At 60.8% G+C, this 44,744-nt stretch carries 38 protein-coding genes and 1 pseudogene; 15 read left to right on the top strand and 24 right to left on the bottom strand.

Annotated features, from left to right (window positions below; translation table 11 throughout):
- The first annotated feature begins 73 nt into the window (after positions 1 to 73).
- Both B0W55_RS15870 and B0W55_RS15865 read left to right on the top strand, forming a co-directional pair.
- Entirely contained in the window at positions 74 to 640 is a 567-nt protein-coding gene (locus tag B0W55_RS15870) for a GNAT family N-acetyltransferase (protein WP_077046884.1), read from the top strand.
- A 253-nt stretch (positions 641 to 893) separates the two neighbouring features.
- Positions 894 to 2,081, top strand: coding sequence for a retropepsin-like aspartic protease (locus B0W55_RS15865; protein WP_083743200.1), 1,188 nt, complete (start codon positions 894 to 896; stop codon positions 2,079 to 2,081).
- A 760-nt stretch (positions 2,082 to 2,841) separates the two neighbouring features.
- Here B0W55_RS15865 and gbcA read toward each other — a convergent pair.
- The gene (gene gbcA, locus B0W55_RS15860; RefSeq protein ID WP_077046882.1) at positions 2,842 to 4,137 is read right to left on the bottom strand and encodes a glycine-betaine demethylase subunit GbcA; all 1,296 of its coding nucleotides are present in this window, start codon (positions 4,135 to 4,137) and stop codon (positions 2,842 to 2,844) included.
- Positions 4,138 to 4,432: 295 nt separating this feature from the next.
- Here gbcA and gbcB point away from each other — a divergent pair, with 295 nt between their 5' ends.
- A complete protein-coding gene (gbcB, locus tag B0W55_RS15850; protein ID WP_077046880.1) occupies positions 4,433 to 5,533 on the top strand; it encodes a glycine-betaine demethylase subunit GbcB in 1,101 nt (366 codons plus the stop codon).
- A 120-nt stretch (positions 5,534 to 5,653) separates the two neighbouring features.
- Here gbcB and B0W55_RS15845 read toward each other — a convergent pair.
- Positions 5,654 to 5,911 (bottom strand): annotated as a pseudogene (locus B0W55_RS15845) (short chain dehydrogenase); the annotation flags it as partial.
- A gap of 226 nt (positions 5,912 to 6,137) precedes the next feature.
- On the bottom strand, positions 6,138 to 7,178 hold the full coding sequence (locus B0W55_RS15840) for a low specificity L-threonine aldolase (RefSeq protein ID WP_077046878.1): 1,041 nt from the start codon (positions 7,176 to 7,178) through the stop codon (positions 6,138 to 6,140).
- A 132-nt stretch (positions 7,179 to 7,310) separates the two neighbouring features.
- Between B0W55_RS15840 and B0W55_RS15835 the strand changes: the two genes are divergently transcribed.
- From B0W55_RS15835 to fdhA, 8 genes are all read left to right on the top strand, one after another.
- Complete coding sequence (locus tag B0W55_RS15835; RefSeq protein WP_077046877.1) at positions 7,311 to 8,036, top strand: TraX family protein; 726 nt, start codon at positions 7,311 to 7,313, stop codon at positions 8,034 to 8,036.
- A gap of 283 nt (positions 8,037 to 8,319) precedes the next feature.
- A complete protein-coding gene (gene glyA / locus B0W55_RS15830) occupies positions 8,320 to 9,573 on the top strand; it encodes a serine hydroxymethyltransferase (RefSeq protein ID WP_077046876.1) in 1,254 nt (417 codons plus the stop codon).
- Positions 9,574 to 9,596: 23 nt separating this feature from the next.
- Entirely contained in the window at positions 9,597 to 10,847 is a 1,251-nt protein-coding gene (locus tag B0W55_RS15825) for a sarcosine oxidase subunit beta (RefSeq protein ID WP_007980419.1), read from the top strand.
- 14 nt (positions 10,848 to 10,861) lie between these two features.
- Positions 10,862 to 11,191 carry a sarcosine oxidase subunit delta gene (locus B0W55_RS15820; protein WP_077046875.1) on the top strand — a complete coding sequence of 110 codons (330 nt, stop codon included), beginning with the start codon at positions 10,862 to 10,864 and terminating at the stop codon, positions 11,189 to 11,191.
- Positions 11,188 to 14,205 carry a sarcosine oxidase subunit alpha gene (locus tag B0W55_RS15815; protein ID WP_077046874.1) on the top strand — a complete coding sequence of 1,006 codons (3,018 nt, stop codon included), beginning with the start codon at positions 11,188 to 11,190 and terminating at the stop codon, positions 14,203 to 14,205. The genes B0W55_RS15820 and B0W55_RS15815 overlap by 4 nt, the downstream gene beginning before the upstream one ends.
- A gap of 141 nt (positions 14,206 to 14,346) precedes the next feature.
- Entirely contained in the window at positions 14,347 to 14,979 is a 633-nt protein-coding gene (locus tag B0W55_RS15810) for a sarcosine oxidase subunit gamma (protein WP_077046873.1), read from the top strand.
- Positions 14,980 to 15,188: 209 nt separating this feature from the next.
- Complete coding sequence (gene purU / locus B0W55_RS15805) at positions 15,189 to 16,046, top strand: formyltetrahydrofolate deformylase (protein ID WP_077046872.1); 858 nt, start codon at positions 15,189 to 15,191, stop codon at positions 16,044 to 16,046.
- Between the two features lie 207 nt (positions 16,047 to 16,253).
- On the top strand, positions 16,254 to 17,453 hold the full coding sequence (gene fdhA, locus B0W55_RS15800) for a formaldehyde dehydrogenase, glutathione-independent (RefSeq protein ID WP_077046871.1): 1,200 nt from the start codon (positions 16,254 to 16,256) through the stop codon (positions 17,451 to 17,453).
- Between the two features lie 46 nt (positions 17,454 to 17,499).
- On the opposite strand, the gene B0W55_RS31600 is transcribed toward fdhA, so the two are convergent.
- From B0W55_RS31600 to B0W55_RS15780, 4 genes are all read right to left on the bottom strand, one after another.
- The gene (locus B0W55_RS31600; protein WP_371807274.1) at positions 17,500 to 18,276 is read right to left on the bottom strand and encodes an RHS repeat-associated core domain-containing protein; all 777 of its coding nucleotides are present in this window, start codon (positions 18,274 to 18,276) and stop codon (positions 17,500 to 17,502) included.
- A gap of 148 nt (positions 18,277 to 18,424) precedes the next feature.
- Positions 18,425 to 19,099: an anti-sigma factor domain-containing protein gene (locus B0W55_RS15790; RefSeq protein WP_077046870.1), complete on the bottom strand. Its 675-nt coding sequence runs from the start codon at positions 19,097 to 19,099 to the stop codon at positions 18,425 to 18,427.
- Positions 19,096 to 19,725 (bottom strand): sigma-70 family RNA polymerase sigma factor, encoded by a 630-nt coding sequence (locus B0W55_RS15785; RefSeq protein ID WP_077046869.1) that lies wholly within the window; start codon positions 19,723 to 19,725, stop codon positions 19,096 to 19,098. Before B0W55_RS15785 ends, B0W55_RS15790 begins: the two co-directional genes overlap by 4 nt.
- Before the next feature lie 56 nt (positions 19,726 to 19,781).
- Complete coding sequence (locus B0W55_RS15780; RefSeq protein WP_077046868.1) at positions 19,782 to 20,375, bottom strand: fasciclin domain-containing protein; 594 nt, start codon at positions 20,373 to 20,375, stop codon at positions 19,782 to 19,784.
- Between the two features lie 301 nt (positions 20,376 to 20,676).
- Between B0W55_RS15780 and B0W55_RS15775 the strand changes: the two genes are divergently transcribed.
- On the top strand, positions 20,677 to 21,231 hold the full coding sequence (locus B0W55_RS15775) for a DUF2780 domain-containing protein (RefSeq protein WP_077046867.1): 555 nt from the start codon (positions 20,677 to 20,679) through the stop codon (positions 21,229 to 21,231).
- On the opposite strand, the gene B0W55_RS15770 is transcribed toward B0W55_RS15775, so the two are convergent.
- On the bottom strand, positions 21,232 to 22,119 hold the full coding sequence (locus B0W55_RS15770) for an acyltransferase (RefSeq protein WP_077046866.1): 888 nt from the start codon (positions 22,117 to 22,119) through the stop codon (positions 21,232 to 21,234).
- Positions 22,120 to 22,416: 297 nt separating this feature from the next.
- Between B0W55_RS15770 and B0W55_RS15765 the strand changes: the two genes are divergently transcribed.
- Positions 22,417 to 22,920 (top strand): ATP-dependent zinc protease, encoded by a 504-nt coding sequence (locus tag B0W55_RS15765; protein WP_077046865.1) that lies wholly within the window; start codon positions 22,417 to 22,419, stop codon positions 22,918 to 22,920.
- A gap of 20 nt (positions 22,921 to 22,940) precedes the next feature.
- Here the strand turns inward: B0W55_RS15765 and B0W55_RS31595 are convergent, their stop codons facing one another.
- The 11 genes from B0W55_RS31595 to B0W55_RS15710 form a co-directional block, all read right to left on the bottom strand.
- Entirely contained in the window at positions 22,941 to 23,768 is an 828-nt protein-coding gene (locus tag B0W55_RS31595) for an RHS repeat-associated core domain-containing protein (RefSeq protein ID WP_083743198.1), read from the bottom strand.
- A 12-nt stretch (positions 23,769 to 23,780) separates the two neighbouring features.
- Positions 23,781 to 24,650 (bottom strand): RHS repeat-associated core domain-containing protein, encoded by an 870-nt coding sequence (locus tag B0W55_RS15755; RefSeq protein WP_077046864.1) that lies wholly within the window; start codon positions 24,648 to 24,650, stop codon positions 23,781 to 23,783.
- A gap of 96 nt (positions 24,651 to 24,746) precedes the next feature.
- A complete protein-coding gene (locus B0W55_RS15750; RefSeq protein WP_077046863.1) occupies positions 24,747 to 25,376 on the bottom strand; it encodes a glutathione S-transferase in 630 nt (209 codons plus the stop codon).
- 108 nt (positions 25,377 to 25,484) lie between these two features.
- On the bottom strand, positions 25,485 to 26,777 hold the full coding sequence (locus tag B0W55_RS15745; protein WP_077046862.1) for an MFS transporter: 1,293 nt from the start codon (positions 26,775 to 26,777) through the stop codon (positions 25,485 to 25,487).
- A 324-nt stretch (positions 26,778 to 27,101) separates the two neighbouring features.
- Positions 27,102 to 27,281: a hypothetical protein gene (locus B0W55_RS15740; RefSeq protein WP_077046861.1), complete on the bottom strand. Its 180-nt coding sequence runs from the start codon at positions 27,279 to 27,281 to the stop codon at positions 27,102 to 27,104.
- Positions 27,278 to 28,408, bottom strand: coding sequence for a PepSY domain-containing protein (locus B0W55_RS15735; protein WP_077046860.1), 1,131 nt, complete (start codon positions 28,406 to 28,408; stop codon positions 27,278 to 27,280). The genes B0W55_RS15740 and B0W55_RS15735 overlap by 4 nt, the downstream gene beginning before the upstream one ends.
- 72 nt (positions 28,409 to 28,480) lie before the next feature.
- Positions 28,481 to 30,883, bottom strand: coding sequence for a TonB-dependent siderophore receptor (locus tag B0W55_RS15730; RefSeq protein WP_077046859.1), 2,403 nt, complete (start codon positions 30,881 to 30,883; stop codon positions 28,481 to 28,483).
- 197 nt (positions 30,884 to 31,080) lie between these two features.
- Complete coding sequence (locus tag B0W55_RS15725) at positions 31,081 to 32,055, bottom strand: FecR domain-containing protein (RefSeq protein WP_077046858.1); 975 nt, start codon at positions 32,053 to 32,055, stop codon at positions 31,081 to 31,083.
- Positions 32,052 to 32,570, bottom strand: a complete 519-nt coding sequence (locus tag B0W55_RS15720) for an RNA polymerase sigma factor (protein WP_077046857.1) — start codon at positions 32,568 to 32,570, stop codon at positions 32,052 to 32,054. The genes B0W55_RS15725 and B0W55_RS15720 overlap by 4 nt, the downstream gene beginning before the upstream one ends.
- A 222-nt stretch (positions 32,571 to 32,792) precedes the next feature.
- Entirely contained in the window at positions 32,793 to 33,500 is a 708-nt protein-coding gene (locus B0W55_RS15715) for a PolC-type DNA polymerase III (protein ID WP_077046856.1), read from the bottom strand.
- A complete protein-coding gene (locus B0W55_RS15710; RefSeq protein ID WP_077046855.1) occupies positions 33,497 to 35,437 on the bottom strand; it encodes a putative nucleotidyltransferase substrate binding domain-containing protein in 1,941 nt (646 codons plus the stop codon). Before B0W55_RS15710 ends, B0W55_RS15715 begins: the two co-directional genes overlap by 4 nt.
- A gap of 254 nt (positions 35,438 to 35,691) precedes the next feature.
- Here B0W55_RS15710 and B0W55_RS15705 point away from each other — a divergent pair, with 254 nt between their 5' ends.
- Positions 35,692 to 36,138 (top strand): response regulator, encoded by a 447-nt coding sequence (locus B0W55_RS15705; RefSeq protein WP_077046854.1) that lies wholly within the window; start codon positions 35,692 to 35,694, stop codon positions 36,136 to 36,138.
- Positions 36,139 to 36,281: 143 nt separating this feature from the next.
- Here the strand turns inward: B0W55_RS15705 and B0W55_RS15700 are convergent, their stop codons facing one another.
- On the bottom strand, positions 36,282 to 38,459 hold the full coding sequence (locus B0W55_RS15700) for a malate synthase G (protein ID WP_077046853.1): 2,178 nt from the start codon (positions 38,457 to 38,459) through the stop codon (positions 36,282 to 36,284).
- A gap of 487 nt (positions 38,460 to 38,946) precedes the next feature.
- Between B0W55_RS15700 and B0W55_RS15695 the strand changes: the two genes are divergently transcribed.
- A complete protein-coding gene (locus B0W55_RS15695) occupies positions 38,947 to 39,465 on the top strand; it encodes a glycine cleavage system protein R (protein ID WP_077046852.1) in 519 nt (172 codons plus the stop codon).
- Positions 39,466 to 39,681: 216 nt separating this feature from the next.
- Here B0W55_RS15695 and rarD read toward each other — a convergent pair whose 3' ends face one another.
- The 4 genes from rarD to B0W55_RS15675 all read right to left on the bottom strand — a co-directional run bounded on the left by rarD (position 39,682) and on the right by B0W55_RS15675 (position 44,629).
- The gene (rarD, locus tag B0W55_RS15690; RefSeq protein ID WP_077046851.1) at positions 39,682 to 40,569 is read right to left on the bottom strand and encodes an EamA family transporter RarD; all 888 of its coding nucleotides are present in this window, start codon (positions 40,567 to 40,569) and stop codon (positions 39,682 to 39,684) included.
- A gap of 183 nt (positions 40,570 to 40,752) precedes the next feature.
- Positions 40,753 to 41,727, bottom strand: a complete 975-nt coding sequence (locus B0W55_RS15685) for a serine/threonine protein kinase (protein ID WP_077046850.1) — start codon at positions 41,725 to 41,727, stop codon at positions 40,753 to 40,755.
- 168 nt (positions 41,728 to 41,895) lie between these two features.
- On the bottom strand, positions 41,896 to 43,797 hold the full coding sequence (locus B0W55_RS15680) for a PhoX family phosphatase (protein WP_077046849.1): 1,902 nt from the start codon (positions 43,795 to 43,797) through the stop codon (positions 41,896 to 41,898).
- A gap of 67 nt (positions 43,798 to 43,864) precedes the next feature.
- Positions 43,865 to 44,629: a TOBE domain-containing protein gene (locus B0W55_RS15675; protein ID WP_077046848.1), complete on the bottom strand. Its 765-nt coding sequence runs from the start codon at positions 44,627 to 44,629 to the stop codon at positions 43,865 to 43,867.
- Positions 44,630 to 44,744: the final 115 nt, after the last annotated feature.

Below are 44,744 nucleotides of genomic sequence, written 5' to 3'. Positions count from 1 at the left end.
GTCTGACACCCTGCTTTCGCGAGCAAGCCCGCTCCCACAAGGCCCTGTTTTAACTCAAGTCCAAGAGAAAACAATGACCGTTGAATTTCGTCCGGCCACGCGCGCGGATGCGCGTGAGATTGCCCGTCTGTTCCAGATTTCATCCGAAGGCGCTTCAGATTACATCTGGAGCCAGTTGGCCGAGCCCGGCCAGGACTTGTTGGACGTCGGCGCCCAGCGTTACGCCCGTGACGATGTGGATTTTTCCTGGCAGAACTGCCTGATCGCCGAAGCGGGCGGACAGGTCATCGGCATGCTTCACAGCTATGTCATGCGTCACGATCCATTGGCAGCGCCGGTGACCGATCCGGTGTTGGCGCCCTACGCGACGATGGAAATCCCCGACACACTTTATATCTCCAGCCTGGCCCTGCATGAAGGCTGGCGCAACCAGGGGCTGGGCCGGCAGTTCCTCGCCTACGCCTACGACCGCGCCAACCAGCTCGGCCTCAATGGCCTGAGCCTGATCGATTACGCCGCCAACGCCGGTGCCCGCCGCTTCTATGAGCGCCATGGCTTCCGTATCGTCGACACCTGCCAGATCACCCCGCACCCGATGATTCGGGTCACCGGCGAAGCCTTCCTCATGTACCGGCCCTAGCGCCACCCCCTGTAGGAGCGAGCTCGCTCGCGATGGACGTCAACGATAACGCGGGCAGCCTGAACAACCGCATTGTCAGGGCGTTTTTTCGCGGGCAAGCCACGCTCCCACAGGGTCTTGCACCAGTCATTCACCCAGACCAACGTTGAGCTACATTTCCACTGTGCGCTGGTCAGGGTGCAGCACGCTGCAAGGGAGCTTTCGCAGGTTCAGCGCTTGTTCATAAAACCTGGTTTTTATGAGTGGGTCGGCCATGAAGCCTCTAACGCTTTGCCTGCTGCTGGTGATATCGACGGGATCAACCGCCGGCAATCAACTGCATTCGGCCGATCAGGACTTCCATCAATGGCTGGCCTCGGAGCCGGGGCAAAGGGCGTCTGTGGCGCACATGCGCGAGCGCTGCGACCGCGAGCTCCAGGACGACAAAAACCTCGACTGTTCCGTATCGGTCATCGCCCGGATGTTCGAGCTCAAGGTCGCCAACCAACTGCCGGATTACTACCAGGCGATCAAGCGCCGGCATGCCCGGGCCATCGAAGCCGATCCCGAGCTGACAGGGCTGTTCTCGATGTTCGGTGATCAGTCCCTGGCCACCCTGCGGGCGACGGGTGATTTCACCGTGAAAAGAACCCGGCAGCGCGAAGTGCTGAAGCTTTATCCGTACGCCAGCGACGGGTTCATTGCCGACGAAGTGCTGCCTTTTATCGATGTCCGTGCGGCCAACGGGCATTCGGCGCGTTTTGTCCTCGACACCGGCGCCCCGCAAACCCGGGTCAACTACGACACCGCCCGACTGATGGGCATCAAGCTGTTGAGCGACTCCCATTACGCCTACAGCACGTTTTACGGCGAAACTGAGCTGTCAGCCAGGCTTGGAGTGATCGACGCCTTGAACGTCGGCACAAGCCAATTGCGCAACGTGCTGGTATTCGTCAGCGACCGTGACAACCTGCTCGGACTCGACCTGATCAGCAAGTTGGGTCCACTGAAAATCACCCGCAAGGCCCTGGAGCTCAACCCGGCGCGCTCCGCTCGCTGCGATTCGCCGATTGTCTATACCCGCACCGACCTGAACCAGCGCCTGACCATCGACGCCAGCCTGGATAACCGCACCACCCAGGCGATCATCGACACCGGCAACGTCGATTACCTGACCTCGGCGCTGCCGGGTGAGCAGGTCAATGTCGTGCAGGCGCAGCCCCCTGGCAATTCACCGCCGGGCAACGCTGACAGGCTCCGCTACCAGAGCTTCAAGGGCGTACTGAGCCTGCCGGGCCATCGTCTGCCGATCACCTACCGCTACTACCCAGGCTTCACCATCCCGCCGTCGAAGGTGCTGGGGCGTTACGTGCCCTCTGTTCTGCTGGGGTGGCGTGCCTTCCATGACTTTGAGCTCGACCTGGATATCGAAGCGGGTCGGTCGTGTTTCAACAAGGTTTGAACGCAATCGGTACCTTTACCCACAATCCCTGTTAGCGCTTCTGTGGATAACGTGTTCGCCCCTTGCCGGGGCCGTTGAAAACCGTGGCCTGTAGCCCTTCGCTCAAAAAACAATCAGCCTAAGCGACGGTTTTTCATGGGTTTTTCCAGCGTATAAGCCTGGGACTTGCCCCCAATCTCTGTTGGCGCTTCTGTGGATAAGATGTTTGCTTACCGCTACAGGCGACGTAGATAAAGGGTTTCGTGAGTTTGGTTAAAAAACGAGCAATTCGGGTTTTTGCAGCGTTATTCCCCGGGTAAAGCCTTGGATTTGGCGGCTTTCAGCGGTTTTCCACAGATGCTTGAAAGTTGCCCCCAATTGCTGTTGGCGCTTCTGTGGATAAGGTGTTTGCCATCCTCTACAGGCCCCGTTTAACGGGGCTTTCATAGGTTTGATCATTAAATGATCAGACGCTGATGAAAACCTGCTTCAGGAATAAGTCACGGATTTTCTTCAGTTTCTGTGGAGAAAGTTTAGCGATTTTCCACAGTTGTCCCCATTTGCTGTGGGTGGAGGTGTGGATAACTTGTTCGCGGAAGGCTGGGAGCGGCGCAGGGTATAGCGCTGAACGCAATAGATCATATTTCGTACAGTTCTGAGGGGGGCATGACGGTAATGGTTGTGACGCAGGACGCTTTCGCGAGCAAGCCCGCTCCCACGGCAGATGCGTGAACGACACGGATCCAATGTGGGAGCGGGCTTGCTCGCGAAGCCTTTGACCTTAACCTTGGACAGGAACGCCCTTGAGGTACGGCGCAGGCTCGGCCCCGAGGTTGTTCAGCAGACGCTCGCTGTACCAATCCACGAAGTTCACCACGCCGAACTCGTAGGTCTTGGAGTACGGGCCTGGCTGGTAGGCGGTGGAGTTGATCCCACGCTGGTTCTCTTCGGCCAGGCGACGGTCCTGGTCGTTGGTGGCATCCCAGACCTGGCGCATGCGCTCCACGTCGTAGTCCACGCCTTCGACGGCGTCCTTGTGCACGATCCACTTGGTGGTGACCATGGTTTCCTGAGCGCTGATCGGCCACACGGTGAACACGATGATGTGGTCGCCCATGCAGTGGTTCCACGAATGCGGCAGGTGCAGGATGCGCATCGAGCCCAGGTCCGGGTTCTTGATGCGGCCCATGAGTTTGGCGCAGCCCTGTTTACCGTCCATGGTCATCGACACGGTGCCCTTGAGCAGCGGCATGCGCACGATGCGGTTGCGCAGGCCGAAGCTGGCGTGGGCGTACGGGATCTTCTCGGCTTCCCAGGCAGCGGCGGAGGCGGCGACGTGGTCCTTGAACGCCTGGTCGGCGCGGGGGTCGGTGACGTCGTCCCATTCCAGCAGGGTCTTGAGCAGTTCCGGGTGCGACGCGTTGCAGTGGTAGCACTCGCGGTTGTTTTCCAGCACCAGTTTCCAGTTGGCTTTTTCCATCAAGGTGGTTTGCACCGCCACCTTGGTGTTCTCCATGTCGTACGGTTCCATGTAGTGGTTGAGCGTCGACAGGAAGTCATCGATGGCCGGCGGGTTTTCCGCCAGGCTGATGAAGATGTAGCCGCCGGCGGTCTTTACGTTCACAGGCTTGAGGCCGTACTGCTTCATGTCGAAGTCGGCGCCCATTTCGGTGCCGGCGAACAGCAGGCGACCATCGAGTTCGTAGGTCCACTGGTGGTAGTGGCAAACCAGCTTGGCGACCTTGCCCTTGTCGCTGGTGCACAGGCGCGAGCCGCGGTGGCGGCAGACGTTGTGGAACGCGTGGACCACACCTTCGGCGCCACGGATCACGATGATCGGGTTCTTGCCCACTTGCAGCGTCAGGTAGTTGCCCTTGGCCGGGATCTCGCAGGTCATGCCGGCAATCAGCCACTCCTTCTGGAAAATCTCCTGCATGTCGATATCAAACAGGCGCTCATCAGAGTAGAACGGCTGCGGCAGCGAGAACGTGCGCTCGCGCTCCTGCAGCATCTGGGCGGTGGCCTTGCGTGCGGGTTCCAGCGGATCGCCCAGGCTCAGGGTAGTGGTGACGTCCATCGTTTAATCCTCAAGGCCATCTGCGTGGCCGGCGAAAGTGGCTGATCAGGTGTGCTGCTAACGGTTGCTACGCAAGGTGTAAAGATCGTGTCTTGGTATGGGGCGAGTGTGGGGCCGGCGCTGGCCAGAACCTTATCCATGGGCGACATGGTGCAATCTGTTCCCGACGCGCAAGGGCCGGTCGTTGGGGGCTGGTCGCGATAAGCATGTCAATGTCGCAGATAGGTAAATGGGTGATCTGCGCTATACGCAGAATCGCCAACATGAAGGCCGACAGTCGGCCGTGGAGATCAGCATGTCCAACAACTTCCTGAACCCGGTAACCACCCAGACCTGGGCCAATGGTCGGCATATCGTCCGTTGCGTCAAAGTCATCCAGGAAACCTGGGATGTGCGCACTTTCTGCTTCATGGCGGACCAGCCGATCATGTTCTTCTTCAAGCCGGGGCAGTTCGTCACCCTGGAGTTGGAGATCGAAGGGCAGCCGATCATGCGCTCGTACACCATTTCCAGCTCGCCGTCGGTACCCTACAGCTTCTCCGTGACCATCAAGCGTGTGCCGGGCGGCAAGGTGTCCAACTGGCTGCACGACACCCTGCACGAAGGCCAGGAGCTGGCGGTGCACGGGCCGGTCGGGCTGTTCAACGCCATGGATTTCCCGAGCCCTAAAGTGCTGTACCTGAGCGGCGGCGTGGGGATCACACCGTGCATGTCCATGGCCCGCTGGTTCTACGACACCAACGGCAATGTCGACATGACGTTTGTCCACAGTGCCCGTTCGCCCAAAGACATCATCTATCACCGCGAGCTGGAGCACATGGCGTCGCGGATCGACAACTTCAGCCTGCACCTGATCTGCGAGAAGCATGGTTTGGGCGAGCCTTGGGCCGGTTATCGTGGCTACCTCAATCACAAGATGCTCGAATTGATGGTGCCGGACTTCCTCGAACGCGAAGTGTTCTGCTGCGGGCCGACGCCCTACATGACGGCGGTCAAGCGTTTGCTGGAAAACGCCGGCTACGACATGAAGCGCTATCACGAGGAGTCTTTCGGTGCGACGCCACCGGAAGCGCGCGCCGATGCCGTGGAACATGCCGAGCAGGCGGCTGAAGCGGCGGATCTGGATGTGGCGGACCTGCATCAGGTGGAATTCACCGCGTCCGGCAAGAGCATTCGCGTGGCGCCTGGCGAAACCGTGCATGCTGCGGCGGCCAAGGCGGGTCTGCTGATCCCCAAGGCCTGCGGCATGGGCATCTGCGGCACCTGCAAGGTGTTGAAGCTGGGCGGCGAAGTGGAGATGGAGCACAACGGCGGGATCACCGAAGAAGACGAGGCCGAAGGGTACATCCTGTCGTGCTGCAGCGTGCCGAAGGGCGATGTTCGTATCGAGTTCTGATACACACCTTGATCCCTGTGGGAGTGGGCTTGCTCGCGAAGGCGGTCATTGATTCAACATTGAGGTCGACTGACACAGCGCATTCGCGAGCAAGCTCGCTCCCACAGGTTTTGCGTTTGTTCAGTCGATGAACAGGTCGGGCATTAGCGTGTCGTCGCTATCGGTGTTGAACCGATAGTGATTGAATTCGGTGATGCCGCTTTCCCATAGTACTTGCTCGTCGATCAGCAACCACCCGGTCACGCTGCGGTTGGCACTGCTCAGAATCACGTGCGCTGCAGTGGCAATCATCGTCTGCGGCCACAGCGATTTGACGCTGATCCCATAATTCTTGAATTCCTCGCTCATCCCCAGCGTCAGCATGCTCATGCCGGGTTTTGCCTTGCAATGACATGCGTGCGCTCCTGATTGTCGTTATCCGAGCAGTCAATGTAGACGATGTCTTTGCGCGCCTTGAGTCATTGTGGCGAGGGAGCTTGCTCCCGCCGGGCTACGAAGCAGGCCCAGAAAAGAAAACGCGGTCTGTCAGGCAGACCGCGTTGGCAGGTGTTGCGACGGCTGCGCCGCCGAGCGGGAGCAAGCTCCCTCGCCACGGGGAGGCGTCTCAGGCGGCCATGACTTCACGGATATCGCGGGCCAGTTCGCGCACGCGTTCTTCTTCGGTGTCCCACGAGCACATGAAGCGGGCGCCGCCGTTGCCGATGAAGGTGTAGAAGCGCCAGCCCCTGGCGGTCAAGGCGGCGATGGCCGGTTCCGACAGTTGCAGGAACACGCCGTTGGCCTGCACCGGGAACATCAGTTCCACGCCCGGAATGTCGCTGACCAGTTCAGCGAGCAGTTGCGCGCAGCGGTTGGCGTGGTGGGCATATTTGAGCCAGGCGTCGTTTTCCAGGATGCCGACCCATGGCGCGGACAGGAAACGCATCTTTGAAGCAAGTTGGCCGGCCTGTTTGCAGCGGTAATCGAAGTCTTCCGCCAGTTTGTGGTTGAAGAACAGGATTGCCTCGCCCACGGCCATGCCGTTTTTCGTGCCGCCGAAGCACAGCACATCGACGCCTGCCTTCCAGGTCAGGTCGGCTGGCGAGCAGCCGAGAAAGGCGCAGGCGTTGGAGAAACGTGCGCCGTCCATGTGCAGGTTCAGGCCGAGCTCTTTGCAGGTGGCGCTGATGGCGCGGATTTCGTCGGGGGTGTAGACGCTGCCGACTTCGGTGGCCTGGGTCAGGGTGACTACGCGGGGTTTGGGGTAGTGGATGTCCTGGCGCTTGAGGGCGACTTCGCGGATCGAGTCGGGCGTCAGTTTGCCGTTTTCAGTGCGGGCGATCAGCAGTTTGGAGCCGTTGGAGAAAAATTCCGGGGCGCCGCATTCATCGGTTTCGACGTGGGCGGTTTCCGAGCAGATCACGCTGTGGTAACTCTGGCACAGCGACGACAGGGCCAGGGAATTGGCGGCGGTGCCGTTGAAGGCGAAGAACACTTCGCAGTCGGTTTCGAACAGTTTGCGGAAATCATCGGACGCGCGGGCGGTCCACTCGTCGTCGCCGTAAGCGCGCTGGTGGCCATGGTTGGCCTGTTCCATGGCAGCCCAGGCTTCAGGGCAGATGCCGGAATAGTTGTCGCTGGCGAATTGTTGGCTCTTGTCGGTCATGGCCTGCTTCCGTGGTCGAGTCGCTTATGGTGAAGCGCCTCGTGGTCAAATGAGGGCGCGCACTCTACCGAAGATCGTCCGGGGAGCGCACGGGATGTCGCTGTCAGAAATTTACATGGATGCCGCTCAATTATGCACGTGACTCTCCCGTTGACCCAGCGTGACCGTGCACTGGATCTGCTCAAGTGGCTGGCGCTGTTGTGCATGGTCCTCGATCACCTGCGCTATGTCGGTTTCTCCGCCGATGGGTTGTACGTACCGGGGCGTCTGGCGTTTCCGTGGTTTTGCCTGGCGATGGCGGCCAATCTGGCACGGAGTCCGCTGGCCAGCGGCGGGCAGTGGCGCTATCTGGGCTGGTTGCTGCTGTTCAGTGCCGTGAGTGAAATTCCCTATCGGTTGTACATTCCTGATCCCGATACGCTGAATGTGATGCCTACCCTGGCGTTGGGGCTGCTGGTGGCGCGTGGGTGGCGGGACCGACATCTGCCGGCGCGTCTGTTGGCGGTCGGCGCCCTTGCGCTGGCGGCGGTGTTTGCGCCGCGGTTGATGTTCGGTTTCTTCGGCGTGCTGTTGCCCCTGGCGATGCTGCTGGTGATCCGGCACCCCTGGTATTACGCCCTGCTGCCGGGGCTGGTGTGCCTGGCGGCCAATCAATGGCAGGTGCTGTATTACGCCATTCGACTGGGCAACGTCGTGGCGATGGCAGCCGTCGCCACTTGTCTGATTGCGCCATGGCTGGGACTGTTCCTGTTGCGACATGCCCGCGGCGTAAAAGCACCGCCGATGCGGCGGTGGGCGTATGCGCTGTATCCCCTGCATTTCCTGCTGTTGTCAGCTGTCCGCCAGATCGCCGCCTAACCCTGTGGGAGCGGGCTTGCTCGCGAAGGCGGCGTATCTGTGGACATCCCTGTATCTGACACACCGCCTTCGCGAGCGAGCCCGCTCCCACAGGGGTTTGCCGCTGATTGAAGGATTGGGCCCGACCCGCCATTTCCCGCCATGTCGTAAACGCACCTTTGCGTGGCGCCCATAGGCATTTGACCTGTCTGCGCCGGTCATACCATCGCTATCAAAGGGCACTGCCGTCATGCCAGTGCCTTACCGAGACGAATGGCGCACAGATGCCGCTGGGAGAGACGCGATGTTCAGCAAGCAAGACCAGATCCAGGGTTACGACGATGCACTGCTGGCGGCGATGAATGCCGAGGAGCAACGTCAGGAAGATCACATCGAGCTGATCGCGTCGGAGAACTACACCAGCAAGCGCGTGATGCAAGCGCAAGGCAGCGGCCTGACCAACAAGTACGCCGAAGGCTATCCGGGCAAGCGCTACTACGGTGGCTGCGAGCACGTGGACAAGGTTGAAGCCCTGGCCATCGAACGCGCCAAGCAGCTGTTCGGCGCCGATTACGCCAACGTCCAGCCACACTCCGGTTCCTCGGCCAACAGCGCCGTGTACCTGGCCCTGTTGAACGCCGGCGACACCATCTTGGGCATGAGCCTGGCCCACGGCGGTCACCTGACCCACGGCGCCAAGGTGTCGTCCTCGGGCAAGCTGTACAACGCCGTGCAGTACGGCATCGATACCAAGACCGGCCTGATCGATTACGACGAGGTCGAGCGCCTGGCGGTCGAGTGCAAGCCGAAGATGATCGTCGCCGGCTTCTCTGCCTACTCCAAGACCCTGGACTTCCCACGCTTCCGCCAGATCGCCGACAAGGTCGGTGCCCTGCTGTTCGTCGACATGGCCCACGTGGCCGGTCTGGTCGCTGCCGGCCTGTACCCGAACCCGCTGCCGTACGCCGACGTGGTCACCACCACCACCCACAAGACCTTGCGCGGTCCGCGTGGCGGCCTGATCCTGGCCAAGTCCAACGAAGAAATCGAGAAGAAGCTCAACGCCGCGGTATTCCCCGGTGCCCAGGGCGGCCCACTGATGCACGTGATCGCCGGTAAGGCGGTGTGCTTCAAAGAGGCACTGGAGCCTGGCTTCAAGGCTTACCAGCAGCAAGTGATCGAAAACGCCCAGGCCATGGCCGGCGTGTTCATCAAACGCGGCTACGATGTAGTGTCCGGCGGCACCGACAACCACCTGTTCCTGGTCAGCCTGATCCGTCAGGGCCTGACCGGCAAAGAGGCGGACGCCGCCCTGGGCCGCGCCCACATCACCGTGAACAAGAACGCCGTGCCGAACGATCCACAGTCGCCGTTCGTGACTTCGGGCCTGCGCATCGGCACCCCGGCGGTGACCACCCGCGGCTTCAAGGTTGCCCAGTGCGTCACGCTGGCCGGCTGGATCTGCGACATCCTCGACAACCTCGGCGATGCCGATGTCGAGGCCAATGTCGCCCAGCAAGTCTCGGCCCTGTGCGCAGACTTCCCGGTTTATCGCTGAGTGCGGTTTTGGAGTAAATGACTATGCAACGCTACTCGGGCTTCGGCCTCTTCAAACACTCCCTCAGTCACCATGAAAACTGGCAGCGGATGTGGCGCACACCGACGCCGAAAAAGGTGTACGACGTGGTCATCGTCGGCGGTGGCGGGCACGGTCTCGCCACGGCCTACTACCTGGCCAAGGAGCACGGCATCACCAACGTGGCCGTGGTCGAGAAGGGTTGGCTGGGCGGCGGTAACACCGCGCGCAACACCACCATCGTTCGCTCCAACTACCTGTGGGACGAATCGGCGCACCTGTACGAACACGCGATGAAACTGTGGGAAGGCCTGTCCCAGGACCTCAACTACAACGTGATGTTCTCCCAGCGCGGTGTCTACAACCTGTGCCACACCCTGCAGGACATTCGTGATTCCGAGCGTCGGGTCAGCGCCAACCGCCTCAACGGCGTGGACGGCGAGCTGCTCGATGCCAAGCAAGTGGCAGACGAGATTCCGTACCTGGACTGCTCGAAAAACACCCGTTACCCGGTGATGGGCGCCACCGTCCAGCGTCGCGGCGGCGTGGCCCGTCACGATGCCGTGGCCTGGGGCTTTGCCCGTGCCGCCGATGCCCTGGGCGTGGACCTGATCCAGCAGACCGAAGTCATCGGTTTCCGCAAGGAAAACGGCGTGTGCATCGGTGTCGAAACCAACAAGGGCTTCATCGGCGCCAAGCGCGTCGGTGTGGTCACCGCCGGTAACTCCGGGCACATGGCCAAACTCGCCGGTTTCCGTCTGCCGATCGAATCCCACCCGCTGCAAGCGCTGGTGTCCGAGCCGATCAAACCGATCATCGACAGCGTGATCATGTCCAACGCCGTGCACGGTTACATCAGCCAGTCCGACAAGGGCGACCTGGTGATCGGCGCCGGTATCGACGGCTACAACGGCTACGGCCAGCGGGGTTCGTACCCGGTGATCGAGCACACCATCCAGGCCATCGTCGAGATGTTCCCGGTGTTGTCCCGCGTACGCATGAACCGCCAGTGGGGCGGCATCGTCGACACCACGCCGGACGCCTGCCCGATCATTTCGAAAACCCCGGTCCCGAACATGTTCTTCAACTGCGGTTGGGGCACCGGCGGCTTCAAGGCCACACCTGGCTCGGGCAACGTCTTTGCCGCGAGCCTGGCCAAGGGTGAAATGCACCCGTTGGCCGCACCTTTCTCCATCGACCGTTTCCACAACGGTGCGTTGATCGATGAACACGGCGCTGCTGCGGTTGCCCACTAACAGGAGAAATCCCCATGTTGCATATCTTCTGTCCTCACTGTGGCGAACTGCGCTCCGAAGAGGAATTCCATGCATCCGGCCAGGCGCACATCCCGCGCCCACTGGATCCCAATGCCTGCACCGACGAGGAGTGGGGCGACTACATGTTCTTCCGCGATAACCCTCGTGGTCTGCACCATGAACTGTGGATTCACGCCGCCGGCTGCCGTCAGTACTTCAACGCCACCCGCGACACCGTGACCTACGAGATTCTCGAGACCTACAAGATCGGCACCAAGCCACAATTCACCGACAAGACCGATAGCCCGAAAGCGGCCGCCACGGCTCTGGGAGAGAAGGTATGAGCCAGATCAATCGCCTGTCCAACGGCGGACGGATCGACCGCAACAAAGTGCTGAGCTTCACCTTCAACGGCCAGAGCTACAAAGGCTTTGAAGGCGACTCCCTGGCCGCTGCACTGCTGGCCAACGGCGTCGACATCATTGGCCGCAGCTTCAAGTACTCCCGCCCGCGCGGCATCTTCGCCGCCGGTGCCGAAGAGCCGAACGCGGTGCTGCAGATCGGTGCCACCGAAGCCACGCAGATCCCCAACGTGCGCGCCACGCAACAGGCGCTGTACCAGGGCCTGGTCGCCACCAGCACCAACGGCTGGCCGAGCGTGAACAACGACATGATGGGGATTCTCGGCAAGGTCGGCGGCAAGCTGATGCCGCCGGGCTTCTACTACAAAACCTTCATGTACCCGCAATCGTTCTGGATGACCTACGAGAAGTACATCCGCAAGGCTGCCGGCCTTGGCCGCTCGCCGACCGAGAACGATCCGGACACCTACGACTACATGAACCAGCACTGCGACGTGCTGATCGTCGGCGCAGGCCCCGCTGGCCTGGCCGCTGCCCTCGCCGCTGCGCGCAGCGGTGCCCGGGTGATCCTCGCCGATGAGCAGGAAGAGTTCGGCGGCAGCCTGCTCGATTCCCGCGAAAGCCTCGACGGCAAGCCTGCCATTGAATGGGTCGCCAGCGTCATCGCCGAACTGAAGAACACCCCCGACGTGCTGCTGTTGCCGCGCGCCACGGTCAACGGTTACCACGACCACAACTTCCTGACCATTCACGAGCGCCTGACCGATCACCTCGGTGATCGCGCACCCATTGGCCAGGTGCGTCAACGCATCCACCGGGTTCGCGCCAAGCGCGTGGTCCTGGCGACCGGCGCTCACGAGCGTCCGCTGGTGTACGGCAACAACGACGTGCCGGGCAACATGCTCGCCGGCGCTGTGTCGACTTACGTTCGTCGTTATGGCGTGGCACCGGGCAAAAAGCTTGTGCTGAGCACCAACAACGACCATGCCTACCGCGTGGCGCTGGATTGGCTCGACGCCAGCCTGCAAGTGGTGGCCATCGCCGACGCCCGCAGCAACCCTCGCGGTGCGCTGGTGGAAGAAGCCCGCGCCAAAGGCATTCGCATCCTCACCGGCAGCGCCGTGATCGAGGCCCGTGGCAGCAAGCACGTGACCGCTGCCCGCGTGGCGGCGATCGATGTCAAAGGTCATAAAGTCACCAGCCCGGGCGAATGGCTGGAGTGCGATCTGGTTGCCAGCTCCGGCGGCTACAGCCCGGTGGTTCACCTGGCGTCGCACTTGGGTGGCAAGCCGATCTGGCGTGAAGACATCCTCGGTTTCGTACCGGGCGAAGCACCGCAGAAACGCGTGTGCGTCGGTGGCATCAATGGTGTCTATGGCTTGGGCGATTCCTTGGCCGATGGTTTTGAAGGCGGCGTGCGCGCGGCCAGCGAAGCCGGTTTCGGTCCGGTCGAAGCGACCTTGCCCAAAGCGCTGACGCGTCTGGAAGAGCCGACCCTGGCACTGTTCCAGGTGCCCCATGAAAAGAACACCGCACGTGCGCCCAAGCAATTCGTCGACCTGCAGAACGACGTCACCGCGGCGGCCATCGAACTGGCGACCCGCGAGGGCTTCGAGTCGGTCGAGCACGTCAAGCGCTACACCGCACTGGGCTTCGGTACTGACCAGGGCAAGCTCGGCAACGTCAACGGCCTGGCCATCGCCGCCCGTTCGCTGAACGTGACCATCCCGCAGATGGGCACCACCATGTTCCGCCCGAACTACACGCCGGTGACTTTCGGCGCCGTGGCCGGTCGTCACTGCGGGCATATCTTCGAGCCGGTGCGTTTCACCGCACTGCATCACTGGCACCTGAAAAACGGCGCCGAGTTCGAAGACGTCGGCCAGTGGAAACGTCCGTGGTACTTCCCCAAATCCGGTGAAGACATGCATGCGGCCGTCAAGCGCGAATGCAAGGCTGTGCGCGACAGCGTCGGCCTGCTGGACGCCTCGACCCTGGGCAAGATCGACATCCAGGGCCCGGATGCCCGCGAGTTCCTCAACCGCATCTACACCAACGCCTGGACCAAGCTCGACGTGGGCAAGGCCCGTTACGGCCTGATGTGCAAAGAAGACGGCATGGTGTTCGACGACGGTGTGACAGCCTGTCTGGCCGACAACCATTTCGTGATGACCACCACCACCGGCGGCGCTGCGCGCGTGCTGCAATGGCTGGAAATCTACCAGCAGACCGAATGGCCGGACCTGAAGGTGTACTTCACTTCCGTGACCGATCACTGGGCAACCATGACCCTGTCCGGGCCGAACAGCCGCAAGCTGCTCAGCGAAGTTACCGACATCGACCTGAGCAACGAAGCCTTCCCGTTCATGACCTGGAAAGAAGGCCTGGTGGGCGGTGTGCCGGCGCGGGTGTTCCGGATTTCGTTTACCGGTGAGCTGTCGTACGAAGTCAACGTGCAGGCCGACTATGCGATGGGCGTGCTGGAAAAAATCGTCGACGCCGGCAAGAAGTACAACCTGACCCCGTACGGCACCGAAACCATGCACGTGCTGCGGGCCGAGAAGGGCTTCATCATCGTCGGCCAGGACACCGACGGCTCGATGACCCCGGACGACCTGAACATGGGCTGGTGTGTCGGTCGCACCAAGCCGTTCTCGTGGATCGGCCAGCGCGGCATGAACCGTGAAGATTGCGTGCGGGATCAGCGCAAGCAACTGGTGGGGCTCAAGCCGATCGATCCGACCAAATGGCTGCCCGAAGGCGCGCAACTGGTGTTCAACACCAAGCAGGCGATCCCGATGACCATGGTCGGTCACGTGACCTCCAGCTACGCGCACAACTCCCTGGGCTATTCGTTTGCCATGGGTGTGGTCAAGGGCGGTCTCAAGCGCATGGGCGAACGCGTGTTCGCGCCATTGGCGGACGGCAGCGTGATCGAGGCGGAAATCGTTTCTTCGGTGTTCTTCGATCCGAAGGGTGATCGCCAGAACGTTTGATGGCCTCGAGATCTGTGGAGCTGGCAATCGCTGGCAGGCTAGCTCCCACAGGGAAACGCGGTCGAATGTGGGAGCTGGCCTGCTAGCGATGGCGGCAGTGCCGCCACCACAGGAACCAACAGAATTCAGGAAAGGTGCTTTATGACCGCAGCCAATGTGTACCAACAACGCCCAACCACCGGGGCCAAGGCCGAGTCGTCGCTGCATCATGCCGACCTCGCCAGCCTGGTGGGCAAGGGTCGCAAGAACGCCGGTGTGACCGTGCGCGAGAAAAAACTTCTGGGCCACCTGACCATCCGTGGCGATGGCCACGATGCTGCGTTCGCCGCGGGCGTGCACAAGGCCCTGGGCATCGAATTGCCCAGTGCCCTGACCGTCATCATCAAAGGTGAAACCAGCCTGCAATGGATGGGCCCGGACGAGTGGCTGCTGATCGTGCCGAGCGGCGAAGAATTCACCGCCGAGCAAAAGCTCCGTGAAGCGTTGGGCGACTTGCACATCCAGATCGTCAACGTCAGCGGCGGCCAGCAGATCCTCGAACTGAGCGGCCCGAACGTGCGCCAGGTGCTGATGAAATCCACCAGCTACGACGTGCACCCCAACAACTTCCCGGTGGGCAAGGCCGTCGGCACGGTGTTCGCCAAGTCGCAACTGGTGATCCGCCACACCGCCGAAGACACCTGGGAACTGCTGATCCGCCGCAGCTTCTCGGATTACTGGTGGTTGTGGTTGCAGGATGCGTCGGCCGAGTACGGGTTGAGTGTGCAGGCCTGACACGGTGTTGTGGTCATCACTGCTTTTGTGGCGAGGGAGCTTGCTCCCGCCGGGTTGCGCAGCAACCCCAAAATCAGCATCCGCATTCCTGCAGTAGATAGGCGGATTGAGGTTTTACGACTGCTGCGCAGCCGAGCGGGAGCAAGCTCCCTCGCCACAGGTAACACCTCAGTCTTTGCAGTCGCTTGAATTCAAGGAGTCACCGCACTATGAGCCGCGCCCCAGATACATGGATTTTGACCGCCGACTGCCCCAGCGTATTGGGCACGGTGGACGCGGTGACCCGCTTTCTGTTCGAGCAGGGCTGCTACGTCACCGAGCACCATTCGTTCGATGACCGGCTCTCGGGCCGTTTCTTCATTCGCGTGGAGTTCCGCCAGCCGGACGGCTTCGATGAACAGTCGTTCCGTGCCGGTTTGCAGGAGCGCGGTGAGTCCTTCGGCATGGTCTTCGAACTGACCCCGCCGCACTACCGGCCCAAAGTGGTGATCATGGTCTCCAAGGCCGATCACTGCCTCAACGACTTGCTCTACCGCCAGCGCATCGGCCAGTTGTCGATGGACGTGGCCGCCGTGGTCTCCAATCATCCGGACCTCAAGCCGCTGGCCGACTGGCACCAGATTCCGTACTACCATTTCCCCCTGGACCCGAACGACAAGCCGTCTCAGGAGCGCCAGGTGCTGCAGGTGATCGAGGAGGCCGGTGCGGAACTGGTGATCCTTGCGCGCTACATGCAGGTGCTGTCGCCGGAGCTGTGCCGCAAGCTCGATGGCAAGGCGATCAACATTCATCACTCCCTGCTGCCGGGTTTCAAGGGTGCCAAGCCCTATCACCAGGCCTACAACAAGGGCGTGAAACTGGTCGGCGCCACGGCGCATTACATCAACAACGACCTGGACGAGGGTCCGATCATTGCCCAGGGCGTCGAAGTGGTGGACCACAGTCACTACCCCGAGGACCTGATAGCCAAGGGGCGGGATATTGAAGGGCTGACGTTGGCCAGGGCGGTTGGGTATCACATTGAGAGAAGGGTGTTTCTCAACGCTAATCGTACGGTCGTTCTTTAGATCGCTTTCGCGAGCAAGCCCGCTCCCACAGGGTTTTGTGGTGTTCACAGACCCCGTGGTCAACCCCATCCATTGTGGGAGCGGGCTTGCTCGCGAAGAGGCCCTTACAGACAACACAGAACACACAGGCAACACCCAGAGCAATCAACGCGCCGCCGCTCCATGGGCGACGCGACCGCTACATAAAAACAACAGCGAGGTGAAAGCATGTCTGGCAATCGTGGTGTGGTGTATCTCGGCGCTGGCAAGGTCGAAGTACAGAAAATCGACTATCCGAAAATGCAGGACCCGCGTGGCAGGAAGATTGAGCACGGCGTCATCCTGAAAGTGGTTTCCACCAACATCTGTGGTTCCGACCAGCACATGGTGCGCGGTCGCACCACCGCGCAGACCGGTCTGGTGCTGGGCCATGAAATCACCGGTGAAGTGATCGAGAAGGGCAGCGACGTCGAGAACCTGAAAATCGGCGACCTGGTGTCCGTACCGTTCAACGTGGCTTGCGGGCGCTGCCGTTCCTGCAAGGAGCAACACACCGGCGTGTGCCTGACCGTCAACCCGGCCCGTGCCGGCGGTGCCTACGGTTACGTCGACATGGGCGATTGGACCGGTGGCCAGGCTGAATATGTGCTGGTGCCGTACGCCGACTTCAACCTGCTGAAACTGCCGGACCGCGACAAGGCCATGGAGAAAATCCGTGACCTGACCTGCCTCTCCGACATCCTGCCCACCGGTTACCACGGTGCCGTCACCGCGGGTGTCGGCCCAGGCAGCACGGTGTACATCGCCGGTGCCGGCCCGGTCGGCCTGGCCGCTGCCGCGTCCGCTCGCCTGTTGGGTGCTGCGGTGGTGATCATCGGCGACGTCAACACCATCCGCCTGGCCCACGCCAAGGCCCAGGGTTTTGAAGTGGTCGACCTGTCCAAGGACGCGCCGCTGCACGAACAGATCGCCGCACTGCTGGGCGAGCCGGAAGTGGACTGCGCAGTGGACTGCGTGGGCTTCGAAGCCCGCGGCCATGGCCATGACGGCGTGAAACACGAGGCCCCGGCCACCGTGCTCAACTCGCTGATGGGCGTGGTGCGTGTGGCTGGCAAGATCGGCATCCCTGGCCTCTATGTGACCGAGGATCCGGGTGCCGTGGATGCCGCCGCAAAAATGGGCAGCCTGAGCATCCGCTTCGGCCTGGGCTGGGCCAAATCCCACAGCTTCCACACTGGCCAGACCCCGGTGATGAAGTACAACCGCCAGTTGATGCAGGCGATCATGTGGGACCGCATCAACATCGCCGAAGTGGTGGGCGTGCAGGTCATCAGCCTGGATCAGGCGCCGGAAGGTTATGGCGAATTCGATGCGGGCGTGCCGAAGAAGTTTGTGATTGATCCGCATAAGTTGTTCAGTGCGGCGTAAGGGCATTTAGCGGTGAAGAAGGGCGACTTTATGTCGCCCTTTTTTTTCATTTTGGTTTGGCACTGCCAGAACCACGGATCGTTTGCATGACGAATGTCGGGTTTTGGAAGATTGACGGGTTGTTACTCACTTGTTCTTCTAAAAATACTTTATCAATCGTCGCGATGGCTTTCCGGAGAGGATCATCAGAACTCGTGTTTTTCAAGGGATCGTAACGGTTCAGTAACGTATTCAATGGAACGCTGAGTCCATTCGCAGGGCTGTCCGAAGATTCGGCTGCCTGATAAACCATCGGCTCTCTATATGGACGGGTTGTTGGAGTGGGCGAGTCTCGGTTGATGGTGGGTCTATCGGTTTTTTTGTACTGACCTGCCAACAGATTTTTTGAGGCGGGCGGCTTGTTTGTTTTCACGACTGTCGGCGAAGCTTTTTTAAACTTGATACGTTCAACAAATGAAGAAAGTGAATGGGTCAGGGAAGAAAGGAAAGCATGGCCAGTAGAATCGCTTCGGTTCCTGGGGTCGCCTTCGCAATAGGAATAAGCGTTCATCCCGCCTTCCCCAAACGGACTCCAACTGTCAGGGCTGGTAAATCGCATCAACACAGGATTGAAAGCCCGATACCCATTGCCCAGTAAATACCATCCCGTCAGCAGCTCGGACCGTGCGCCGTTGAAGCCGAGCAGGCTGAACAATCCGTTGCCCAGTGGTCGGTAACCATAAGGGGTGTAGGCGCAAAGGCGAGGCGTTGATGTGTCCATCACGCTCAGCACTGAACGCTGTTGGTCAGTGGCTAGCAGACGGACTGCTCGATTGGGCAGCATGGCGGTGCCTCCTGAATGAGTTCTTCGACCCAGGGATTCACTGTGGCGCAATCGGGCGGGGCTGCCTACTGGCAGATCTGATAGTGCGAAGGTTTCACGCAAACGAAAACGGCGACCTGTGGGTCGCCGTTTTCGGATGTTCATGCGTTCAACGCGCGGCCAACGCCCCTTGATACAACACCGGGCCCGTAGGTTGACCGGTCGGTGAGCCGCCCTTCGGTTCAAGGCTGACTGCCAGTGCGATCGGTTTGCCGATCAACTGCTTTTGCGCGTCGCTCAATTCAACGCGACCCTTCCCACCTGGCGGAATCACACCAAGGGATATCGGTTTGCCGTCCGCCGGGATGGCCCAAAGTTCCAGGCTACGATCCTGCTCTACGACGGCGAGGGACAGCGATTCGACGCGCAAGTAGTCCCCATGGGCCTCGACCTTCAGCGCAGGCCGCGCGTCAGCCGTCAGCAAGGTGGCGCTGTACAGGGCGCTGTCACGGTTGTAGATCACGCCCAGGGTCACGGCGATCACCAGGGTGCAAACGGCTGCCGTTATCCGCAGCCAGCTCCAGAATGGGCGTTTCTCTGGCACATGCAGGGTTTGCGGTTCGATCCGTGCGGTGATGTGGTGCCACACCCGTTCCGGAACCGGTTGTTCCGGCAGGGCTTGCGTGAGGCTGGTGAGGTGTTCTTGCCATTGCGCCAGTTCTGCACGCAACGCTGCGTCGTCCAGCAGCAAGCGTTCAAAGCGTCGGCGTGCAACGGAGGGCATCAGGCCGATGGCGTAGTCGGCGGCGAGGGCGCGGCGCAGGGTCGGGGTCTGGTAGTTCATGATTCGAGGCACCTGCGCAGGCGTTCCATGCCTCGGCGAATCCATGATTTTACCGAGCCCAGCGGTGCGGCCATGTGTTGCGCCAGTTCGGAGCACGATAGACCCTGGAAGTAGGCGACGGTAATCGATTGGCGCTGCATGCCCTCCAGGCTGTCCAGGCAGCGGTTGAGCGCGCTGGCCTCGCGGGCACTGTTCAGTTGTTCGTGGGCCGAGGGGCTTTCGTCCACCAGCGCCTGTTCTTCAATATCGGCCAGCGGTCGATCACGGTGCTTGCGCAACTGGTCGATGGCCTGATTGCGGGTGATGTTGATCATCCAGGTCAGCGGTGCGGACAGATGCGCCTCATAGCGCGAAGCGTTGTTCCAGATGCGCACGAAGCTTTCCTGCAGCACTTCTTCGGCGAGATCCGAACGCCCCATCAAGCGCAGTGCAACACCGTGCAGACGCGGCCCGACACTGCGGTACAACGTCTCGAACGCGCGGCGGTCGCCCAGTGAGCACTGGGCCAGCAGTTGTTTGAGCTGATCGGTGTCGGCGATGGAAATGGGGCTTCTCCTGACGTTGGGCTGCGTGCGTTGCCGGTTGCCGGCAGAGGTTAGTTCACGTCCCGCCGTTGTTCCATTCACAGCCCGATACCTCGATAAAATCCGCCGACCCCGATGCGCAGGGCCGGCGGTCGCCCTCAACCTTTGGGCATCAGTACTTTGTCGATGACCTGGATCACGCCGTTGGACTGGTAGACGTCGTAGGTGGTGATGTCGGCGACGTCACCTTTTTCATCCTTGATGGTGATGTTGTGCGGGCCGTTCATCATCGCCCACAGCTTGCCGCCGGCGACGGTGGTGAGTTCGGTCTTGCCGCCGCCGGCCTTGATCTTCTCGGCCAGGGTTGCCATGTCGAGTTTGCCGGCGACGACGTGGTAGGTGAGGATTTTGGTCAGGGCGGCCTTGTTTTCCGGTTTGAGCAGCGTGTCGACAGTACCGGAGGGCAGGGCGGTGAAGGCCGAGTTGACCGGTGCGAACACGGTGAACGGTCCTTTGCCCTTGAGGGTATCGACCAGCCCGGCGGCTTTGACGGCGGCGACCAGCGTGGTGTGATCGGAGGAGTTCACCGCGTTATCGACGATGTCTTTGCTCGGCAGCATGCTCTGGCCGCCGACCATGACGCTGTCGTGGCTCATGGTGGCCGCTTGCACGGTGCCCAGGGTGAATCCGCCGACCAGGCCCAGGGTCAGCAGACTGGCAATCAACGGCGTTTTGATCGAAGTGCATTTCATGGTGATGATCCTTGTGGGGAGAATCGGCCAGGAGTGTCTGTCCGTGATGGATATACGCGTGTGGAACGAAACTGGATGCGGTGACGGAAAATTCTTTTTTGCTTTGCCGCTGTTCTGCAGCGAGTGCGCTCGCGATGAACCTGAGAACGCCGCGGGGTATCAGGTTCACCGCGTTATCGTTGACGTCCATCGCGAGCAAGCTCGCTCCTACAGTGTGGGGTGGAACAATGTGGGGGGTTGCCAGTCCAACGTGCAGTTTTTCGCCGTCCATTACCGGGCGGTTTTCCTGGAGAGTGTCTGGATGAAGATTTCACGCGGTTTTGCACTGGCTTCGCTGATGACCCTGGCGGCCAGTCCGGTGTTCGCACAGTTCAGCCTGGGCGATGCGGCCAACGCCATTGCCGGGATGAAGGGTGGTGATCAAGCCGCGGCGGCGGCGCCGACGTCGGAAACGGCGGGTTTGCTCGGTGCCTTGAGCCAATTGAACGTCACGCCACAACAGGCCGTGGGCGGCACCGGGGCGATGCTGGGCCTGGCCAAGAACCAGTTGAGCACCGCCGACTATGCGCAGTTGGCCAAGAGTGTACCGGGCATCGATAAGTTGTCCGGCGGTGGTGAACTGGGGGCGCTGGCCGGTTTGCTCGGTTCCAGCGGCAAGGCTGCGGGTCTGGACAACGCCCTGGGCGCCGTCAAGGACACCAACGACCTGAACAACGCCTTTGGCGCCCTGGGCATGGACAGCGGCATGATCGGCCAGTTTGCCCCGGTCCTCCTGCAGTATCTCGGTCAGCAGGGTGTCGGCGGTCCGCTGCTGCAGAGCCTGGGCAGCATCTGGGGCGCTGGCACCGGTAGCTGATCAGCGGCGTTCGGCGCGCAATGCGTCGATGCGCTTGTCCTTCTCGGTCCAGAGTTGATTGACCCAGTTCTGGACCGTTTCACGAAACAGCGGGTCGTTTTCGTAATCGCCCTGCCACAACGCCGGGTCGAGTTCGTGGGTCTGGATGTCGATGATGACCTTCGGCACGTCGCCGCTGATCAATTCCCAGAACCCTGGAATTGTCCGCTGCGGGTACACCACCGTCACGTCCAGCACCGCATCCAATTGTTCGCCCATCGCCGCCAGCACGAACGCCACGCCGCCGGCCTTGGGCTTGAGCAGGTGGGTATAGGGTGACTGCTGCTGCGTGCTTTTGGCCGGGGTGTAGCGGGTGCCCTCCAGATAATTGACCACCGTCACCGGCTGGCGCTTGAACAGCTCACAGGCCTGTTTGGTGATCTCCAGGTCCTTGCCCGCCAGCTCCGGGTGCTTGGCCAGGAAGGCCTTGGAGTAGCGCTTCATGAACGGGTAATCCAGCGCCCACCACGCCAGGCCCAGGAACGGCACCCAGATCAGTTCTTTCTTGAGGAAGAATTTGAAGAAGGGTGTACGCCGGTTCAGCGTCTGGATCAGTGCCGGGATATCGACCCAGGATTGATGGTTGCTGATGACCAGATACGAAGTGTCGCGCCGCAGATCGTCACCACCGCGGATGTCCCACTGGGTAGGGATGCAGAAGCGGAAAATCAGCTTGTCGATTTCCGACCAGGTCTCGGCGATCCACATCACCGCCCACGACGCGTAGTCGCGAAAACGGCCGGGCAAGACCAGTTTGAGCAGGGCGAACACCATCAGCGGCCCGATCAGGACCAGGGTGTTGAGCAACAGCAGCAGGATGACGAAACAGCCGGTGAGCAGGCGGCGCATAAATGACTCTTGAAAGCGTTTGGGCGCGCCATGATAAGCAGCTTCGGGCGGCAGGCCAAATCGGCGGTGACGAATGTTTCACTTGGGCATGGGTATGCTCAGGTGACTGCGATGATCAGTTCGAAGGGTTGTGTTGATTGCACGGGCCTCTTCGCGAGCAAGCCCGCTCCCACAGTGGACCGGGGTGTTCACAAGGGGTGGGGGCGAGTCTTGCCCGCGAAGCGATCTCAGCAACGAACGAATCCTCAACTGACGGTCTAAAATTTCGCTGCCCATCCATCCAAGGACATTGCCTACGTGAAATCCCTCCTCGCCCTGCTGTCCCTCGTCGCGCTGCCGATCATGGCCGCCGAGCCCACCCTCTACGGCCGCTACGAATACATCGCCCTGCCGGAAATCGGCGGTGAAGTGCTCAAGGCCAAGATGGACACCGGCGCCCTGACTGCCTCGCTGTCGGCCAAAGACATCGAAACCTTCACCCGCGACGGCGAGGACTGGGTGCGTTTCCGCCTGGCCACCAAGGACGCGAGCAACAAGGTCTACGAGCACAAGGTCGCGCGCATCAGCAAGATCAAGACCCGTTCCGAAGAAGATGAAGACGAAGACGTGGCCGCGCCGACCAAGCGTCCGGTGGTCGATCTGGAGCTGTGTCTGGGCAACGTCAAGCGCACGGTCGAGGTCAACCTGACTGACCGCAGCAGCTTCAATTATCCGTTGTTGATTGGCGCAAAAGCATTGCGCGAGTTTGGCGCGGCGGTGAACCCGGCGAGAAGGTTTACGGCGGATAAGCCGGATTGTTAGTTGCCGTGACCCGGCGCTGTTTATGTAAGTTGTCGTAAGTTTGAATTTGCGGTTGCCGGGTCAGGGACGATATTTTTCAGGTAATTAATGATGTTCTTTTTGTTCTCGAAGGTCATGACCTGGTTGTGCAGATTGTAAACGGCCTTGTCTCGTGGTGTAGATACGTTGTCCACGGTGGGATAGACAAAGGTTGTGGAGGATCGGCTTATGGCGTTTTGCCTTGCGATCGGGTCAGGGATGGCGTTTAGAAGCGCGCCGATTTTATCAGTCAGAAGCTCATTCTTTTCATTGATGATGCGCGTGTAGGTTTCTATTTTTTCAATGGCTTTTTTGTCCAGTTTTAAGTTCGAGGACTTTTCTCCAAGTTGATAGCCTAAAACTTTGCCTTTGTAGGTCATGCCTCGTTTCATATTAGCCAGATCGCTGGCGGTATCCATTGCTTTTTTGCTTGCCATCGTTGTTCTTGCCAATGTGCCCGATGGTCTGAAAAGGCCTAGCAGTGCCAGGAATGAGCGGCCGTTAGGGTCACGTCGATTGACTGGGTCGCCTGCGCAATACGCATAAGCATTCAACCCCCCTTCCTCGAACGGACTCAAAATGTCGGGGCGGGTGAACCGCGCCAGCACGGGGTTGTATTGCCGATAACCTTTTCCAGGATGGTAGTGGCCAGTAAGCGCGTCAGGCAATTCGCCGTTAAACCCGAGCAAACTGATCAGGCCATTCTCCGGTGGTCGATAACCGTAGGGTGCACAGGCAATGGGGTACGGCTGGCTCGTATCTACAGCAGTCAATACGGAGCGCTGTTGATCGGTTGCCAACAGAGTTGATTTGCTTGATTGGGTGATCATCGCGTCATCCGCTTAAGAAGATCTAATTTCGAGTTCTGCCAGCTGTTGTTCGTATTTTGATTTTTTATAGTAATAAGTGTCCATTAGCCAATGTTTGTTGTTTTGTTTTTCATTTTCCAAGAGCTTGCTTTGAATTCTTGCCGCGGCCTTGGGGTCGCTGTATTTGACGGTGCCGGAAGTTGACTTGGCAATGGGCTGAGCAATAGATTGTCGGCGGACACTCGTAATTGGATTAACTCTCGAATTGATCGTTGGGGCTTTTTTCAATTGAACCTTATAAACCTCCTCAGACGCGAATCCCATCCTCTGCCAATCAGGAATGTCTTTACGGGCACGGACAGGAACAGGGCTAGAGCCAGGGCTAGGGGGCGGGGTTTGTGGTACGTAGGTTACATAACCACGACTTGCCAAAATATCAGAAGCATCGTCTGAAAGATCACTGGCAGCTGCGCTTGAAGCCTTGCCAACTCGTGGCTTGTTTTTAGCTTTCGTACTCTTTCCGAATACAGATCTGAATGCTGATCCCAAGTATCTGGAGAGCCAAGAGCTCCCTGTCGGATCCACCCGATTAACCGGGTCTCGCCCGCAATACGCATAGGCGTTGATCCCGCCCTTTCCAAACGGACTCAAACTGTCCGGACTGTTAAAGCACATCAATATGGGGTTGAACGCCCGATATCCATTCCCCAGGTGATAATGCCCGGTCAACGGGTCTGGCATTGCACCGGCAAATCCGAACCGGGTGATCAACGCGTCCGCTATTGGTCGATAACCATAGGGTGTATAGGCACTGGGTTGAGACTGACTTTCGTCCAAGCCTGCCAATATCGATTTTTGCTGATCACTTGCCAGCAGGATTGTTTTACTTGCGTGAGTGGGCATCGGTTCAGCTCCGAGCAGGATCCATACAGCCGGACCTTCAGCATCGGAGCTTTTTCGGTTTTTGCCTACTAGCAGAACTGCTAGGTGCGGCGGGGTTTAAAGCTTGGGCATGGTCGCCAGCATGGATGGCCGCTGACTGACTTCGAAGTACCACGCCGCCAGTTTCGGATTGGCCGTGCGCCAGTCCAGGTCTGGATGACGCAGGTCCAGATAGCCCAGTGCGCATGCCGCGCTGATGGCGGCCACGTCGAAGTGGCTGGTCAGTTCGGCGATCGCGTCCTGTTCCAGCAGGGCCAGGGTGCGGCGGATTTTGTCGCGCTGGCCCTCGAGCCAGGCGTCCCAGTGTTTTTCCGGGGCGCGCAGGGCGACTTCGTAGCGCACCAGTACCGCCGCGTCCATGATCCCGTCGGCCATCGAGGCCAGGGTCAGGCGCCGCCAGCGAGCCGAGCCTTCGCGGGGGATCAGCGGGTTGCCGACGTGCTGGTGGTCGAGGTAGTCGAGGATGACCCGGCTGTCGTGGATGACGTTGCCGTCGGCCAGGCGCAGTGCGGGGATTTTGCTCAGGGGGTTGTCGTCGATCAGCGCCGCGTCCGGGTCGACCGGGGTGAGCACGCAGTTCTGCAGGGCCACGCGGTCCTGTTGACCGGTCTCGTGCAGCAGCACCATGACTTTGCGAACGAAGGGCGAGAGGGAATTGTGGTAAAGGGTCATGCTCGGGGCGGACATGGCAGGGTCTCGGTCTGGGGCAGAGTCGGGCAGCATAGCGCGTTGACCCAGGATCTAAAACGGGACCCTGTGGGAGCGTCGCACCGCCGCTCCCACCTCGTCCGTGTTTTAGCTGACGGGTACTGCACCCGGGAGATTCGAGGCAGCCTGCTGTGGCTTCAACTCACGCGCCACAGTCCAGACGATGAACGCCGCGACGATGTCGAAAATCGCCAGCACCACGAACAGCGGGCTGTAGCCGATCTTGGTCACCATTACGCCAAACACCAGGGTGAAGGCCGCCGCGCCGAGGTAGCCGAACATGCCGCCCATGCCGGTGGCGGTGGCCACTTCGTTTTTGCCGAAGGAGTCCGAGGTGATCGCATACAGCGCACCGGACAGGGTCTGGTGGGCAAAGCCGCCGATGCACAGCAGGGCAATGGCGGTGTACGGGCTGGCGACCAGGCCGATGCACGCCGGACCGATCATGCACGAGGCGCCGAACAGCAGGACCATTTTGCGCGAGGTGAACAACGACACGTTGCAGTACTTGTGGAAGAACGGGCTCAAGTAGCCGCCCAGCACGCAGCCCAGGTCGGCGGCGAGGAAGGGCAGCCAGGCGAACATCGCGATCTCCTTGATGTTCATGTGCCGCTCGGTCATCAGGTACAGCGGGATCCAGGCGTTGAAGGTCTGCCAGGCTGGCTCGGAGAGCATGCGCGCGCTGGCGATGGCGTAGAAGTTGCGGCTGCCGATGATCTTCTTCCAGCTGCCTTTTTGGGTAGCGGTGTTTTTGAAGTGATCTTCCTGACCGTTGAGGATGTAGTCGCGTTCTTCATCGCTCAGGCGTTTTTGATCGCGCGGATGTTTGTAGAAAATCATCCACAGGAACGTCCAGGCCACGCCCAGGCCGCCAACGATCAGGAACGCCAGTTCCCAGCCGCTGTGCAGGATCGCCCAGACCACCAGGGGGGGCGCCAGCACGGCACCGATCGACGAGCCGATGTTGAACCAGCCGATCGCCACCGAGCGCTCTTTGGCCGGGAACCATTCGGTAGAAGTCTTGACCGCCGCCGGCAGGCCTGCGGCTTCTGTCAGGCCGAGCAGGCCACGCACGAACGCCAGCCCCTGCCAGCCGGTCGCCAGTGCGGCCAGCGCGCAGGCAACCGACCAGGCGAAGGCGAAGATGGCGAAGCCCATTTTGGTGCCGATGGCATCGATGATGTAGCCGGCCACCGGTTGCATCAGCGCATAGCAGACCTGCCACGCGACCACGATGTGCGAGTACTGCTCGGTGGTGATGTTCATTTCACTCATCAGGGTCGGTGCGGCCACTGAGAGGGTATTGCGAGCCAGGTAGTTGACCATCAGGCCGGCCGTCACCAGGCCGACCATCCACCAGCGGATGCCTTTGACTTTCATCACATCACCATTCTTTTATTTTTGGATTTATGGGTGCAGCGGTCGTTGTAGGTTGTCGTACAACATGCGCCTTTATAGAAGTGCAAGGGCGAAACTGTCAACAGATATGTCTGAGATTTTGCTGGATCAGACGACAGGCGGGGCGAGGGCGTTGTCGTACGACCCTGTAGGAGCGAGCATGCTCGCGATGGTCGTGAACGATGACGCGGGAAGCCAGATGCCCCGCGGAGGAGGCAGTGATTACGTGGGTGGTCTGGTTTCCCGCGGTGTTCTGGCGTCCATCGCGAGTGAACTCGCTCCTACAGGAGATGGGCGATGTATGGGTCAGCGGCGTTTGAGCAGGCCGCGCAGGGCGAGGGCGGCGGGGATGCCCAGGCCGAGCCAGCTCAGGGCGTCCCACACGCCGTCGCCCAGCAGCGCGGCGAATAACCCTGCCGCGGTGAACAGGGCGATGACGGTGGGGGTGGCGAAGACCTTCCAGAAACTCGACTGCCGAGGCTTCATGCCACGCTCTCCGCTTTTTCCAGCACCGGTTTCGCGGCCTTGCGCCGCACCACCCACAGGTACACCCCACTGCCCAGCACGATGATCGTCAGCACATCCAGGGTCGCCCAGAGGATTTGCATCGGCAGGCCGCCGTAGTCACCAAAATGCAGCGGTTGCGACATGCCCATGGCGTCCATGTACCAGGGGCGTTGCGCCACGGCGGTAACTTGCAGGGTGCTGGCGTCGATCAACACCGGCGTGAGCAAGTGCGACGTCAGGTGCGTGCTGCCTTTCATGAACACCGCGTAATGGTGCTCGCTGGAGAAGCGCGTGCCGGGGAAGGCGATGAAGTCCGGTTGCATGCCGGGTGCAGCCTCCCTGGCGATGTCGAGCAAGCGGGTGGCCGGCGCCCGTTGCGTCAGCGGCGGCGCATCTCGGTACGGCGCGACCATCGCGCTCAGGCTGTCGTTGCGCCACGCGGCGATCAACAGGTCGGCACAGGCGCTGATCACCCCGGTCACACCGACCACCAGCGCCCAGGTCAAGGTCACCACACCGATCAGGTTATGCAGGTCCAGCCAGCGCAGGCGAGTGGATTTGTCCTGGCGCACGGTGGCGAACTTCAAACGACGCATGAACGGCAGGTACAGCACCGTGCCGGACACGATCGCGATGACGAACAACAGGCCCATGAACGCCAGCAACAGCTTGCCCGGCAGCCCGGCGAACATGTCCACGTGCAGGCGCAGCATGAACATCATGAAGCCGCCGTTGGCCGACGGCATCTCCAGCGCCTCGCCGGTGCGGGCGTCGAGCATGAAGGTGTGGGACGAGTTCGGCTCGGTATCGGCCGTGGCCGCCATGATCGCGATTGCGCCGTTGGGCTCGTCATCGTCGAAACCGAAGTACTGCATGACGTCGCCGGGACGATGCCTTTCAGCCGCCTGCACCAGTTGCTGCAGATTCAGCTGCGGGGTGTCCGCCGGCATCTGCTTCAACTCGGCGGCGTCGCCCAGCAAATGGTCGATCTCGTGATGGAAGATCAACGGCAGGCCGGTCAGCGCCAGCATCAGCAAAAACACCGTGCAGATCAGGCTGGTCCAGGTATGGACAAAGGACCAGCGGCGAATTGTTTTACTTTTCATTTCATGACCTTCGGAAATACCAAAGCCGTCCTGGGTGGACGGCCTGGGTACTGGGCGTGTCAGATCACGCGGTTACCACTTGTAGTTCACGGCGGCGATGACGTTGCGTTCGTCACCGTAGTAGCACCAGAAACCGTCACAAGTGGAGATGTAGTCCTTGTCGAAGATGTTTTTCGCGGTGACGTCGACCGAAATCCCGGCGAGTGCGGGGTTAAGGCGACTCAAGTCGTAATGCACGGCGGCGTCGTACACGGTGTATGAGCCCACGTGAGAGTCATCAACGTTGCTGGTGCTGCCATAGGTGTCGCCCACGTAGCGCACCCCGGCACCTACGCCGAAACCATCGAGAAAACCGGCATGCCAGGTGTAGTCAGACCACAGCGAAGCCTGATTGCGTGGAATCAACTTGAACCGATTGCCTTTGTCCGCGCCCTTGAGAATTTCGGTGTCGGTGTAGGTGTAGGAACCTACCAGCTTCAGGTTTTCGGTAACGTCCGATGTGGCTTCGAGTTCGATGCCGCGCACTTTCAATTCACCAATCTGACTGGTGACGTTGTTCTGAGTGACCGACACGTTTTCCTGACGCAGATCGTAAGCTGCCGCAGTCAGCAGGGTGCGGCTGCCCGGTGGCATGTACTTGACACCGACCTCGGTCTGCTTGCCTTCGGTCGGTTTGAACGAGTGGGTGGAACTGGCGTCCGCGCCCATCGATGGCTGGAACGACTCGGTGTAGGAGATGTAGGGCGTGATACCTGAATCGAACACGTAGCTCAGGCCCGCGTTACCAGTGAAGGCCTTGTCACGCTGGGTATTGGTGGCATCGTTCTGGTTGTTGAACTGGGTTGCGGTGTGAATCCAGTCTTCACGTCCACCCAGCGTCAGGCGCCATTTATCCAGAGAGATTTGATCCTGAGCGTAGAGGCCGGTCTGGTTGGTCTTCTGGTTGTAGTCATAAAAAGTCGCGTAGGAGACGTTGGAGAAGTCTGCCCCACGGATCGGGTTGATCACGTTGCTTGGCGGTGCACTGCCTTCGAGCCACTTGTAATTGGTGTTGGTGCGCTGATGGTCCAGGCCCAACAGCACGACGTGGCTCAGTGGCCCTGTTTGGAAATCAGCCTGGAAATTGTTATCCACGGCGAACTGACTGATGTCTTCGTCGACCTTGTCAACCAAGCGCGCCAAGGTGCCATCTGGCGAGACTGAATTTCCGAACGACGCATAGGCTTGCTGGAATTCCAGATCGCTCTTGGTGTAACGCAGGTTTTGTTTGAACTGCCAGACATCGTTCAGGCGATGGTCGAAGGCATAACCCAACGCGTAATAGGTGCGGTCGTAGTGGTCGGAGTCTGGATCACCCAGGTTTTTGTGGTGGGAGATTTGACCGGCATCCGAATACAGCTTGGTGCCTTGTAGCGGCAGAAACTGACCGGCGACCCCGGTATCGTCGCGGGTGTACTGCGAGAGAAAAGTCAGGTGAGTGTCGTCATCCATGTTCCAGGTCAGGCTTGGCGCTATGTTGTAGCGCTTGTCGTCGATATGGTCGACCGGCATGCCACTGTCACGTACTACTCCGTCGACGCGGTACAGGAACTGGCCCTCATCATCGATCTTGCCGGTGCTGTCGAAGTTGATCTGCTTACGGTTATTGCTGCCGACTTCGGCATGTACTTCGTGGCTGGCGATGGCTTCGGGACGGCGACTGACCATGTCAAGCATGCCGCCTGGCGGGGTCTGGCCGTAGACTGAAGAGGCTGGGCCGCGTAGCAATGTGATGCGCTCCAGGTCCCATGTTTCAACTTTCGGGTTGGCATAAGACCCTTTTGGCAACGGCAGGCCGTCGAGAAACTGAGTGGGTTCGAAGCCGCGTACGCGCAACCAGTCGGCGCGCGAGTCACTCCCGTAGCTGCTGGCGATCACACCCGGCATGTAACGCACAGCATCATCAAGATTCTGTACTCCACGATCTTCCATCTGTGCGCGCGTGATCACAGACATTGAACGTGGCGCCTCGACGATTGGCGTGTCGGTTTTTGTGCCGGCAGCTGTGCGAGTAGCGACGTAGCCTTCTACCGGCCCCCAGGCATTTTCAACATTTTCCGAGCCGATCACGCTGGTCGCCGGCAGGTCCAATGTGCCTTCGGGAACCGCCACCAGGGTGTAGGTGCCGCCGCTCTGTTCCAGCTGCAAACCCGTGCCACGCAACGCTTCACGCAGGGCGCCAGCGCCATCGAACTGGCCATTCACCGGGGCGGACGTCTTGCCGGCGGCCAGCGATGGGTTCAACGACAGCGCCAGGCCGGCCTGGCTGGCGATCTGGTTCAGGGTGCTGGCCAATGGCGCGGCGGGCAGGTTGTAGGCGCGAACGCTGGACGCCTGTTCGGCGGCGACCAGTTGGCTGCTTGCCAGAGGGGTGCAAAGGGCAATGGCGGCCGCCAGCAAACTGGGGCGCAACAAGGTGTCTAGCGAACGGAACATGCGGTGGCTCCTGAAAGGGAATACTTCTCAATTGCCTGTGTGCCGCACGAGAATCAAAAAGTGATAGGGCTGGATGAAAATAATTTTGATTTAGTTATCGAACTGTTTCCCAACGGAGCGTGGGAACCATCAAAACACCGGGGGCCGCTTCGCAGCCCAGCGGGAGCAAGCTCCCTCGCCACGGGTTTTTTGTTCTTTCAGGGTTTGGCGTCGGTCTTCGCTGCGACCGTCACCCACCATTGCGTGTGGTGTTCGATCTGCACCGGCAGGGTCGGCAGCAAGGTGTTCAGGGCCAGGTCGGAGTTGTGCAGCGGGAAGCTGCCGGTGATGCGCAAGTCGGCCACTTCGGGCGCGACGCTCAGGTGGCCACGGCGATAGCGACCGATTTCACGCACCAGGTCTTCCAGCCGCGCGTTGTCCACCACCAGCATGCCGCGGGTCCAGGCATCCGCGCCGAGGTTGGCGGCCAGAATGGGACCCATGCCGTCGTTGCGGATCAGCACTTGCTGGCCTTCACGCAGAATCTGCTCTTGGGGGTTGGAATCCGGGTGAGCCGCCACAGCGGATTTGAGCACGCTCAGCCGCGTCCCCTCGGCTTCGCGCTTGACCAGGAACCGTGTGCCCAACGCACGCATGCTGCCTTCGCGGGTTTCGACGATGAATGGCCGGGCGTCGCCATGACCGGTCTCGATCAGGATTTCCCCTTCCTGGAGCACCACCCGCCGCTGCTTCTCATCAAAGCGCACATCCAGGGCACTGTGGGTATTGAGGTTGATCAGCGTACCGTCGCTCAGGCGGATGGTGCGTTGTTCCCCCGTGGCGGTGCGCTGATCAGCCAGCCAATAATCGATCGGCAGATACCGTTCGCCGGCAAACAGCGCCAGGCCGATCACCGCGACGACGCTGGCCACACCGCTGCTCAGCTTGCGCACCCGTCGGCGAATGCCTTCGCGCGATTGCAGCAGGGCAGTGCGAGCCGGACCGCTGGCGACGCTGAAGCGTTGATCGAGCATGCCCAGTTGGCGCCAGGCACGGGCGTGCTCTTCGTGGGCGGCGTGCCATTTGGCGAACTCTTCGCGCTCCACCGGGCTGCCGGAGTCCAGGGACAGTTGCCAGGCAATTGCTGCATCGAGCACTTGCGCCGACACCGGTTTGCAACTGATCGGGGTCATGTCGGCTCCCCGTACAGCGCGATGTAGCACTGACGGATGCCCTGCGCCAGGTATTGGCGCACGCGAGGGACGGAAACCCCCAGGCGTTCGGCGATTTCTGCGTGGCCCAGGCCATCCAGACGATTGTAGAGAAACGCCGACCGGGCCTTGCTCGAAAGTTTGCCGAGCAGGCGGTCGATGTTTTTCAGGTCTTCGAGGATCATTTGCTGTTCTTCCACCGACGGTTGCTCGGCTTCGGGAATCAGCATCAGTTCGGTCAAGTAGGCTTGTTCCAGCGCAGCCCGGCGGAAATAGTCGAACAGCAGGCCCTTGGCGATCGCCACCAGAAAGGCCCGGGGTTCACGGGGTTCCTTCAACTCTTCACGGCCCAGCAAGCGCATGAAGGTGTCCTGGCTCAGGTCTTCAGCCCGTTGCGGGCAGGCGACGTTGCGCCGCAGCCAGGCCAACAGCCAACCGCGATGGTCGCGATATAACGCACCGACGAGCTCACTGTGAGGGCTTGGGACTGACGACACGCAGCATCACCGATTGGGAAATGTTAACTAACGAGAATTGTTCGCGATTGTGTCAGAGGCGAACCCGGTAAGCAATTGACGCTGGTCGGTTGGGATTCAAGAGGGATGCATGTAGGACGGCGTTATCGTTTTTCGCGGGCAAGCCTCGCTCCTACAGGTTTTATATTGAAAGCCTGTAGGAGCGAGGCTTGCCCGCGAAAGCGCCAGACCAGGCGCTGCCAATCAGAAGGACGGCGTCTGCTGCCGCCGTTTCCACTGGCTTAGCCGCTGTTGCAGGTTCAACGGACTGTGCACCTGTTGCTGGCGCGCCCGGCTGAACAGAATCAAGGCCAGTTCGGCGGTGGCCAGGGCGTCGGCGCTGGCGTTGTGGCGCTCGAAGACTTCCAGCTTGAACCAGTCGATCCACTCGTCCAGCCCGGCTTCGCGGATGTTGGCCTGGGGGCAGAGCAGCGGGGCGATGTCCGCCACATCCAGAAACGCGTGCTGCAACTTGTAGCCCAGGTGATCCTTCAGGGCGCGGCCGAGCATGTGCTGGTCGAACGGTGCATGAAAGGCCAGCAACGGACTGTCGCCGACGAACTCCATGAACTCGATCAACGCTTGCGCCGGGTCGCTGCCGGCGGCGATCGCACTGGGTCCCAGGCCATGGATCAACACGCTGGGGCTGAGTTTGAGCTCGGCGCATTGCAGGGTGCGTTCGAATTGTTGGCTGAAATCGATTGCGCCATCCTCGATCACCACCGCGCCGATGGACAGTACCCGATCCTTGTTCAGGTTCAGCCCGGTGGTTTCCAGGTCGAGCACCACCCAGCGTTGCTCACGCAGACTGCATTCGCTCAGGGCGGCGGGCGCCGACAAGCGTTGCAGGCGCTGTTGCAGCGCTTGCGACAGCAGCGGACCGGCCGGGCGCAGCCATGAAAACAGGCTCATAGCTGGTACCGCAGGGCCAGGCTGCTTTGCAGGCGCTGGGCCTGGCGCAGGGATTCGCGCAGGATGCGCCGGTCCAAATGATTGAGGCTGTCCGGGTCGACTCGGTTGGAGTAGGGCAGGTTCTCCCGGGTCTGGCGTTGATGCTGCTGCATGCGGGTTTGCTGGATGAAGTGGTAGGCCTCTTCATACGCGGCGCCATCGAGCGGTTCGATGACCTCTTTATCCACCAGCCTGCGAAAACGCTCCAGGGTGTTGTTGGTTTCGATGCCATGGGCCAGGGCCAGCAATCGCGCTCCGTCGACGAAGGGCGTCAGGCCCTGGACCTTAAGGTCGAGGGTGGCTTTCTCACCATTTTTCCGGGCCAGCACAAACTCGCGGAAACGCCCGACCGGCGGGCGGTTACGCAACGCGTTCTCGGCCATCATGCGCTGGAACAAACGGTTGTCGCCGACCTGATCGAGAATCGCGCGACGCAGTTGTTCACAGCCTTGCTCGCTGCCCCAGACCACGCGCAAATCGAAATAGATGCTCGAGCCCAGCAGGTTCTCCGGCGTGGCCTCGCGGATAAAAGCGGCAAAGCGTCGGGCCCACTCGACCCGGGACAGGCACAGCTCGGGGTTGCTGGCCATGATGTTGCCTTTGCACAGGGTGAAGCCGCATTGCGCCAGGCTCTGGTTGATCTGATGGGCAATGGGCAGCAGTTTGCCGCGAATCTCCGCCGCGTGGGCCGCGTCCCGGGCCTCGAACAGGATGCCGTTGTCCTGGTCGGTGTGCAGGGTCTGTTCGCGGCGACCTTCGCTGCCGAAGCACAGCCAACTGAACGTCACACCGGGGTCGCCTTTGTCGGCCAGGGTCAGTTCGATGACCCGGCACACGGTGTGGTCGTTGAGCAGGGTGATGATGTGGGTGATCTGCGTGGACGACGCGCCGTGGGCCAGCATGCGCTCCACCAGTTGACCGATCTCGCCACGCAGTGCCACCAGGTTTTCCACGCGCTGGGCGTTGCGGATGGTACGCGCCAGGTGCACCAGATCGACCCGTTGCAGGGAAAACAGATCGCGCTCCGACACCACGCCGCACAGGCGCTGATCCTTGACCAGGCAGACGTGGGCGATGTGTCGCTCGGTCATGGCGATCGCCGCATCGAACGCGCTGTGTTCCGGCGTCAGGTAGAATGGTGCCTGGGTCATGTGCCGCTCAATGGCTTGGGCGAAGTCACCCGTGCCGTCGGCCACCACCTGACGCAAATCGCGCAGGGTGAAAATCCCCAGCGGCGCCTTCTGTTCGTTGACCACCACGATGCTGCCGACCTGCTGCTCATGCATCAGGGTCACGGCTTCACGCAGCGGTGTGGCGGGGCTGCAGGTGACCGGGTGGCGCATGGCCAAGTCGCCCAGGCGGGTGTTGAGTGAATATTGGGTGCCAAGGGTTTCCACGGCTTTTTGCTGGACCTGCTGGTTGACCTGATCCAGCAGGCTGCTCACGCCCCGTAGGGCGAAGTCGCGGAAGGTGTGGGAAATGGCGAAGAGCTTGATGAACGCCAGCTTGTTGAGCTGCAGGCAAAAGGTGTCTTCGGCCGCCAGGTGCTCGGTGCGGGTCGCACGTTCGCCCAACAGCGCGGCGAGGGGGAAACACTCGCCGGTGGTGATTTCAAAAGTGGTTTCCGTGCCGCCCTTGGCCGAGTGCGGACGCTCGCCGACCACTCGGCCCTGCTTGACGATGTAGAAGTGCTCCACCGGGCCATCGGCAGGCTTGATGATGCTCTCGCCGGGGCCATAAAAACGCAGCTGACATTGTTCAACCAGATACGCCAGGTGGGCGTGCTCCATCTGATTGAAAGGTGGGAAACGCTGAAGGAATTGCAACGTGCCCTGGATGTTTTGCAACACCGCGGTCTTCCCTGCCTGGGTGAAGGCGTCCGCTTTACTCATAACCATTACCGCAGTCTTTTTTGGATTTGTTGTTGTCGGATGACTCGGCCATGGTCGACCCCTGCGGCCGGGGTGCCCATTGGACGTAAGTCTAGGTAGGCAATGCCTATCCTGGATTGTCGGAAAAAACTTACGCAATTGAAGGAAAAACCTCTCTAATTCGCACTTGGAAAAATATCCGACGAAGTGCACATTGAAGGTCTGCTTAGCGATGTCTCACCACTGTGCTAGGGAATTGTACTGAACATGTAGAGAACGCCATGTCCGACCACGATATTTTGAGTGACGCCGAGCGAGCCGCGCTCAGTGCCGTCATGCTGGAGCCCGACCTGCCGGCGCAGCGGGTGCTGATCGTTGACGACGACAAGGACGCCCGAGAGTTACTGTCTGAGATTCTGGCCCTGGATGGCATTCGTTGCATGACCGCAGCCAGTGGCGAAAGCGCCCTCAAGATGCTGGAAGAAAAACCTTCGATTGGCCTGGTGATCACTGACTTGCGCATGGGCAATGTCGACGGCCTGGATTTGATTCGCCAGGTGCGCGAATCGGTGCGGGCGGCCATGCCGTTCATCATTGTGTCCGGTGACGCTGATGTGAAGGACGCCATCGCGGCGATGCATTTGAGCGTGGTGGATTTTCTGCTCAAGCCGATCGATACCGGCAAGCTGCTGGGGCTGGTCAAGCATGAGTTGGGGATGGAGCCTTGATGGTCTATCACGCGTAAGAAAGCTTTTGTGGTGAGGGGATAAATCCCCTCACCACAGGCATCACTTCATCACCGGATTGCGCGCAAACAAAAAAGCCCTGATCGAAAGATCAGGGCTTTTTCGTGTCCGGCATCAGCGCTCGGTTACAGGCCGTTGGCAGCCTTGAACTCGCGACGACGACGGTGCAGGACCGGCTCGGTGTAGCCGTTCGGCTGTTTCGTGCCTTCGATCACCAATTCGACCGCGGCCTGGAAGGCGATGTTGCTGTCGAAGTTCGGTGCCAGCGGGCGGTACAGCGGGTCGTTGGCGTTCTGACGGTCAACCACCGGCGCCATGCGCTTGAGGCTTTCCATCACTTGCTCTTGGGTGACGATGCCGTGACGCAGCCAGTTGGCGATGTGCTGGCTGGAGATACGCAGCGTGGCACGGTCTTCCATCAGGCCGACATCGTTGATGTCTGGCACTTTCGAGCAGCCGACGCCCTGATCGATCCAGCGCACCACATAACCCAGAATGCCCTGGCTGTTGTTGTCCAGTTCGTTCTTGATCTGCTCGGCAGTCCACTGCGGGTTCACCGCCAGCGGAATGGTCAGGATGTCGTCCACCGAGGCATGGGCACGTTTGGCCAGCTCGGCCTGACGGGCGAACACGTCAACCTTGTGGTAGTGCAACGCGTGCAGTGCAGCGGCGGTGGGCGACGGGACCCAGGCGGTGTTGGCGCCGGCCAGTGGGTGGGCGATTTTCTGCTCGAGCATCGCCGCCATCAGGTCGGGCATTGCCCACATGCCTTTACCGATCTGCGCGCGACCTTGCAGGCCGGTGCTCAAGCCGATATCGACGTTGGAGTTCTCGTAGGCGCCGATCCATTTTTCCGCCTTCATGTCCGCCTTGCGCACCATCGGGCCGGCTTCCATGGAGGTGTGGATTTCGTCACCCGTGCGGTCGAGGAAACCGGTGTTGATGAACACCACACGCTCGCTCGCGGCCTTGATGCAGGCCTTGAGGTTGACCGTGGTGCGGCGCTCCTCGTCCATGATCCCGACTTTGAGGGTGTTGCGGGGCAGGTTCAGCACGTCTTCGATGCGACCGAACAGTTCGTTGGTGAACGCGGCTTCTTCAGGGCCGTGCATCTTCGGCTTGACGATGTACACCGAGCCGGTGCGGGTGTTCTTGCGCGAGGTATTGCCATTGAGGTTGTGCACGGCCGCCAGGCAGGTGACCAGGCCATCGAGGATGCCTTCCGGCACTTCATTGCCATCTTTATCCAGGATCGCGTCGATGGTCATCAGGTGACCGACGTTACGCACGAACAACAGCGAGCGACCGTGCAGGTTCACCTGGCTGCCGTCGACAGCGGTGTAGGTGCGGTCGGCGTTCATGGTGCGGGTGAAGGTCTTGCCGCCCTTGGCGACTTCTTCCGCCAGGTCGCCCTTCATCAGGCCGAGCCAGTTGCGGTAGATCACCACTTTGTCGTCGGCGTCGACGGCGGCGACCGAGTCTTCGCAGTCCATGATGGTGGTCAGCGCCGCTTCCATCAGGATGTCTTTGACGCCGGCTGCATCCGTCTGGCCGACCGGGGTGCTGGCATCGACCTGGATTTCGAAATGCAGGCCGTTGTTTTTCAGCAGGATCGCAGTGGGTGCCGAAGCATCGCCCTGGAAGCCGATCAACTGGGCATCGTTGCGCAGACCCGTGTTGCTGCCGCCCCTGAGCGCCACAACCAGTTTGCCGTCGACGATTTTGTAGCTGGTGGAATCGACGTGGGAGCCGGCCGCCAGGGGCGCCGCTTCGTCGAGGAAGGCACGAGCAAAGGCAATCACCTTGTCGCCGCGAACCTTGTTGTAGCCTTTGCCTTTTTCTGCACCATCGGCTTCGCTGATGGCGTCGGTGCCGTAGAGCGCGTCGTACAGCGAACCCCAGCGGGCGTTCGAGGCATTGAGGGCAAAGCGGGCATTCATGACCGGAACCACCAATTGTGGGCCGGCGGTGCGGGCGATTTCGTCATCGACGTTTTGCGTCGTTGCCTGGAAATCGGCCGCTTCTGGCAGCAGATAACCGATGTCTTGCAGGAAGGCTTTATAAGCCACGCCGTCGTGTGGTTGACCGGCACGGGATTGGTGCCAGCCGTCGATACGAGCCTGGAAATCATCGCGTTTGGCGAGTAGGGCTTTGTTCTTCGGCGCCAGGTCGTGAATGACCTTGTCGGCACCGGCCCAGAACTTATCGGCGGTGAGGCCGGTTCCGGGAATGGCTTCGTTGTTCACGAAGTCGAACAGGACTTTGGCGACCTGCAGGCCACCGACTTGAACGTGTTCAGTCATTGCTTGCCTCACTCTGCTCAGCTATTTCGCTTTTCAGCTCTTCAATTTAACAATGAAGCCTTGGGCCATTTAAACCACAAACCCGTCTACCAGTACATGCCGTTCACGGGCGGCTGGGTTGGGACCAATCAAAGGCTTGAGGCCTTGCTGACAGGGCTTTTGGGGTTGCGAACGTGCCTGCGGCAGACATCGATCCAACGTTATGTAGTGCTTGCCGAGGCATACTACATGATGAATTGCGGTTGTGAAAATTAGACTAATTACGTCGTTCTGCGACCCTGTGACGCATTGCGGTCACAGCGCGGAACGGGATGTTCTCAAAAAATTGGTGGATTGTTCCAGTTAAATATCAAAAGTTGTACACATATTCTTCGCTGTCCCGATGGTTGACGTAACTCTCTTGCCACAAAAGCCAGGCCGCGCCGAATCGAGCCCCTTGCCTATACTTGATTTTCCATAACAAGAATCATGACCAGAGGGCTGCGCCATGGACCACCTCGTACTCACTGTTTTCGCGCCGGACAAGCCCGGGCAGGTCGAGCGCATTGCCCAATGCATCGCCGAGCAGGGCGGCAACTGGCTGGAAAGCCGCATGTCGCGCATGGCCGGGCAATTCGCCGGGATCTTGCGGGTGGGGGTTCCGGCCGAAGGCTACGACGCGCTGGTGGATGCGCTTCAGGGATTGGCTGCTCAGGGCATCCGCGTACTGATCGCCGAAAGCAGCATCGAACAATCCTGTACCTGGAAGCCGATCGCCATGGAATTGGTGGGCAACGATCGGCCTGGGATCGTACGTGATATCACCCGCTTGCTGAGTGAGCAGGGGGTCAACCTGGAACGCTTGGTGACGGAAGTGCGGCCGGCGCCGATGAGCAGCGAGCCGCTGTTTCACGCCGAAGCGATTCTCGCGGTGCCGCTGACGCTGTCATTGGATGTCCTGCAATCGCGCCTGGAAACACTGGCCGACGACCTGATGGTGGAATTGGTCCTGCGTAGCGAAGCCTGATGCGGTTATCCAAGTTAAACGTGCACCTGCCTGTGGATAACCTGTAGAGACAGCCTGCCAGGCCACGTGCGCTGCGGCTTGGCCAGGGTTGATCAAAAAAGCGCCAACATTCAGTGACTTGCGCACAAACGCCGGGGATCACGCTGTGGATAACCTTGGGAAGGAACGATGCAGGCCACGATATTCGAGGCCTGCAGAGGTTTGTGCATTTTTTGATCAGCTGCGGCGACGCAGACTTATCCACGCATCGATGCTGTAGACCGCCAGGCCCGCCCAAATGAAGATGAACGCCAGCAGGGTGCTGGAGGACAAGTGTTCGTCGAACAGCAGCACGGCTTGCAGCAGAACCAGGGTCGGCGCCAGGTACTGCAGGAAACCCAGGGTGGTGTAGGGCAGATGCCGCGCGGCGGCGTTGAAACACACGAGCGGTACCAGGGTGACCGGCCCGGCTGCCACCAGCCACCAGGCTTCGGAGGTGGTCCAGAATTCGGCTTGAGCGCTGTGGGCGGTTGGGTTGAACAGCAGCCACGCCAGGGCGATCGGCACCAGCATCCAGGTTTCCACCACCAGCCCCGGCAGGGCCTTGACCGGTGCCTGCTTGCGGATCAGCCCGTAGAAACCGAAGGTCAGCGCCAGCACCAACGACACCCACGGCAGGCTGCCGACCTGCCACACCTGTTGCGCCACGCCGATGGCCGCCAGCGCCACGGCAACCCACTGCATGCGTCGCAGTCGTTCGCCAAGAATCAGCATGCCCAGCAGCACGTTCACCAGCGGATTGATGTAGTACCCCAGGCTGGCCTCGAGCATGCGTCCGTTGTTCACCGACCACACATAGGTCAGCCAGTTGGCGGCGATCAGCGTGCCGCTCAAGGCCAGGATCGCCAGCCGTCGCGGGTTCTCCCGCAATTCACGCCACCAGCCCGGGTGCTTCCACACCAGCAGCAGCAAACCACCGAACAGCGCCGACCACAGGACGCGGTGGATGATGATCTCCACGGCGGGCACGTTGGCGATGGCTTTGAAGTAGAGCGGGAACAGGCCCCAGATGATGTAGGCGCTCAGGCCCAGGATGTACCCGCGACGCGGGTTGGCGGCTTGCATGCAGAATCCTTGCTTAGGCAGCTAACAAAGAGGGGATTGTAAGGGCATTTCCCTTGATGTGCTGGTCCCTGTAGGAGCGAGCTTGCTCGCGATGGTCGTCAACGATAACGCGGGACATTTGATACCCCGCGGTGTTCTCGGGTTTTTCGCGAGCGAGCTCGCTCCTACAAGGGGCGGTGGTGTTCAGAAAAGTTTGAGCGGTTCTTCGTTGAGCGCCGACAGTTGCTCACGCAACGCCAGCACCTGGTCGCCCCAATAGCGCTCGGTGCCGAACCACGGGAAGCTGCGGGGGAAGGCCGGGTCGTCCCAGCGACGGGCGAGCCAGGCGCTGTAGTGCATCAGGCGCAGGGCGCGCAGCGGTTCGATCAGCGCCAGCTCCCGCGGGTCGAAGTCGTGGAATTCGTTGTAGCCGTCCATCAATTCGGACAATTGCCCCAGGCAATCCTGGCGGTCACCGGCCAGCATCATCCAGATGTCCTGCACGGCCGGGCCCATGCGGCAGTCGTCGAGGTCGACGATGTGGAACATCTCGTCGCGGCACATCATGTTGCCGGGGTGGCAATCGCCGTGCATGCGGATGTTCTGGTGGGGCGTGTTGCTGTAGGCATCTTCCACACGCTTGAGCAGATCACGGGCCACGGACTCGTAGGCCGGCAGCAGGCTGCGCGGGATGAAATTGCCTTCGAGCAAGGTGGCCAGGGAATCGTGGCCGAAGTTTTTCACCGCCAGGGCCTCGCGGTGTTCGAACGGTTTGGTCGCGCCGACGGCATGCAGGCGGCCCAGCAGTTGGCCGAGGCGATACAGCTGATCGAGGTTGCCCGGCTCCGGCGCACGCCCGCCGCGACGAGGGAACAGGGTGAAGCGGAAACCGTGGTGTTCGTGCAGGGTTTCGCCGTTGTGGATCAGCGGCGCCACCACCGGCACCTCGACGTCGGCCAGTTCGAAGGTGAACTGGTGTTCCTCCAGGATCGCTTCGTTGGTCCAGCGCTGCGGGCGGTAGAACTTGGCGATCAGCGGCTCGGCGTCTTCGATGCCGACTTGATAGACACGGTTTTCATAGCTGTTGAGCGCCAGGATGCGGGCGTCGCTCAAAAAACCGATGCTTTCGACGGCATCGAGCACGAGGTCTGGGGTGAGGGTTTCAAACGGGTGGGCCATGCTGACTCCTGCGCGCAGCAGGCTGCTGCGTCCGGCCAGGCATGGTAGCGCAGACGGCCGAAGATAGGTGGTGGCTGTGCTGACGCCTTCGCGAGCAAGCCCGCTCCCACAGTGGTTTGCGCTGTTCACAAAACCTGTGGGAGCGGGCTTGCTCGCGAAGAGGGCCTGTCAGGCGCCGATGATGCCGCCGTCTGCGCGGCTGATGGCAATCACCGATGACCGCGGCTTGCCGTTGGGCAAGTGCTCGGGGAAGGTAGAACCACCTGATTCGCCTGGGTGTTGAATGCCGATGAACATCGTCTTGTGGTCCGGCGCGAAGCTGATGCCGGTCACTTCGCAGCCGATCGGCCCGACCATGAAGCGGCGAATTTCACCGCTGACCGGGTCGGCGCAGAGCATCTGGTTGTTGCCCATGCCAGCGAAATCCCCGGCATTGCTGACATCGCCGTCGGTTTGAATCCACAACCGCCCGGCATCGTCGAAGGCCAGGCCATCGGGGCAGTTGAACATGTTCTGCGGCGTGATGTTCGACGAGCCGCCCTTGGGCGTGCCGCCATGCACCTGCGGGTTGCCGGCGACCACGAACAGGTCCCAGGCGAAGGTGTGGGCGGCGTGATCGTCGCGGTCGGTGCGCCAGCGCAGGATCTGTCCGTAGACGTTTTTCTCCCGCGGGTTGGGCCCGCCTACCGGTTGCCCCTCTTCGCCGCGCTTGGCGTTGTTGGTCAGGGTGCAGTAGACCTGGCCGTCCTTGGGGCTGACCACGATCCATTCCGGGCGATCCATGCGCGTGGCCTTGACCACGCTGGCCGCCAGGCGCGCGTTGATCAGCACTTGGGCCTGATCGGCAAAGCCGCTACTGGCATCGATGCCGTTCTTGCCGTGGGTCAGCTCGATCCACTCGCCTTGGCCCTTGGGGTGATCGGGGTTGCTGTCGCCGGCGTCGAAACGCGCCACGTACAGGGTGCCGTGGTCCAGCAGGTCGCGGTTGGCCTTGGGGTTTTTGTGATCGATTTTGTCGCGGCTGACGAACTTGTAGATGAACTCGCCGCGCTCATCGTCGCCCATGTACACCACGGCATGACCGTCAGCGGTTTCGGCCAGGGCGGCGTTTTCATGCTTGAAGCGACCCAGTGCGGTGCGCTTGACCGGGGTCGAATGCGGATCGAACGGATCGATTTCCACCACCCAGCCGTGACGGTTGAGCTCGTTGGGATTCTTCGACAGGTCGAAGCGCGCATCGTGTTGATGCCAGTTGATCTCTTTGCTGGCCGCTGCCACGCCGTAGCGTTTCTGCGCGGCGTCGAACTTCTGCTCGGCGTCGGTGCTGCCGAAGCAGTCGGTGAAGTTCTCTTCGCACGTCAGATAAGTGCCCCACGGGGTCTTGCCGTTGGCGCAGTTCTGGAAGGTGCCCAGCACGGTTTTGCCGTGTGGGTCGGCGCTGGTCTTGAGCAGGTCGTGACCGGCGGCCGGTCCGCTGAAGGCGATCGGCGAGTTGCCGTGGATGCGTCGGTTGTAGCGCGAGCCCTGGACGAATTGCCATTGCCCGTTGTGGCGCTGCACTTCGATCACCGTCACGCCTTCGGCGGCCAGTGCCTTGCGCACGTCTTCGGCCGATTGCGGCATGCCGCCGTGGGGGTAGAGGTAGCGGTAGTTGGTGTATTCGTTGTTGACCGCCATCAGCGCGCGGTTGTGGTCGCCGGGGAAGGCGAACAGGCTCATGCCGTCGTTGTGGTCGCCGAACTGGACTTCCTGATGGGCCGCACTGCCGTTGCCGCTGGGGTCGAAGGCCGGTCCATCCCTGTGCAGGGGCTGGCCCCAACTGATCAGCACCGTGGATTGATAGCCGGGCGGCAGGCTGATGCTGTCGGCGGTAGCGGTGGCGATGCTGTCGAAGCCCAGCAACTGGCTGGTGCCAGCACTGACGCTGGCGGCAAGCACGCTGCGGCTCAACAGGCTGCCGCCCAGGAACATCGCGGCGCCGCACAGGGCGCCCGCGCTGATGAATCCACGGCGGCTGAGGCCGACCATCTGTTCGAGATCGGTGGGTTGGTGTTCTTCCAATAGGCTCACATCAGGCTTCCTGCAGGTTTTTGCAGTCACCTTAATCATGGCCGATGAAGGTTTTGTTGCAGTGTATTTACAGCGGTGTGCCCAGCAGGACCCGGGAGGGTGGAAACTCGACGCGCACCGGTTTGCCATGGGTCAGCCCAAGATCCTGCAGGTGCCCTGGCTCGGCCAGGGCGCAGAGAGTCAGGCCGTTGGGCAGGGTGATGCGCACTTCGCTGGGACCGTCATCGGCGTTGAGAATCGTGTCGATGGTGCCCGTCAGGCAATTATTTTCGGGCGTTTGAGCAGCGTCGACTGCCATCACATCGAGCCAGCCAGCCTTGATCAAGGCGACGACGTCGGTGCCGATTTGCAGCTCCAGACGTTCGGTGCTGTCGTGGGTGATTTGTGCATCGACCTTCAGGCCTTCGGCGAGCTGGAGGCGAACCAGGTCATTGCGCCCCTGGGCCTCGATCGCCACGACCTGGCCATGCAGCTGATTACGGGCGCTGGTGCGCAGCATCAGGCGCCCGAGCAGGTCGAGGTCGCTGGCGTCTTCAGCCGCTTCCAGCACTTGGGCTTGCAGCGCCTGCAGTTTTTGATACAGACGCAACACCCGCTCGCCTTCGCTGGACAACCTCGCGCCGCCACCACCCTTGCCGCCGACGCTGCGCTCCACCAGCGGTTTCTGCGCCAGGTTGTTCAGCTCATCGATGGCATCCCATGCCGCCTTGTAGCTCAGCCCCGCGCTTTTCGCCGCGCGGGTGATCGAGCCTTGTTCGGCGATGTGCTGCAACAGCGCGATGCGCTGGGGACGGCGGACGATGTGCTGTGACAACAGAGTGGGCAGGGACATGGCGAGGCGCTTTGGGTGGTGGCGGTGGTGATGACGTTGGCGGGTGCAAGGCGGGTAGTCAAGCCGCAATCCCCTGTGGAAGCGGGCTTGCTCGCGAAGGCGGTGTATCAGTCGC

It is taken from the genome of Pseudomonas sp. KK4 (assembly GCF_001984065.1).
Lineage (GTDB): Bacteria > Pseudomonadota > Gammaproteobacteria > Pseudomonadales > Pseudomonadaceae > Aquipseudomonas.
This window is presented reverse-complemented; position numbering and strand designations above follow the sequence as displayed.

Bases quoted from the DNA above. Each gene is read 5' to 3' on its own strand.
- B0W55_RS15790 (WP_077046870.1), bottom strand. From the start codon at position 19,099: ATGAACTACCAGACCCCGACCCTGCGCCGCGCCCTCGCCGCCGACTAC.
- B0W55_RS15730 (WP_077046859.1), bottom strand. From the start codon at position 30,883: ATGTTCCGTTCGCTAGACACCTTGTTGCGCCCCAGTTTGCTGGCGGCC.
- B0W55_RS15695 (WP_077046852.1), top strand. From the start codon at position 38,947: ATGGACCACCTCGTACTCACTGTTTTCGCGCCGGACAAGCCCGGGCAG.
- B0W55_RS15835 (WP_077046877.1), top strand. From the start codon at position 7,311: ATGCACGTGACTCTCCCGTTGACCCAGCGTGACCGTGCACTGGATCTG.
- B0W55_RS15770 (WP_077046866.1), bottom strand. From the start codon at position 22,119: ATGCGCCGCCTGCTCACCGGCTGTTTCGTCATCCTGCTGCTGTTGCTC.
- rarD (WP_077046851.1), bottom strand. From the start codon at position 40,569: ATGCAAGCCGCCAACCCGCGTCGCGGGTACATCCTGGGCCTGAGCGCC.
- B0W55_RS15815 (WP_077046874.1), top strand. From the start codon at position 11,188: ATGAGCCAGATCAATCGCCTGTCCAACGGCGGACGGATCGACCGCAAC.
- B0W55_RS15715 (WP_077046856.1), bottom strand. From the start codon at position 33,500: ATGAGCCTGTTTTCATGGCTGCGCCCGGCCGGTCCGCTGCTGTCGCAA.
- fdhA (WP_077046871.1), top strand. From the start codon at position 16,254: ATGTCTGGCAATCGTGGTGTGGTGTATCTCGGCGCTGGCAAGGTCGAA.
- B0W55_RS31595 (WP_083743198.1), bottom strand. From the start codon at position 23,768: ATGATCACCCAATCAAGCAAATCAACTCTGTTGGCAACCGATCAACAG.
- B0W55_RS15750 (WP_077046863.1), bottom strand. From the start codon at position 25,376: ATGTCCGCCCCGAGCATGACCCTTTACCACAATTCCCTCTCGCCCTTC.
- purU (WP_077046872.1), top strand. From the start codon at position 15,189: ATGAGCCGCGCCCCAGATACATGGATTTTGACCGCCGACTGCCCCAGC.
- B0W55_RS15705 (WP_077046854.1), top strand. From the start codon at position 35,692: ATGTCCGACCACGATATTTTGAGTGACGCCGAGCGAGCCGCGCTCAGT.
- B0W55_RS15725 (WP_077046858.1), bottom strand. From the start codon at position 32,055: ATGACCCCGATCAGTTGCAAACCGGTGTCGGCGCAAGTGCTCGATGCA.
- B0W55_RS15840 (WP_077046878.1), bottom strand. From the start codon at position 7,178: ATGACCGACAAGAGCCAACAATTCGCCAGCGACAACTATTCCGGCATC.
- B0W55_RS15865 (WP_083743200.1), top strand. From the start codon at position 894: ATGAAGCCTCTAACGCTTTGCCTGCTGCTGGTGATATCGACGGGATCA.
- B0W55_RS15710 (WP_077046855.1), bottom strand. From the start codon at position 35,437: ATGGTTATGAGTAAAGCGGACGCCTTCACCCAGGCAGGGAAGACCGCG.
- B0W55_RS15825 (WP_007980419.1), top strand. From the start codon at position 9,597: ATGCAACGCTACTCGGGCTTCGGCCTCTTCAAACACTCCCTCAGTCAC.
- B0W55_RS15700 (WP_077046853.1), bottom strand. From the start codon at position 38,459: ATGACTGAACACGTTCAAGTCGGTGGCCTGCAGGTCGCCAAAGTCCTG.
- B0W55_RS15810 (WP_077046873.1), top strand. From the start codon at position 14,347: ATGACCGCAGCCAATGTGTACCAACAACGCCCAACCACCGGGGCCAAG.
- gbcA (WP_077046882.1), bottom strand. From the start codon at position 4,137: ATGGACGTCACCACTACCCTGAGCCTGGGCGATCCGCTGGAACCCGCA.
- gbcB (WP_077046880.1), top strand. From the start codon at position 4,433: ATGTCCAACAACTTCCTGAACCCGGTAACCACCCAGACCTGGGCCAAT.
- B0W55_RS15685 (WP_077046850.1), bottom strand. From the start codon at position 41,727: ATGGCCCACCCGTTTGAAACCCTCACCCCAGACCTCGTGCTCGATGCC.
- B0W55_RS15775 (WP_077046867.1), top strand. From the start codon at position 20,677: ATGAAGATTTCACGCGGTTTTGCACTGGCTTCGCTGATGACCCTGGCG.
- B0W55_RS15740 (WP_077046861.1), bottom strand. From the start codon at position 27,281: ATGAAGCCTCGGCAGTCGAGTTTCTGGAAGGTCTTCGCCACCCCCACC.
- B0W55_RS15735 (WP_077046860.1), bottom strand. From the start codon at position 28,408: ATGAAAAGTAAAACAATTCGCCGCTGGTCCTTTGTCCATACCTGGACC.
- B0W55_RS31600 (WP_371807274.1), bottom strand. From the start codon at position 18,276: ATGCTGCCCAATCGAGCAGTCCGTCTGCTAGCCACTGACCAACAGCGT.
- B0W55_RS15675 (WP_077046848.1), bottom strand. From the start codon at position 44,629: ATGTCCCTGCCCACTCTGTTGTCACAGCACATCGTCCGCCGTCCCCAG.
- B0W55_RS15820 (WP_077046875.1), top strand. From the start codon at position 10,862: ATGTTGCATATCTTCTGTCCTCACTGTGGCGAACTGCGCTCCGAAGAG.
- B0W55_RS15780 (WP_077046868.1), bottom strand. From the start codon at position 20,375: ATGAAATGCACTTCGATCAAAACGCCGTTGATTGCCAGTCTGCTGACC.
- B0W55_RS15755 (WP_077046864.1), bottom strand. From the start codon at position 24,650: ATGCCCACTCACGCAAGTAAAACAATCCTGCTGGCAAGTGATCAGCAA.
- B0W55_RS15745 (WP_077046862.1), bottom strand. From the start codon at position 26,777: ATGAAAGTCAAAGGCATCCGCTGGTGGATGGTCGGCCTGGTGACGGCC.
- glyA (WP_077046876.1), top strand. From the start codon at position 8,320: ATGTTCAGCAAGCAAGACCAGATCCAGGGTTACGACGATGCACTGCTG.
- B0W55_RS15870 (WP_077046884.1), top strand. From the start codon at position 74: ATGACCGTTGAATTTCGTCCGGCCACGCGCGCGGATGCGCGTGAGATT.